29 protein-coding genes, 1 tRNA gene and 3 pseudogenes (1 of these 33 only partly in view) are annotated in these 57,590 nt (G+C 51.5%); 26 read left to right on the top strand and 7 right to left on the bottom strand.

Features of this window, described 5'->3' with window-relative positions:
• Positions 1-739: 739 nt before the first annotated feature.
• On the bottom strand, positions 740-1,087 hold the full coding sequence (gene maoP, locus MXE41_RS05845; protein WP_246978876.1) for a DUF413 domain-containing protein: 348 nt from the start codon (positions 1,085-1,087) through the stop codon (positions 740-742).
• A gap of 1,249 nt (positions 1,088-2,336) precedes the next feature.
• The gene (locus MXE41_RS05840; protein WP_247099714.1) at positions 2,337-2,522 is read right to left on the bottom strand and encodes a hypothetical protein; all 186 of its coding nucleotides are present in this window, start codon (positions 2,520-2,522) and stop codon (positions 2,337-2,339) included.
• A 24-nt stretch (positions 2,523-2,546) separates the two neighbouring features.
• On the opposite strand from MXE41_RS05840, the gene glnS reads away from it, so the two are divergent.
• From glnS to purC, 4 genes are all read left to right on the top strand, one after another.
• Positions 2,547-4,217: a glutamine--tRNA ligase gene (gene glnS, locus MXE41_RS05835; protein ID WP_247099713.1), complete on the top strand. Its 1,671-nt coding sequence runs from the start codon at positions 2,547-2,549 to the stop codon at positions 4,215-4,217.
• Between the two features lie 13 nt (positions 4,218-4,230).
• A complete protein-coding gene (locus MXE41_RS05830) occupies positions 4,231-4,689 on the top strand; it encodes a hypothetical protein (protein WP_246978878.1) in 459 nt (152 codons plus the stop codon).
• A 638-nt stretch (positions 4,690-5,327) separates the two neighbouring features.
• Positions 5,328-6,476, top strand: coding sequence for an outer membrane protein assembly factor BamC (bamC, locus tag MXE41_RS05825; RefSeq protein WP_247099712.1), 1,149 nt, complete (start codon positions 5,328-5,330; stop codon positions 6,474-6,476).
• A 72-nt stretch (positions 6,477-6,548) separates the two neighbouring features.
• Positions 6,549-7,259: a phosphoribosylaminoimidazolesuccinocarboxamide synthase gene (gene purC, locus MXE41_RS05820; protein ID WP_246978880.1), complete on the top strand. Its 711-nt coding sequence runs from the start codon at positions 6,549-6,551 to the stop codon at positions 7,257-7,259.
• 361 nt (positions 7,260-7,620) lie between these two features.
• Here purC and MXE41_RS05815 read toward each other — a convergent pair whose 3' ends face one another.
• Positions 7,621-8,997, bottom strand: a complete 1,377-nt coding sequence (locus tag MXE41_RS05815; RefSeq protein WP_247099721.1) for an ATP-grasp domain-containing protein — start codon at positions 8,995-8,997, stop codon at positions 7,621-7,623.
• Positions 8,998-10,411: 1,414 nt separating this feature from the next.
• On the opposite strand from MXE41_RS05815, the gene pyk reads away from it, so the two are divergent.
• A complete protein-coding gene (gene pyk, locus MXE41_RS05810) occupies positions 10,412-11,851 on the top strand; it encodes a pyruvate kinase (protein ID WP_246978756.1) in 1,440 nt (479 codons plus the stop codon).
• A gap of 578 nt (positions 11,852-12,429) precedes the next feature.
• Complete coding sequence (locus MXE41_RS05805) at positions 12,430-13,197, top strand: flagellin (protein ID WP_247099711.1); 768 nt, start codon at positions 12,430-12,432, stop codon at positions 13,195-13,197.
• 324 nt (positions 13,198-13,521) lie between these two features.
• Here the strand turns inward: MXE41_RS05805 and MXE41_RS05800 are convergent, their stop codons facing one another.
• Complete coding sequence (locus MXE41_RS05800; protein WP_247099709.1) at positions 13,522-16,506, bottom strand: transposase; 2,985 nt, start codon at positions 16,504-16,506, stop codon at positions 13,522-13,524.
• A 414-nt stretch (positions 16,507-16,920) separates the two neighbouring features.
• On the opposite strand from MXE41_RS05800, the pseudogene MXE41_RS05795 reads away from it, so the two are divergent.
• Positions 16,921-17,124 (top strand): annotated as a pseudogene (locus MXE41_RS05795) (flagellin); the annotation flags it as partial.
• Positions 17,125-17,498: 374 nt separating this feature from the next.
• Here the strand turns inward: MXE41_RS05795 and MXE41_RS05790 are convergent.
• A tRNA-Val gene (locus MXE41_RS05790) sits at positions 17,499-17,576 on the bottom strand.
• A gap of 510 nt (positions 17,577-18,086) precedes the next feature.
• Here MXE41_RS05790 and MXE41_RS05785 point away from each other — a divergent pair.
• On the top strand, positions 18,087-19,988 hold the full coding sequence (locus MXE41_RS05785) for a hypothetical protein (protein ID WP_247099706.1): 1,902 nt from the start codon (positions 18,087-18,089) through the stop codon (positions 19,986-19,988).
• A gap of 298 nt (positions 19,989-20,286) precedes the next feature.
• On the opposite strand, the gene MXE41_RS05780 is transcribed toward MXE41_RS05785, so the two are convergent.
• The gene (locus tag MXE41_RS05780) at positions 20,287-21,870 is read right to left on the bottom strand and encodes a methyl-accepting chemotaxis protein (protein ID WP_247099705.1); all 1,584 of its coding nucleotides are present in this window, start codon (positions 21,868-21,870) and stop codon (positions 20,287-20,289) included.
• Positions 21,871-24,187: 2,317 nt separating this feature from the next.
• A complete protein-coding gene (locus MXE41_RS05775) occupies positions 24,188-25,777 on the bottom strand; it encodes a methyl-accepting chemotaxis protein (protein WP_247099702.1) in 1,590 nt (529 codons plus the stop codon).
• 1,150 nt (positions 25,778-26,927) lie between these two features.
• Here MXE41_RS05775 and MXE41_RS05770 point away from each other — a divergent pair.
• From MXE41_RS05770 to MXE41_RS05685, 18 genes and pseudogenes are all read left to right on the top strand, one after another.
• The gene (locus MXE41_RS05770) at positions 26,928-29,435 is read left to right on the top strand and encodes a hypothetical protein (protein WP_247099700.1); all 2,508 of its coding nucleotides are present in this window, start codon (positions 26,928-26,930) and stop codon (positions 29,433-29,435) included.
• Between the two features lie 422 nt (positions 29,436-29,857).
• Positions 29,858-30,352 (top strand): Holliday junction resolvase RuvX, encoded by a 495-nt coding sequence (gene ruvX, locus MXE41_RS05765; RefSeq protein WP_246978751.1) that lies wholly within the window; start codon positions 29,858-29,860, stop codon positions 30,350-30,352.
• An 81-nt stretch (positions 30,353-30,433) separates the two neighbouring features.
• Entirely contained in the window at positions 30,434-30,784 is a 351-nt protein-coding gene (locus MXE41_RS05760) for a YqcC family protein (protein ID WP_247099699.1), read from the top strand.
• A gap of 285 nt (positions 30,785-31,069) precedes the next feature.
• A complete protein-coding gene (gene flhA, locus MXE41_RS05755; protein WP_247099719.1) occupies positions 31,070-33,217 on the top strand; it encodes a flagellar biosynthesis protein FlhA in 2,148 nt (715 codons plus the stop codon).
• 934 nt (positions 33,218-34,151) lie between these two features.
• Positions 34,152-35,789: a flagellar biosynthesis protein FlhF gene (gene flhF / locus MXE41_RS05750; RefSeq protein ID WP_246978749.1), complete on the top strand. Its 1,638-nt coding sequence runs from the start codon at positions 34,152-34,154 to the stop codon at positions 35,787-35,789.
• An 832-nt stretch (positions 35,790-36,621) separates the two neighbouring features.
• Positions 36,622-37,440: pseudogene (locus MXE41_RS05745) on the top strand (MinD/ParA family protein); the annotation flags it as partial.
• A 1,313-nt stretch (positions 37,441-38,753) separates the two neighbouring features.
• Positions 38,754-40,268 (top strand): RNA polymerase sigma factor FliA, encoded by a 1,515-nt coding sequence (locus tag MXE41_RS05740; RefSeq protein WP_247099697.1) that lies wholly within the window; start codon positions 38,754-38,756, stop codon positions 40,266-40,268.
• A gap of 1,683 nt (positions 40,269-41,951) precedes the next feature.
• Positions 41,952-42,347: a chemotaxis response regulator CheY gene (locus MXE41_RS05735; RefSeq protein ID WP_246978747.1), complete on the top strand. Its 396-nt coding sequence runs from the start codon at positions 41,952-41,954 to the stop codon at positions 42,345-42,347.
• Between the two features lie 18 nt (positions 42,348-42,365).
• Positions 42,366-43,139 (top strand): protein phosphatase CheZ, encoded by a 774-nt coding sequence (locus tag MXE41_RS05730; protein ID WP_246978746.1) that lies wholly within the window; start codon positions 42,366-42,368, stop codon positions 43,137-43,139.
• Positions 43,140-43,148: 9 nt separating this feature from the next.
• Positions 43,149-45,248 carry a chemotaxis protein CheA gene (locus tag MXE41_RS05725; protein WP_247099696.1) on the top strand — a complete coding sequence of 700 codons (2,100 nt, stop codon included), beginning with the start codon at positions 43,149-43,151 and terminating at the stop codon, positions 45,246-45,248.
• Positions 45,249-47,149: 1,901 nt separating this feature from the next.
• Positions 47,150-48,478, top strand: coding sequence for a chemotaxis response regulator protein-glutamate methylesterase (locus tag MXE41_RS05720; RefSeq protein WP_247099694.1), 1,329 nt, complete (start codon positions 47,150-47,152; stop codon positions 48,476-48,478).
• A 1,359-nt stretch (positions 48,479-49,837) separates the two neighbouring features.
• A complete protein-coding gene (locus MXE41_RS05715) occupies positions 49,838-50,584 on the top strand; it encodes a flagellar motor protein (RefSeq protein WP_247099692.1) in 747 nt (248 codons plus the stop codon).
• Between the two features lie 322 nt (positions 50,585-50,906).
• A pseudogene (locus MXE41_RS05710) lies at positions 50,907-51,095 on the top strand (flagellar motor protein MotB); the annotation flags it as partial.
• Positions 51,081-52,163 (top strand): OmpA family protein, encoded by a 1,083-nt coding sequence (locus MXE41_RS13215; RefSeq protein WP_348647416.1) that lies wholly within the window; start codon positions 51,081-51,083, stop codon positions 52,161-52,163. The pseudogene MXE41_RS05710 and the gene MXE41_RS13215, both read left to right, overlap by 15 nt.
• A gap of 1,229 nt (positions 52,164-53,392) precedes the next feature.
• Entirely contained in the window at positions 53,393-54,244 is an 852-nt protein-coding gene (locus tag MXE41_RS05700; protein ID WP_246978143.1) for a ParA family protein, read from the top strand.
• A 111-nt stretch (positions 54,245-54,355) separates the two neighbouring features.
• Entirely contained in the window at positions 54,356-54,709 is a 354-nt protein-coding gene (locus MXE41_RS05695) for a hypothetical protein (RefSeq protein ID WP_247099691.1), read from the top strand.
• Between the two features lie 233 nt (positions 54,710-54,942).
• A complete protein-coding gene (locus tag MXE41_RS05690; RefSeq protein WP_247099690.1) occupies positions 54,943-56,964 on the top strand; it encodes a chemotaxis protein CheW in 2,022 nt (673 codons plus the stop codon).
• Positions 56,965-57,565: 601 nt separating this feature from the next.
• Positions 57,566-57,590 carry the beginning of a chemotaxis protein CheW gene (locus MXE41_RS05685; protein ID WP_246978145.1) on the top strand. Its footprint extends 488 nt past the window's final position, so the window shows 25 of its 513 coding nt (coding positions 1-25); its start codon is at positions 57,566-57,568; its stop codon lies off the right edge, out of view.

Raw genomic sequence — 57,590 nt, 5'->3', positions numbered from 1 at the left:
CCTTTTGCACGATGGCACAGCTGCGTCATTTTTAACGCCCATATACGTCTCCTGTATGTTATGGAACATGCAGGAATCTTATATAAATCAGCTAAATCATCACACCCCACACTCAGAAAGTACGTACGTTTTAAAGGGGCGCTTTGATCCTGCATCCCTGACTGCCGCGCAGCAGGGCACCAGTAATTTGCTCAGACGGTGGCCTGGTCAGGCCTTCTGGGCGCAAAGCAGGCTCGAGCGGCACAGCAGTTCATTTCAGCTATTGGGCAGGGCAGAGCAGGGCAGGATTAACATTAAGCATGGCCATGGCATGACATAAGGGCATGCTCAGCCATGGGGCTGGATGACAGACCAAATTTTGCTGTGGGAGTTGAGGTCGCAGGAGAGCTGAAGACATACCGGCGGGCCAGGAGCCTTAAGGACAGGACTGCAATGGCTCAGCAGGAACGCAGTGGGGCGTAAAGCGCCGATGAGGCAGCGGCAGGGCATGAAGCGCTGATGAGGCAGCGGCAGGGAATGATGCGCCGATGAGGCAGCGGAGGGGCATGATGCGCCTATGAGGCAGCGGAGGGGCATGATGCGCTGATGGACAGCGGCATGATGGCGGAGCAGCAGGGCGAGGATGGAGGGCAGAGGAAATTTTTGGGGTGGTAAAAACAAATCAGGGAGCCTGAGCTCCCCAATTGTGACAGGAATAATCCTGCTGTGTCAGGCTGCCTTGCAGGCAGGACTGAGCTCCTTAGTCCATGGAGCTGTCGTCACCTGAGCCGCCAAAGTCATTGCCGCCCATCTCATCATCGGCACCGGCAGTGCACAGACGGTGGAGACGACGTGGCTGAATAACCTGTAAGTACTTCTTGAAGATCTTGGCGTTTGGATCAGTGATTACATCGTCAGAGTGTAACTGCTCAAGGAATACTTTCTCGGTAGCATCAGCTGGCTTACGGGTGCCCATGTGGAGTTCCATCATGGCAGTACCGCACTTCTCGAGGATGCCGCTTTCACGAATTGAGAACTCGCCGGAACGACGGATGCCGCGGGCAAAGTGTTGAAAATCGTTAAATTGCTTTTCAGATTCAAAGCTCATGAAAAAAATCCTGTGAACTGCCCTCAGGATCAGTCCTGACGGGCTGCTGTATGTTCAGAAGCAAAACTTCCGGCTACAGCATGTAACGGCACGAGTCCGTACCTGGTTTAACCACCTGTAAGTCCGGCCTTGCTGTGAGCAGGGCGTTCTGGTGGTCTGTTTTTCTATACTGCCAAGGGAAAGACGTCCTTGCCCGGCACTGGGCCGCAGCTGCATCTTTCTGGTAATCACGCCGTTCCGCAGCGGCATCAGGCCGTCGGGACATACATGCTTTAACAGTGTATCAAAAATAGAGCTGTATTCTAATACATTGAGCACTCATGTCAACGAAAACCGGGGGTAAATCCCGTAAATACTTGCTTTTTCAGCAGACCGCCCCCATCCAGCCAGGCAAGCCTGGCCAACAGTAACACCCCGCATAACTTTGCCTCAGCAGCCCACTGTGCACAGCCTGGGCTGGCAGCCCGTCTGCAGGTTGCCGGGCTGATCATGATTACGCAAGGCTGCAGTCTGGACTGCGCTTCAGGCCGGGCCTGCAACCAGGTCAGCAAGGCTATTCGTGGCGACAGTACGGCCAACATTTGCTCATCATCGATTGCCTGCACCCAGGCTCCTGCAGGGAGGCTCGTAGCCGGGCATTACAGGCTCCTGCTGGGAGGCTCGCATCCGGGCGTTACAGGCTCCTGCTGGGAGGCTCGCAGCCGGGCATGCCCAGCTCCTTTAGCCCGGGTCTGCAGCCGGGTAGTCTGAGCTGGTGACTGCAGTTTTCGCTCGTGATGTGGTCCTGATTACAGAGCAGGGGCTGGCTGCTGAAAATGGCGTAGCCATGGGCCGGAAATACGACGGCACGGGCAATTTTGGCACGAAAAATTTGAGGCCCGCGCCGGGCTTTGCTAAAATTCATCAGACATTGAGATATTGTCATCAGTGGCCCGACAAACAAGCTGCATACAGCGTTTTTCGCGGCATGAACTTTCTCCCTTGAACGTCCTGGAGCCTGCACTGTGAGCAGGTTGTGGCCTTCAGGGATTGCGGCACGTCCAGGCAGTCATAAGCATTGCTGTCTTATGCCTGCAAAAGGCGGTACTCAGGCGCCTGAGGCGCTGTATATTTGCACTGAGTGCTTAAATGCCGCTATGATAGCGATATGATTTTTTTTCTGCAGTTATTAACTCAGTAATAAGTTAAGCCCTCCCGGGCCTCATAAAGACTGTCCCTGTATCTGGGCAGGTCAGTTGCGTCACTGCGCTCAGCCTGCAGTCAGGCGGGCCCTGACATTCAGAGCTGCTCTGACACTCATGTGAGCGCTGGCTGTCTGCAGAGCCTGATGTTCTGTGGAGGCTGATGCTCTGGTGATCCTGATGCTCCATGGAGCCTGATACTCAGGGGAGTATGTCAGTCCGGTTGCGGCTGGGTTTAACTTATTGCTGAGCACACTGCTTTTTGTTTGGAGATCGCGATGGATTCCTGTGAGAAAATTCCACGCAACTTTATCACTGACATCATCGATGATGACCTGAAGGCCGGTCGTCACACCAGCGTAGCCACCCGCTTCCCTCCAGAGCCAAACGGCTACCTGCACATCGGTCATGCCAAGAGTATCTGTCTGAACTTTGGTCTGGCCCGTGACTATCAGGGCACCTGCAATCTGCGCTTTGATGACACCAATCCGGTCAAGGAAGACATGGAGTACATCAACTCCATCAAGCAGGACGTGCAGTGGCTGGGCTTTACCTGGAACGGTGAGGTCAGACATTCCTCAGATTACTTTGAGCGCCTGTACGGCTATGCCGTAGAGCTGATTGAAAAGGGACTTGCCTATGTTGATGAGCTGTCCCCTGATGAAATCCGTGAGTACCGTGGCACCTTGAAGGAGCCGGGCCGCAACAGCCCATATCGTGATCGTCCTGTAGAGGAAAATCTGGCTCTGTTCGAGCAGATGCGCGATGGCAAGTTTGAGGAAGGCAAGGTATGTCTGCGCGCCAAAATAGACATGGCCTCTCCATTTATCTGCATGCGTGACCCTGTTATCTACCGCGTCCGTTATGCCAGCCATGCCATGACCGGTGACAAGTGGTGCATTTACCCAATGTACGACTTTACCCACTGTATTTCTGACGCCATCGAGCACATCACACACTCTATATGTACTCTGGAGTTCCAGGACAACCGCCGTCTGTATGACTGGGTGCTTGAAAATATCAGCATCGACTGCCATCCACATCAGTATGAGATGAGCCGTCTGAATCTTGAGTATTCCATTACCTCCAAGCGCAAGCTCAATCTGCTGGTGACCGAGGGCCATGTAGATGGCTGGGACGATCCTCGTCTGACCACCATTTCCGGTCTGCGCCGTCGCGGCTATACTCCTGCTTCCATTCGTGAGTTCTGCCGCCGTATCGGTGTTACCAAGCAGGATAACACTGTAGAGATGACCGCACTTGAGGCCTGCATACGTGAGGACCTCAATAACAATGCTCCACGTGCCATGGCTGTGCTGCGCCCTCTGCGCATGGTGATCGACAACTACGGTCAGGAAGGCGTAACCGCTACTTCCTTTACCGTACCTAATCACCCTGACAAGCAGGAGCTCGGGTCCCGTGAGGTAAGCTTCTCAGGTGAGCTGTTTATCGATGAGGCAGATTTCCGCGAAGAGGCAAACAAGCAGTACAAGCGCCTCAAGCTGGGCGGTCTGGTACGTCTGCGCCATGGCTATCTGGTCAAGGCCACCTCCTGTGAAAAGGATGAAAACGGCAAGGTTACCTGCGTACACGTTGAGGCCATTCCAGATTCTCTGGGCCGCGACGTCGAGGGTATGAAAGCAAAGGGCGTAATTCATTTCGTTGACGCAAAGAACTGCTATCGCGGTACTGTCAATATGTACGGCCGTCTGTTCAACGTACCAAATCCTGGTGCTGCTGAGGACTTCCTTGCCTGTGTGGACAAGAACTCTGTTGAGGTGCTGGAAAATGCCGCTCTTGAAAGCTCACTGCAGAATGCCAGAGTGGGCGACAGCTTCCAGTTTGAGCGCGAAGGCTATTTCTGTGTAGATTCAAAGCACTCTGCCGAGAACAGACCTGTATTCAATTTAACTGTTGCACTGCGTGAGACCAAGAAGGTTCAGGCTTAATAAGGAGACAGCAATGTCTGATATTGATGATTTAGAGAAGAGCAATGATCCTGTTGCTCCGCCTCCTGGTTCTGATTATGAAGTTCCATTTATCTTCCATTCAGAAGCTCCTTTAGAGCGTGCTTTTGACAAGGCAGAACACTGGGTCAAGGCCGGTGTGCGTCCAAACCACATCTTCCTTGATGACCGCAATATTTCGGTCATTAACTTCCACAAGGTCATGCGCGACCCACTGCTGGCCCAGGCCGGTGTTGAGCGTTATGTAGACTTCCGCTGCTCCCTTACTCTGTCTGAGACTGATGTTGATGCCGTATTCTCCTCAGTCTGCTACTACGAGCCTGGCTGCGAGCCTGTCTTCATCAATCAGTATGATCCTGAGCTCAGCTCCATCAAGGAAGTGCTCCTGATGGTTGCCAATAATCTCTTTGATTATCTGCAAAAGCCACTCATGCCTAAGGGCGGCAACGACTAAAGTTCATATACCGGCCCCACAGGGGCGGGGCAGTATGACTTTAACTTAATCCAAAGCCGGGACTGGTTAAACCATCCCGGCTTTGTGATCCTGAGGGCTACGGCGGAGCGCGCCGCAGCCCGCTGCAGCCCGCTGCAGCCATAAGCAGGCGGCCCCAGTGGTCACCTCAATTGCCACCTGAGTGTGCCCTCATGCTCCTCAGTTGCTCTGACGCTGCAGCCTGCAGCGGGAGCCTGCAGCGGCAGGGAGCAGCTAAACCTGGTGCACTGGCAGGACCTGCAGAGCGGCAAGGGGCAGATGTGCGTGTTTTTGCTGAATTTATGGCATAGCGCGGCAATATCCATTAAAATATCCAGCGCAGCACCGGGCATCATTGCCCTTGTGCAGGCTTTTAATCATATGCCCTGACGGAGTACGCTCCGCCTGAGGGCGCAGCATGCAGTACAGCACGGCCTCCTCAATGGAATAACGGCCTGACTGATTTGAGGGAGTCGCCCCTGTCGGACGGACGGCCTGAGCGGTCAGTTATCCGGAGTCGGGATGCGTACCTGTCGTATGGACGGCCTGATGGTCTATCAGTGCGACTGCATCATGTTTTTCAGCGGATTATGACCTGTAACAGGTTTGGGAGATACACTTTGTCCAGCCTCAAGATTAAATCACTGGTTATGGCCCTGGCAGCTGGCAGCACCGCCATTATGGTCAGTGCCTGCGGTGCCAACAGTTCTGATGATTCTCTCAGGACTCCAACCGGTTACTACGATCATGCCGAAGCTAAAGAAGGCTCAGATCCGCTTAAGGTTCCAGCCGGCATCACCCCTCCATATACCGATAAGACCTTTGATATTCCGTTCGTTTCGCCTTCTGAAAAGAGCCGCCAGATGATTGGCGAGAATATGGATATCCGTCCGCCTGTAGTGTCTCAGGTAGCCGAAAGCGGTGTAGATATCGTTCGCAAGGATGAAAATGCCGTTGTCTGGTTCCTGCCATCCAACCAGTTCAATATCCGTGACGAGCACCTTGCCTGGAGTTATCTGACCGAAGCTCTCAAGTACATGAAGATTCCTGTAGCTGCCACCAATGAGGCACGCTATGAGCTTACTACCGGCTCGTCCCGTTTCAATGCCTTTGGTGAGCCATACGACGAGGTCAGCGACAGCGTTCTGGCAGAAAGCTTCAATCAGGTTTACCAGATTAAGGTAGGTCATGCCCAGCAGGGGCAGATTGGCTACTTCATCGCCTTAAAGAGCTCCACCTCATCTGAGACTGCCATTGAACCTACCCTGGTGCACAAGGCCAACTTCACCAGCGGCTTTGCCAACGCTCTTATCAAAACCATGTCCATTCAGAACATGGCCAATGAGGTTATCCCTGATTATGTTGAGGTAGTACTGGGCCGTGATAACAATGACCAGGATGCCTTAATCGTAAATGCCGGTTACAACTCCACCTGGAATGTCATGCGCGGTACTCTGGACAGCTACGGCATGAAGGTTGAGGAGTACTCCATCTCCCGCTCCACCTACAAGGTTGAAATCAGCGAGGAAGATCCTGAGTTCTACCGCAGCCAGGGCGTAGAGCCATTTGGTCTGCCAGAGGGCACTTATATTGTCCGTCTGGCCGTATCTGGCGACAACACAGTCATCACCTTCTACAATGAAGATGACAAGCCGATCACAGCCGCTCAGACTGCCAGACTGTATCCTGGTTTCTCCAGGGCAATTACTCAGCAGTTTGCCGTATATAAGCGCGAGGGCGCTAACTATCTTGCCAAATTTGACAAGTAGGATTAAAATTTCTGGGCCTGATAATTTGTTTCAGGCCCTTTTATTTTTTTACTTTTCTGGGAATACGCCAAAATGGAAAAGAAACAGGAAATCTATCGCGGTAAGGCCAAGTCTGTTTACGAGACTGATGATCAGAACCACTACATCATGCTGTTCCGCGATGACACCTCTGCTTTCGACGGTAAGATTATTAAGCAGTTGGACCGTAAGGGTCGTACCAACAACCGCTTTAATTTCTTCATCATGAAGAAGCTCGAGGAAGCCGGTGTTCCTGTACACGTAGAAGAGTTACTCTCCGATACCGAGTGTCTCGTCAAGAAGCTGGAAATGCTGCCTGTTGAGTGCGTAGTACGCAACGTAGCTGCCGGCTCTATCTGCAAGCGTCTTGGTGTTGAAGAGGGTCTTGACCTCAACCCTCCTACCTTCGAGTTCTTCTATAAGGACGACGAGTTACACGATCCAATGGTTAATGAGTCCCACATCATTTCCTTTGGCTGGGGTACCAAGGAGCAGATCGAGGAGATGAAGAGCCTGTCTTTCAAGATCAATGAGGTTCTCAAGGATCTGTTTGACAAGGCCGGCTTAATCCTGGTTGATTACAAGCTTGAGTTCGGCATGTACGAAGGCAAGTTAATCCTGGGTGATGAGTTCTCTCCAGACGGCTGCCGTTTATGGGATAAGGAAACCCGCAAGAAGCTTGACAAGGATCGTTTCCGTCAGGGTCTGGGTGACGTTATCGAAGGTTACGAGGAAGTTGCACGCCGTATCGGCTGCCCTCTCTAATCTGTTTACAGCTGTCGCTTCCAGAGCTCACTGCCGTGAGTCCCTGAGCGTATAACTGCGACAGACAGGCTGCTGAGGCAGCATATGTGGCCATGGGGTTAGCCCCATGGCCACTCGTCTTTTCTGGCCCCGGCATTTTATCCCGCCCCAGGCTTCCGGCACAGCCATCGCAGCCGCAGGCCGGCCGCCGACCGGCCACCGCCATCATGCAGCAGGGCCAGGGCGTGGCCGGCAATGGGAGCTGCAGGGCAGCCTGGCGGGCCGCTTACCGCGCCAAAATGCAAACAGCCGCACAGTCAGGATGTCTGTCCTGAATATGCGGCTGTTTTGTTTTTCAGCAGCTGAACATGTCGGAGGCCGGTCAGCCAGCCATTACTGACTGGTGCTGGCTCTGATCCCGGCTGCTTTTTCTGATTGCCTCAATATAGCGGCGGGTCAGGGCGTCAGCCTGCTCAAGGGTAGCGCCCCATGCCATGATGTAACCTCGGGCAAGATCTCCGCCATTGTGCAGGGCACCATAGCTTTTGCCAGCCTCCAGATTGTTTTCAAAGGCAATGATGTGCTTTCTTTCCTCAGGGGTAAACATCTCAAGGCCTTTTTCAGGGGCCTCAATGGTCAGCACATTGAAGCTTTCATCCATTGCCGGCAGAGGTGAGCCCCATGAGCCATTGACCGGACTGCCGGAAAAGACAACAGGATGGCTGTCTTCAAAATCAAAGAAACGAATGACTGCAGGCTGCGGATTGCTGCGGCAGCAGAAGTTCTGCCCATCAATCATTACCTTGCGGAATATGTGCAGAGGGTTGTTGCCGTTATAAAGGGCAGCCAGCAGGACATTATTACCTGTCAGACGTGGGGCAATATCAATAAAGAAACATCTGTCATCAGGGGTGACGTAGGCATCGACTGTCAGGAATGATGAGCGCAGTCCGATGCGGCAGGCTATCAGCTCTGCATACTGGGTAATAATGGCGGCCTCACGCTCACGTGGGACAGAAAAGTATGCACTTTCCTGACGATATGGAGGCTTCGATACTTCCTTGCCCAGCAGGGTCATAATGTGAAAGTGACTCTCCCCGTCTATAAAGCCGGCGCAGCAGAACTCCTCTCCTTCAAGGGCTGTTTCAGCCAGCGCACCACCTGAAATAAAGCGTTCAGGCAGGCGGTACTCCTCAAGATCACTTCTGTCCGAAATCAGAGCTGCGCCCATTGAGCCCGATCCCTCAACCGGTTTGATGATAAATGGATAGCCAAACTTCTGTTCCAGATCATCAAAGTGTGCCCTGAGCTCCCTGCAGGCCTTACTGTCAAGAAAAGACCACTGATAGTCCTCAAGCCCCTGCTCACTGAGGAAATGATGGAAAGCCTTCTTGTCTGTCATGGTGTCGATGATCTCGAAAGAAGGACTGTTAAATCCAAGCTGGTCACTGAGCTTGCCCATGATAATCAGAGCACGGCCTACAGGCAGAGCGGCGATATGGCTAATGGCGTAATCTCTGACAATATCGAAAGTCTTTTGTAAATCAGAAAAATCCTGAGCAAGACAGACCAGCTGACCATCCCAGCGGTTGATGAACTCAGCACTCAAAGCCGGGCTGCGGTCCATGCACAGAACATTGACCTGCTCTTTGAGCAGCAGCTCAAGGAAAGGCTCAAACTCGAAGCTGGCTCCGAGAACAAGAACATTAGGTTTAGACAGATCGTAAAAGTAGTAGCTGAGGTTGCAGGCGGAGAACATTATATTCACTTAAAAGCCAGATAATGGCCTGGTGGTTGACAACAGCACAAAAGTCTATGTTCAAAGGACTTTCAAGGGCTTTTTACAAGGATTAAATCAATGTCGAGCAGCATATTTCAGGTTAAGGTCCATGTATGCGGTTATGGTCCCGGACGCGCATCAAGAGGACCGGAAACAAGACTGCAGTCCCGCATACGGGCCCTGTGGACAGGATATTGGCCTTAAACATGTTATGAACCACTGCTGCATGCCATGACGTAACAGCTCAGTCTTATGGAAACCGGCTATAAGAATGGCAGTGTGACGAGCAGCCCTGGGCGCAAGCCCCGTCTCTGTCCTGACCAGGGAATTGCCCGAGGCAACGCAATGGCAGACCGTAAGTGGTTTGTTTTAATGTCTGGATAAGTGCTGATATAAGCAGATTCAGACATCCTTGCATCCTGGTGTTTGTACTGAAAGTAAGAGTCTCCCCACCATCACTGTGAGGTGTCCTTATTTCGCTAAATAACGATGAGTATTTATGAGCTCAGGCACCGGAGGGCAGAAATCTGCATATCTACGTATATACAGTGCTGACGATTGAGATTTTATCATGCGTTAAATAATACGTTCTATTACCTGAGTATCAATTTGTAATAAATACAGGGCTGGAAATACGCAGATAGTCAGAGCTTATTGCAGGCAGACCGGCTGCCGCTTCAAGGTATGTTGGTAACTGTATGACAGTTGCTAATGACACACCATAAGATCCTGTTGTGCGCGAGCATGGACGAGGTTAATGAGCATAAACATAACAGGTGGCTGCCCGGAAAGAGCCCTTAGCCACCCTGGATCAGGCATGAGGGGCGTAGATGCCAGCCATTCATACTGCCCTCCATCCCGGTCCAGCAGGCATACCTGCTATGACCACTCATCGATAAGTACTCTAGCTGTTGAGGCATGTCTGGCCCGACTGTTTATCCAAAGAGGCAAGGCCATTGACTTATACCTTCCCTGTGCTGCATACCGTTACCTTATGTGTGAGCCTGCCAGCCTGCTATGGCCTGGCAGGGCATGCAGGACAGGTATTCAAGGCATTTGCCAGGGGATGACCGGCTCCAGTGTCATCATATGCAGCTGAGACTTATTTCGTGCTCCAGGGGGCACCTGTAATACAGGCACAGCATCACGCCGTCCTTCTTTCAAGGGGGCATACTTTCCCATAGATATGAAGAATATGACGGGCGCAACCCAGGTTCGGGCCTGGTATGACCTTGATGAAAGGGGGCTGTGTAAACTACAATATCAAGGTTATCGAGCATATTTATCAGCTTTTGTCGATGTTATGCCCCGAGGTCCAAAAGCAGCTGCAAAACTGTATTTCAGGCCTTGCCTGAATGACAGGGATGCAGTGCAATCAACGTAGGATGTAAAAATGGCAGCAAGAAAGCGCAGAACCAAAATCGTTACTACTCTGGGTCCAGCTACAGATCGTCCTGGAGTTATTGAAGAGCTCATCCGTTCAGGCGCTAACGTAGTACGTCTGAATTTCTCTCATGGTACTCTTGAGGATCACCAGAAGCGCGTTGTAGCAGTCCGTAAGGCTGCAAAGGATCTTGATCTGCCAGTTGCCATTATGGGTGACCTTCAGGGTCCTAAGATCCGTATTGGCAAGTTCAAGGAAGGCCCAATCCATCTCAAGTACGGCGATACCTTCGTCCTTGATGCTGATCTCGATCTTAATGAGGGTACTCAGGAGTCTGTAGGTATTACCTATACCCAGCTGCCTAATGATGTAAAGCCAGGTGACATTCTCCTTCTCGATGACGGCCGTATCCAGCTGGCTGTAACCCGAGTTGAGGACAGCCGTATCTTTACCACTGTTATCGTGGCCGGCCCGTTATCTAACAACAAGGGCATTAACAAGCAGGGCGGTGGTTTATCAGCTCCAGCTCTGACCAGGAAGGACAAGCAGGACATTATTCATGCAGCAACTCTGGGCGTAGATTATGTTGCTGTTTCCTTTCCTCGCAGTGGCAAGGACCTTGAGGAGGCCCGCCGTCTGCTGCGTGAGGCTGGCAGCAATGCTCATATCGTTGCCAAGGTAGAGCGTGCCGAGGCTGTGGCCTCAGAAGCGGCAATGCGTGACATAGTCATGGCCTCCGATGCCGTAATGGTAGCCCGTGGCGACCTTGGTGTTGAGATTGGCGACGCCAGCCTCATGTCTACTCAGAAGCGTCTTATCAACTTTGCACGTGGCCTTGACCGTGTAGTCATCACTGCTACCCAGATGATGGAGAGCATGATTAAGAGCCCAATGCCTACCCGTGCCGAGGTAATGGACGTATCCAACGCTGTGCTCGACGGTACCGATGCCGTAATGCTCTCAGCTGAGACTGCAGCCGGTGATTATCCTGTTGAGACTGTACGCGCCATGTCTCAGGTATGTCTTGGTGCCGAGACTGAGGTTCAGAAGTCCGGTTACCGTGCCGATCGCATCTTCAAGGATGCCGAGGACACCATCGCTGTGAGCTCCATGTTTGCAGCTAACCACCTTGAGGGTATCCACGGCCTGGTAGCATTCACTGACAGTGGTCACCTTCCACTTATCATGTCCCGTATCCGATCCGGTCTGCCAATCTTTGCTTTCTCCCGCTCTGAGCAGGCTGTACGCTGGATGAGCATGTACCGTGGCGTCTTCCCTTACCACTTTGACAATCTGGCCTACAGCAGCCTCGATGAGCTCTTGCAAACCGTTGTCCGCCAGCTCCAGGAGCGCGGTCATGTTAAGACCGGCGACCGTCTGGTAGTTGCTTTCGGTGTGAACATGGGCAAGTCAGGCCACACCGACTCCATGCGTGTTGTTACCGTCTAATCGACTGAACTGCGCATACTCCCAAAGGCTGCCCACAGGCCTGGCCATATGGCCCGGACCGGGCTGCCTGGGGCATGCCGGGCGTCTCCGCTGTCTGCCGGGCATGACCACCAGCAAAAAAGCACTCTCCAGAAAAGGCGAGTGCTTTTTTGTTGGCTGAAGCTCAGCCTTAAATTTGAAGCTGACCATGCGCAACAGAGCTGGGACTGTAATGATGTCAATTGTTTACGAGTTCACGTAATCATATTTGATCCTGCTGGTGTGCTCAGATTGAGCATTGATCAATTAAAGTGGCGAGCGTTCGACAGTATGAAGAAAGCACCAGCAGCATACATTTTGATGAGTAGCCTTGTAACTGACCAAAGGCGGTCATTTAGACGATTATGAGTGTATATGCATCTATTGCTAACTGATAAGTTTACAGGGGATGCCCGTAACTAGGGGCTGTGAGAAAGTTTAATCATACGGCCAGTATGACGTTAATAGAGACAAACGTCTCAGGGAGAGATTTTATTCCTATGCAAACCTTGAGATTTTAGAAAGCGTAGTTAGCAAAACAGACATCGAAGGTTAGTATTATGGCTGTATACGTAAATACAAATGTTAGTTCCCTGAACGGACGTCGCTATCTGAACAATGTGCAGAATCAGCTGACTACAACATACCAGAGACTCTCTTCTGGTCTGAGAATTAACAGCGCCAAGGACGACGCTGCCGGCTTACAAATCAGCTCCAGATTAACTACTCAGATTAATGGCCTTAACCAGGGCAACCGCAACGCCTCTGACGGTATCGCATTCGCTCAGACTGCCGAAGGCGCCATGGACGAAATGACCGGCATGCTCCAGAAGATCCGTACCCTGGCAGTTCAGGCCTCTAACGGTACCAATACCCTTGAGGACCGCAAGGCCCTGGCTACTGAGGCAACCGCTCTGGCCCAGGAAATCACCCGTATCGCCAAGCAGACCAAGTTCGGTGGCTCCCTCATTCTTGACGGTGCCGGCGCCAACTCCATAATGACCAAGGGCGGCGGCGGTGGTGGTAAAAACGAAATTGGTAAGCTTACCTTACAGGTAGGTGCCAATAAGGGTGATACCATTGATTTTGAAGTGCATGCCCTCAAGTTCTCCCAGATTGCCTCAGCTGGCGGATTAAAGAAAGATGACGAGCTTGCCAAGTTCTGGAAGGCTGGCACTGGTGGTGGTCCAGACAGCATTACCTTCACAAAGGTTGAGAACGTTCAGATTGCCATTTCTGCCCTTGATAAGATGATTGGTGCAGTTGATGCAGCCCGTGCCGGACTAGGTGCAATCCAGAACCATGGCCGCGCAAAACATACACAATAATGGCCTATTTAAGCCATTCTTGATTTTACCAGCCCGTAAGGGCTTTTTTTGTGCCCGGATATCCTGGCAATAGTTTTAATGCCTTACAAAAATGACCATAAAATTTACCTGATTTTGATCTTGACATGGTGTTGTCAAGTATTATTTTTGCTAATTTTTTGCATGCCGTATGTTGTATCTATACTTTTAGGCATAGCTATCTGTATCTTCCATTGGCATGAAAAATAATGTTACAAGAGTTGAATAGAATCAGAGAAGCTACTGTCACACCTGTCATAAATGCAAATTAAAAAATGCAGGGCATGACAGCTATTGCCAGGCACTCTAACGATGGTAATTCATCGCTGTAATAATGCACTTCAAGAAGATTGACTTCCTTCGGCTGAAGTCCCTGTCATTAGGCTGATAGGCAAGTGCGTTCTTTGCTATGACTGCAGCAACGCGATTCATGACTCTGGCAATCCAATCAGGGTCATAACCGCATTTGTGTGGCGATGAGCCTGGATCATTACCTGGACTTGCTTCGCAACAGCCTTCTTCAGCAACCTCATCACGAGCAGCAATGGATTCTCCATAGAAAGACTCGACACGAAAGCCATATGCAGTCTTTAAGAACTCGGCCAGAGCCCCCAGTCTGCTTGCACGATCTCTTGAGATCTGTGCAGGAATATCAACCTTGTTGACGATGTCGCTGAAGGTTATGCCAAGCTTCTTAGCTTCAGCACTGATCTCCTTGATCACCTCGCATGAACTAAAATTCAGGTAACCAATTCTGGCAAGGGTTCTATCCAGCTCCTTGAACATACTTAGAGCACCCTCATCCCCTTCTCCTGCAAAATAAATTGCATCAAGCATCTTAGTATAAGGAAGCTTAATGACGTCCAGTCCTGGCAGTCCACACCTGTTTAGCTTTTCATGCTGCTCAAGCCTTATAAACCCTCTGCTTGCATTCTGTTCAGTGCTAAAGTCGACCTTGTTTTTAGAGCAAGTTGCAGCTGACTGTAATACCTTAAAACGAGGTTCATTACCCCTCAATATAAGAGAAAAAGCATGTAATATCCTCTTCAGGTCTATATACCTCTGGGTCAGCCCCTGGGATGCAGCAAGGTAGTGCCTGCGTATATCCTCCTTAAATTCGTCAGACATATCATGTTTAGGAAGCTCTATGCCAGCCATGGCACAAAGCAGTCCCTGCAAGCTCAAGCAAGCCAAAGATGCGGCATTCATCATGATGGTTGGCTCAATTTTTCTGGCATTGGTTTTAAAGAGGGCATAATGCTGTTTTGCATCCTTGATGCTAAGTTCGATGTCCCAACGTAAACGGTAGATGTCTATCACAACCAAAGCTGGAGCATCTTTTCTCTTAAGAGAGGTCACGACATAGATAAACTCCTCATCCTGCTCCCTCTTAGTTCCGTCCTTTCTTACAGCAGCATCACGATGCTGTACTACAACTCTAAACTCTCCACATGTCGTGTACAGCTGACTCTGATTCTTCTTGGTCGGTTTTCTTGAGCAAAGACTTCTGATTGGTTCGGTGACGATGTCGCTGTAGATGTAACGCGCTCCCTCAACAGTTAAGTCAAGAGTGCCGTATATCGCGCACAGCTTCTGAACTAAAGGGTGATTGACCTTCAGTCCAACCAGCGCATCAAGCTCGCCATGGCGTCTGCCTCTATGATCGCGAGCCTCTTTGATTTCATAAGAGCATGAGTCCTTCTCACGGACAACAAAATCAATATTTCTAAGCTTCTTTAACTCAATAAGCTCGATAAGTCCGTTGTGTGCTCTGTCAGCTACAAACAGAGCATCGTGCCTTGCTATGGAGTCAAAATCGATACAGTTATTTTCAGACGCCGCACCCTTTGTAATCTGGGCGGAAACCACAGATTTGCCACTGAGACTGGATACGATATGGATTTTTTCTCCAGTGTTCTTGGCTGATGAGTCAAATTTGGTACTGCCAGGAGCATAATCGCCAGTACGTACATTGCCTGGGCCCTTGCAGTCGACGTAATTACTTGTGGACTCATTAACAAGAACATTGGTGCCATCAAAAATGATGATGTCTCTGAACCCAAGCAGCTGCAACAGGTTAGAAATAGACCTTGTTCTAACATCATTAGACGCTTTAACTGCCTGAAGTGTCTCGTAGTAACAAATCTGAGTAATTGCAGAGCAGATAATCACAAATGCATTCACAAAGTCAGGTCGCTCTGTCCAGTAGTTTATTGTCCTGTGTGAGTAGTCGAAACCATAATTATGGCAGCTGCGCACAAGATCACTCATTTGTATTGTTCCATTGTCTGGAGAGCACGAGCTGGCATAAAACAAAACAAAAGAGGCAAACTCCGCCGCATTAAACTTTGTTGCCATGGTGCCAACATTGCAGATGGAAAACACACGCGAAAAAAAGGATAAAGACAGAAGCTCCTCTGGCTTTACGAGCAGTGTCACTCCCTTTATCTGAACTGTGTAGCGACCATCACTGTCCTTAGAGTCAGGGTCAATAACAACGTCCTTGTTAGCACCTGAAAAGGCGACTTTAAGTCCTTCACTTACCTCTCCTTCATACATGTTTTCGTGCACGGACCAATTAAATGTATTAATGCTCCTTAACTGCTTTCTTCTGCGAACCTCATTCTTGTACTCCTGCTTTTCCTGTTTTGCCTTGGCACTTCTTGACTTGCTATTGCTAGGAACAGGTTTCTTAGTACAGACCAGATAGTTAACGATTGCCTTCAGCTCATAAGCAGAAACACAATCTGCGCCCTCCTCAACAATTGAGTAAAGCTTTTTTCGGCCAAAGCCCTTGAAGCGAGCTGGAAGACATGGGGATGACTTGTGCCCAGGCTCATTCAACTCTCTTGCAATCTGCTCAAACCTGGTCCCTGGCTTGTTAGAAACAGTTTTCTTTGCCGGTGAGTCATCAGGGGAAGAGGCTGGCTGTTCAGCCTGGTGATGAGTCTGGTCAGATTCCGGATGCTCTGCAGTAGATTCATCAGAGGAAGAGTCTGGCTGTCCTGCCTGGTGATGAGTCTGGTCAGATTCCGGATGCTCTGCAGTAGATTCATCAAAGGAAGAGTCTGGCTGTCCAGCCTGGTGGTGAATATGGGCTGATACAGGCTGCTCTGCAGCGGGGGCATTAGGGGATGAAGTGGAAGGCGAGCTGTTATTCAGGTCTACGGGGGCTTTATCCTGATTCCTGGAGTAACCTGGTGAAGATGATAAATCCTGCTGGGAATTGCCAGGATATTTTTTTATCTCCTGGGATTGATCTAAAGATAAGTTGCGGGTAGAATGATTCATAATGTGGGGTCTCCTTGATTGTTAAATAAGAAGAATTCGAGTCCCCTATTCTATCATATTTTTTACCCAAATATATCGACATATATAAATATATAGGAGAATGGAAAAATTTCCCCAGCCCTCCTGGATTAGGCCCTGTCATACACCTTGCAAGTACCATTTGTTGTGACACTTTTTATTTGCATAGACCGTCTATAGCCATCATTTGTAACATTCATTGTTTTCAATATATCGTTGCACCAAAAAGGTTACTTTCATTAAAACTCAACCTGAGATCGATACATTTTGGGAGAAAGTCACCATATAGCTACCCTTCCCTGATTTAGGGTAACTAGATACAACAACACCTCCTAAAAAAAAGCCCAAGAGGCTTCGATTATTACGAATATAAAGCAGCTACCTTGCGCGGCCATGATCCAGAACCGCCTGGAGTCTTCCATACGCAACCAGGCTAATGTTTCTGCCAACCAGGCTGATGCCCGCAGCAGAATTCGCGACGCAGACTTTGCCGAAGAGTCTGCAAACCTGTCCCAGCAGTCTATTATTCAGCAGGCTGCCTCATCCATGCTGATGCAGGCTAATACCCGTCCTCAGCTTGGTCTGTCCCTGTTAGGCTAACAGCATAGTTTGCCAGTCATCTTCTGGCTGTCAAACTCAATCTTTATCAAGAGCCCTCTGATTGTATGGATCAGGGGGCTTTTTTGTATTCAGGGTTCCTGATTTGAGCTGGACTGCCGCTTAGTCAGTTCATGGGCTTAAACGGACGTTTAAATAGTGTTGCGCAAAGGATTGCTTTGCTGGAGTAGGAGCAGGATGAGGTTAACTAAGAGCTGTGGAATGACAGCAGATAACGAGCTGGGACAGGGGTTGGGAAGTGAATGGAGAGAAGAGGTAGAGAAAAGGAAGAGTAAAGGATGGGAGTTAGGTGGGAGTTAGGTGGGGAGGGAAAACAGGGGGTATAAAAACGACAAAACCCACATAAGTGGGCTTGATGGTGGATGCTATAGGACTCGAACCTATGACCCTCTGCTTGTAAGGCAGATGCTCTAACCAGACTGAGCTAAGCATCCATTCGGTGAGGCACATTATAGTGATTATGATTACCCCTTGCAAGCCCTGACGGGCCGTACGTCCAAAAAATATTCAGGGCCGGTTAATTTCAGTGCATGCCCTTATGAAATTATGACAGAAACTGCGGGCCGCTTTATGCCAGTGAATCTGTCTTATGACTGGGAAGGTGCTGCAGTTTATGAGCTTTATGTGCCTGAGACTGTGCGATGGCCGCATGTGCTGCCTCGTAACTTACCTGGTATGGATCTTGTTATAATTTCAGTCTTTACTGCATAACAGGCACTGCTACACCGCCCAGCCCTTCAGCTGAGACCTTATGCTGTCGGCTGGCCAGGTGACTGTATTAGCAATCAGCTTTCGGGTCAGGGCCGCAAGGCCGGAGGCCTGCAGGGCAGTATGACTTGAAGCCCCAGGGCCGCTGAGTACGTGCATTGTGGTGGGCTGATGCAGATTTTGGATGGACAGGCGCATACACAGACAGCGCTGATGAGCAGTTTTGGACAGCTGAAATGACTATATCTTTAGTACAGGATAATCCTTACCGTGTCCTTGGTGTGACCACTCAGATCCCGGGCAGGATCATCTCATCAAATTACAAGAAGATGATGAGTGAGAGTCTCAAGGGCAAAGATATCAATCTGGCTCTGGATATGAAGACCATGATGAAGCCGCCGCTTCGTACTCCGCGTCGTCTTGACCAGGCCAAGACCCAGCTGCTCTCTGCCCGTGGCCGTATTTACTACTCTATTTTCTGGTTTGTTGATACCAGCAAGCACGATCATGCAGCCATTTACTATCTGGCTCATGGGCAGCGTGAAAAAGCCATCAAAATCCTGCAGAGCCAGCAGAGCTTTTCTTCCTATATCAATCTGGCCGTACTGGCTTTGATTGAGGATCGCTTTGATGATGCTGCAACCCTGTACAGCCGCTGCCTCAACGATGAGGAAATGACCCAGGCATTTGTACATGCCATTATTGGCGACAAGTTCAAGATTAAGGGAGCTTTCGTCTTAAGCCGTGTGCTCGATGCCCTTCAACATGAAAAAGAGCGCAAGGAGCGTGACGACAACTCCGATGAGCGCTCCTTTGCAGGTGCTGGTCACGGTATTGCCAATAAGGAGGCTCAGGCCAGCCGTACCCGTCTGGTCAATGATCCGGTGCGCTCACGCATGGTCGATGCTATCAACCTCAAAAAGCAGGCTGGCAGTTTTGACCGTCACCTCAATGATGCCCTTAACAATCTCATCGACCGTATTGCTGACATCAATCAGGAGGCCGGTATTGAGGATGACTTCCTTGAAGTGGAGCTCAATCCAAATCCTGCAGCTCAGATGGTGCTCGATGAAATCACACGCTTCCTCGCGGTGAACAACTCCCTTATGGAGGCTTTCCGTCAGCGCTGTTCAGAGGCCCGTGAGCGTTCCCTGTACCTAGATTACATCTACAATCTCATCTCAGTAGTGCACTATGCTCTGCATCTGTATGCCATCGAGCTGGGCCGTCAGTTCAATTCAGGTATTTCCCAGCAGCTGCGCAGCATGATTGCCAAGCTTGAGCGTCTGTACTTCCGCCTCAAGTCTGATGATCTTGATTACTTCATTGCCTCACTGCGACGCATTGATGACTCCCTGCCTTTTTACCATGCTGTAGCTTCCAACTTTGAGAAGTACTACATGCTCAGTGATGATGCCAATCTCATCAACAATTTCTATGAGTTCAACAAGGCATCACGTCGAGTTATTGAGCAGTTCTCCATGAAGCTGGGCCTTAAGGGCAGCTACATTGACTGCAGTCTGCATCTGCAGGACATGATTGTCCGTTATAACGTAAGCTTCATGCTGGTGCTGGTTAACCTTGCTCTCAAGCACCCTTACAAGGTCAAGTCCAATCATCTGAACATCAACTATACCGACCTGCGCAGTGACGATACCCGTGTAGGCTACGGTCTTGGTGATGGTGATGACATGGGCCCTGATGGTCAGGACAATGGCCAGAATGTCGGTCAGAATGGCGGACCGCCAGATACTTATTACAGCGAGCGTGCAAGCCGTAATCTGCCTGTTCCTGTAACCAGTGGCCAGCCTGATGGCGACAGTGAGGTCAAGCAGAAGCTGACCCGGGAGGAAAAGAAGAAGCTTGCAGAAAAGGAAAAGGAGCGCATTCTCAAGGAAAAGCGCCGTGCCGATTACTTCAAGCGCAAGCTTACCCGTTATCGCAGCGACTTTATCGATATTCTCAACCGCTATCAGGCCTACTCAATTTCGCCTAACACCGCCACTCTCATTGAAATCACCATGCGCCAGGTAAAGCGCCTGCCGCCACCAGTGAGCGTGCGTGGCCTGACCATTGGAACTCTGCTCATTCTGGCTGCAATTGGTGCCCTGTACCTCAACAGCCTGACAGGCAAGTAGCGCCTCGTTCGCCCGTACGGCAGGTGCTGCAGTAAGAACCGGCCGATACACCCTGTGCAGCGCCCTGGAAAAAAGAGAGTCCCCCATTAGGAGGACTCTCTTTTTTCTTGCAGCTGCAATGAGCGGGGCCTGACCCGGGGCCACGGGCTGCATGGCATGACCTGGCCATGAGCCACGTGATGATGAGCATGACCTGGCCATTGGCCACTGGGGCCGGGTCTGGCAGGGGAGGACTGCATCTGAAAGGGGGCGCCATGGCGGTATGGCCATGAGGCCTGGCCATGGCGTGCCGTGATGGTTAGCGCAGGTGGCCTTCGTTCTTCTTGCTGAAGCGAATCATCATGCTGCTCATCTCGCTGGACATGCTGGTGAAGATGGCAGTCTGGTTAAGGTTGGTAGTGGCAGACTGTGAGTTCTCCTCATTCATGGCAAGGATATGCTGCACCTTGATGGCTACCTGAGCAGCCGTTGATGAGTGATCATTGACGCTGTGAGCCATGCTGTTGGCAAGGGCTGCAATGTTATCCACGCTTTGCTGGATTTCATTGAGCTTTTCATTGGTATGCTCTACCTGAGCTACTCCCTCGGTTACATTGTTATAGCCCTTTTCAGCCATGGATACGGCATTGCGAGCTGTTACCTTGAAGCGCTGAATCAGCTCCTGAATCTGAACTGTAGTTGATTCGGTGCTCAGTGAAAGGGAACGTACCTCATCGGCTACTACTGCAAAGCCACGACCGGCCTCACCGGCGCGGGCGGCTTCAATGGAGGCATTGAGGGCCAGCAGATTTGTCTGGGCGGCAATACCCTTGATGAGTTCTGATGCTTTTTCGATATCATCAACGCGAGCAGCCAGATCGTTAATCATCTCGCGGGTATTTGAGGTTACATCTCTGAGATCGTTGATAGTGTCCATGGTCCTGGCTGATACGCTCTTGCCTGTGTTTACCATCTCAGAGATTTTAAGAGTGCTGGTGGCCGCCTGCCTTGAACTGCTGGTGACATCATCGATCATAACTGTAATGTCATCAGCAATCTGACGCAGTTCGTCCATAAGCTCGGTAGTAAAGCGGGCACGCTCATCGAGCTCCTTAAGGCTGGCTGACTGATGATTAAGCTGCTGCTGGGCCAGAGCATTGAGTTTTGCGGCATTTTCCTTGACACGGGTAATAACGCCGTCCACCGACTTGAGGTGATACATAACGTTGTAAACAGCCTGACCTTCCTTACCGCCGCGATAAGTAAAGATAGCGCTGTTAATCACATTCGAGTGGTTCGTGAATACGCGATCCAGGAAGCGGAAAATTGAGGCACGGCGCTGACTTATCTTCCAGACAATGAGGAACATCAGGGCATAACAGCCGGCGCTGACATAAATATTGTTGAAGAAGAATTCACAGGCAATAGCGATCAGGAATATGAACATAAGGATATTGTCAGAAATTGAGAAGCGGCGTTTGATACGCTTGCCCTCACGCATCTGCCTGTATACCTGCTCAGCACGTTTAATTTGCGCTGGGGTAGCCTTGGTGCGGATAGACTCATACCCCACCATCTTTTCATTCTGAACAATAGGATGAATAAAGGCATTAACCCAGTAGTATCCGCCGTCTTTGGATCTGTTTTTGAGTACGCACATGAAAGGCTTCATGATTTTCAGGCTGTTCCACATTGCTGTGAATACCTGAGGAGGCATCTCAGGATGGCGCACTATGTTATGGGGCTGACCCAGCAGTTCCTCACGGCTGTAGCCGCTGACCTCACAGAAAGTATCGTTGACCTCGGTTATATTGCCCTCAAGATCAGTAACAGAAATGATTCTGGCTGCAGGATCGCTGGGAAACTGATGCTCAACGTCGGTGACAGGTACATTCATTCTCATGGTTATATCTCTTTGTTGGCCCGGTAATGCTCTTATCAGGCGGCGCAGACAGCTACTGCAAAATATCAGAACAAGCTGTCATGGTCGGCACTAATAAGGACATGAGAGACAGCGTAGAAAGCTCGGGGAGCCTTGATGCACCAGGGAGCTGTTGGGGTCCGAGGTTAATGGTATTGAGACTGATTGCAGTTAATGGCTGAGTTATTTCTGGCAGTGGTGAGCACATATTTCGTTCCGGCCATGTCATGGCTCTTTGTACAAGGAGCAACGGTCAGCACATGCTTACTGTCATTAAGAAGGGACGATCCGGTCTGAGACTGGCTCCACCTTATGATGTTTGATCGTCAATGATGTGCCTTACATTTCTGGTCAGTTTGGTATCAGTCAAAAGTCGTTGTCTGCCATTGCCCGGACCCAGCAATGGCTGAGACTAATGCTTCAGGCTGAATTGCTTCTGATACAGACATGTCATCCTGACTTGAGATGGCGGCAAATTACTGTTTCTGCTGAGTCAGATTCATCGTGTCAAGATGATATTTACAAGGTGCCGAACTAATTTCTGCAGCGGCGCAAAAGTCAGAGGTAACTTATGATTGACTGGTTTGACATCCTGGCATACAGGTGCACATGGCATGCGGGGCTGTGACCTAAGTCAGCAGCTGCATCTTGCATCCGGGGCTATGACTGACGTCAGCGGCTGCATCTTGCATCCAGGGGCTATGACTGACGTCAGCGGCTGCATCTGGACCCTGAGCAGTGCCTGCTATCAGGGCTTAAGTCTGCAATAAGCTGCGGTTCCAGGCATATGTGTATGCATGGTCCTCACATGCTAATAAACTGTGCATATACTTAAACATATCAATGCGCCTAAATGGTTGCCAGAGTCATGGTATGACCCAAAGATTAGGCGAAAATTATGCTATATACAACGATATATAAATGTATAAACAAGATCAAAAACACTTGATAATGCATATGTCTATACCTGAGCCTGATTGCATAACTGTGCGATATGTATCTATGAAAGGGCGCCCCGGCATAGCTATATATGTATCTTGTATACATTATGGGATAAAAAGTACATTATCTTCTGTATTGCTGAATATCTATAATATGGCTTTATCCGGCATAAAATCAGGCTTGATTCATGCGCAAATTTTGATAAATCTTATCATCACATTGACAGACCTTTTACTGAAAAACTTACACAGATCACACAATGAAATGGCACTAGCCCATCAATTGCTCAAACGTTTGCGCAGGATCATGATGACATGAACCATGTAGTGCTAAATTAATAAACAGACAATTGTCAATGCAATCAAAAGTGCAGATATACGCCAGGAAAGTACCTTTTTATTTAATAAGCTTGCCTCGGTGTCCCTGAATTAAAATGGGAAAATTCTGGACTTTATGCTTTGTACGGGCTGATTTACGTGCATGTGCACAACACGCCCAGAAATTTCCTCATAGCTCAATAGCAGTAACATCGCTCCAGGACATCACATTGCCATGGCATGTACTGATGCCTCATGAAGAGGAGGCATTGAAGCAAGCTCCATCAGGGCACCTGATTACACAACCGCATGCACGACAGAGGGGAAAACAGACACATTATCACATGTATTATTGTCGTTCTATACTGCAAAAATGGTAGCTAAATCAGATAAACATGACGTTTTGTTTATTATGAAAACTGGGATCCAGGCTCAGGTAGTTATTTTATTAATGGCTTAGCTCACATACAAGGTGAATCATGGAGCCAAAATAGCCTGTATATCTGCAAAATGGTTCTATTGTAGGACTTGAGAGGTTATCCCGGCAGTACCCCAGATCGCGGTGATTGTGACCTGAAGTGAAAGATGAGAATTGTACACACGCGAAGGTCGAGCGACCGATGAGACGCGGCTGGTAAAGGTCGGGCCTACTGCTTAGACGAGGCTGGTAAAGGTTGGGCCGGCTGGTGAGAAGTGGCTGGTAAAGGTCTGGCGACCGATGAGACGATGCTGGTGGAGGTTGGGCCGGCTGGTTAGACGAGGCTGGTAAAGGTCGTGTAAGGAAAGTACCAGAGAGCAGGTGCAGGGAAAGAAAAAGCGGGCAATTACATTACTGGGGAGCCTGGAGCGATTGCCGGGCATGACAGCCCCTGAGTGGAGCGGGATGGATGTGGGCAGGCATGATGGGGACGTGCACATCCCTGCCATCAATAGTCATTTGGCATGGGACAGGTACTGCCCGGCCAGGATTGGCCATCAAGAAAGGGAGCTGGTACGGCCCGGCCGGCAGCCGGGCTGTGGCAAGACAGCTTTAACAGGACTTAGTTGTGGCCGGTGCGGCTCTCGCGGCTGAAGCGATCAATCATGCTGCTTAGCTCAGTTGACATGCTGGTAATAACGGCTGTCTGATTGAGGCTGCTGGTTGCAGAGCTTGAGTTTTCATCATTGATGGCCAGGATATGCTCAATCTTCTTGCCTACCTCAGAGGCAGTAGAACTGTGCTCTCTGACTGAGTCGTGCATAGTTCCGGCAAGCTGGGTTATGTGTTTAATGTGCTCCTGGATTTCATTTAGTTGGGAGCTGGTCTGCTCAATCTGCTCAACACCGCTATTGACGTTGTTAAGGCCCTCCTCTGATAGGGATACGGCGCTGTGTGCTGTAGCTTCAAAGCGCTGAATCAGCTCCTTAATCTGAACAGTAGTGGTTTCAGTTCGCAGGGAGAGGGAGCGTACCTCATCGGCTACTACAGCAAATCCACGGCCGGCATCACCTGCGCGGGCGGCCTCAATGGATGCGTTAAGGGCAAGCAGATTAGTCTGCGCTGCAATGCCTTTGATGAGCTCAGAGGCTTTGTCGATATCATCAACGCGGGAAGCCAGATCGTTAATCATTTCGCTGCTGCGTGAGGTCAAATCTCGCAGATGGTTGATGGTATCCATGGTCTGAACAGACATGTTCATACCACTTCCTACCATGTCAGAAATCTCTCTGGCACTGTGGGCAGCCTCTGATGAGCTTCGGGTTACATCACCTATCATGCTGGAGATTTCTTCGGAAATGTCATGCAGATCGGCCATGATCTCACTTGTGAAGTGGGAGCGTTCATCAAGCTGCTTCATGCTGGCATTCTGATCCTCCAGCTGTTGCTGAGCAATGTTCTTGAGCTTCTGGGCGTTCTCCCTGACGCGAGTCATAACACCGTCTACTGCCTTGACGTGGTACATGATGTTATAAACAGCACTGCAGTCTGTGCCGCGACAGAAGCTGTAGATTCTGTTGTTGAGAATGCTGGAACGGTCAGTAAAGACGCGGTTGATAAATCTGAAGAGACGGGCGCGGCGGGCTGTCACAGTAAGCATGCATGCCAGCATGATCAGCATGCATATAATACTCTCGATGGACAGGCCGCCCTGAAAGAACAGGCAGCAGGCAGCAGCAATGACAAAGACCGCTATCAGAGCGCTGTCATTGACAGTCATGCGTGGCCTGATTTGCCTGCCTTCACGCATCTGTCTGTAAATTTCCTCAGCACGCTTTACCTGATCACGATCCGGAGCAGTACGTACAGACTCATAACCTACCAGCTGGCCGTTCTGGACAATAGGATGAATGTAGGCATTAACCCAGTAGAAGCCGCCATCCTTGGTCCTGTTCTTTATGATGCCCATGAATGGCTCCTCATGCTTGAGGCGTTGCCACATGATGTCAAAGACGTGAGTCGGCATGTCCGGATGACGGACCACATTGTGCGGCTGTCCTATGAGCTCTTCGCGGGAAAAACCACTGATTTCAACAAAGGTATCATTTACTTCGGTAATGATGCCATTGAGATCAGTAATGGAAATGATTCGGGCGGAGCTGTCATCTGGAAATCTGTGCTCGGTATTGTTTACTGGTCCGTTATCTCGCATGGTAGCGTCTCTGTGGAAAGGGGTGGGGCCGGCCGGAATCAGGGGGCAGATAATTCTGGTACTGAATATCAGTAAGGCGGAATATGACCAGTACCTGCTGGCAGTTTTAAACAGGCACGGTAAGAATTCGGGTTAAGGCAGCTGCCATCTGGCAGCCTGGTACTGTGCTGGCTCATGGCTCAGTTAAGGTCAGAGAGGTTACTGATGACAAAGCCCTGTGTCTGCAAAAAGCATAGCTCCAGTTATGGATCTTGCTCAAAGCATGGCTGTAGCGCCGTCTCAGCGCCCGGTTCAGGGACCGGCTCAACGCCAGACTCAGGCACTGGCTCAACGCCCGGTTAAGGCTCCGGCTTAACGCCAGGTTCAGGCGCCGGCTGAGCTACCGGTTAAGGCTCCGGCTCAGACTGTGGTTGAGAATCCTGCGCTTTCCTGTACCTCGATCTGTGCTTACAGGATCACATATTGGATGCTGCTCAAGCATTTAGCCTGTCTCATATTGTGAATCTGCAACGTAAGACAGCCGTACAGATAAGGCGTTGCACAACCGTCATAGATAAACATATAGCATATTTTTCGGATAAAGCAACATCTGTAAAGCGGCCATATTGTCCAACTGGACATACTAAATAATACGAAACTGGAAATGGTTTACGTCCATGATGAATGTACAGACATTTGATTGCAGATAGCTCATGAGCCTGAAGGGTACTTTCTGAGGCCGGGACTACATTGAGCACATAAGGTGTCGGTCACTTCAATTCTTATGCGGACAGCAACGTGCCTTTATGTCTGATGCAGATACACCCATATATGAATATTGCCCTGTGTTGATCGCCTGGCTCTTTGTTCCTATACTCAAGACCTTTACATGAGTCCCTCATTCCATCCTGAACCTCCTGATTTGACAATCTGACCACGTGCAGCTTATATGCATGGCTTTACTGTCAATCTCATGGGCTACAGCGCCGCCCGTTTTGCAATCATGCAGCAGAGTCGTGGTTCTGCGTGCGGTCTGTCTGCAAAGCTGAAGAGCAGCTGAACATCGGCAGTTCCTGGCAAATGCAGCAATACGTCATGATTGCGGCGGCCGAGAGGGCGGGAATGGTTTGAGCATGCCTGGTGGTCCAACCTGACTTTGGAGCTTTGATATATGACAGACAGCAACGGCAACGCAAAGAGCAATCAGTCTGAATCAGCAGAGGCGTTATCTCAGGCCTCAGGCCGTGCTGATGGTGACGGCATGGCCTCATATACAGGTAATGGACCTTACATGGCCGGAAATCCCCAGATGAGCAGTGCCCCGTCGCGCTTTAACGTTCCTGAAACCACCAGACTGAATGCATCGGCGCCAGTTGAGCCTGTCAGTGCTTTTGCTGGTGGTTACAACTCTCAGGGAGAGGTTATCCGTGCCCATGGTCAACAGGGGCAGGCTGCGCCTGGAGCTTTTGCTGCAGGTGGCGCACAGCCATGGCCGGGGCAGCAGGGAGCGTCCCCGTGGCCAGGCGAAGCGGTCTCTTCATCCTTTAATCAGATGCCGCCTCAAAGCTCTGCTCATAATGGGCCTGCAGGTGCCATGGCTGGACTGGCTTCAACTTTTGCTTCACTTCAGAGCAATATGCGTCAGGCTCCCGTGCCAGCCATGGCTCAGGGAGGCGCTATGGCTGCAGGGCAGGGGATGGGGCCAGGCACAGCCCCTTCTCAGGGCCAGAGCCAGGGCCCTGGTCAGGGACCAGCAGACAAGGACTACATGGCGGTCATGAGCTTTAACGCCGGCAATGCTGGCGATACGCAGGGCAATGTGCGTCAGGATCATATAGTTAACACTAAGGGCGGACATGGCAGCGCAGGTGCAGCTGCTGATGGCGCTGCCGGTTCAGGATTGCTCTCTGAAAATGGCGGTCCTGCCAGGCAGGTACCTGTAGGGGCTGGTCCACTTGTCAGTACCAGAGCTTACGCAGCGGCTGCAGAGGTCGGACCTGCTGCTCATGCTGCAGGTCAGGCTGCTGGCAGTGTGCCTGCCGGTGGGGCCTCTGGTGGAACCAGCGGTGGTGTATCCAAAGTAAACTCCGGGGCAGTCAGTGCTGAAGACCAGTGGCCGCTTGGCGGCCAGAACAATGCTTTTCTGTCCCGTAAAGTGAGGCTTTTGCCTGTCTCTCCTGTGCCTGCATCTCTTCCTGAACCGGTACGCGATGTATGCAATCATGTCATAGAGCAGCGTAACCGACTGGTAAGACTGGAGCACTTTCTCGAGGCTACATTTCGCAGCCGTGTTTCCAGCCGCACCATCATCGATACCCCGGTAATCGATGACATGGGTGATATCGATACCAGTACTCTTTCCTTTGGTGAGCTTTCCGAGCGCTATGCCCTTAATGCCGGTGATGAGGGCCGCTACAACGATATGATGGCGCGCATGAAGGGCATGGGTATTGACCCGGCTCTTGCTCAGAGCATGTTCTGCGATGCCAGCTGGATTAAAAACCGCTCGGGAGCTTCCTCCGTATCAGGTGCCGCAGCCAGTACTGCAGCCAGTGCTGCAGCCAGTGCTGCAGCTTCAGGCATGACAGGTGACGCCGGTGCAGGATTGGCCCGTGCGGCTGGTGCTGGTGCTGGCGCAGCAGAGGGGCTGTCAGGTCTGAACTCATCAGGAAAAGGTGACAGTATTTCTGCCCTGATAAGCGAGGTCTCCCAGAGTATGCGCTCAGGTATTAACAAGGGCCGCAAGAGTTCAAAGGACGGGGGCAGGGATCTGGATAAAGCTCAGGGCAGCACGGAGCAGAGTGAGCTTGATGCATTTTTGCAGGAAGAGCCACTGTATTCAGGTACTGACAGGCAGGGACGCTATCTTGACCGCCCAATGCGTGGACTTGATTTACTGCTCAGGGTAATCGAAAAGCAGAGCGGCATTGATGTCGATTCAGTAGAGGTAGATCCTTTTGAGATCTATCTGATGAGACGTAATGAGGCCAGAGAGGTTGCAGGTGAGGTTCATCTGCGCAAAGAGGCTTATTACCGTAACTTCATGTCTCAGATGCGCCGCACGGGCAAGATCAATCCAGATTACAGCTTTGCTGCCTTAAGACGTGATGATCTCAACAATGCAGCATTTACCGAGGCGCTGTACTTCCTTGGCCGTGTCAACACCTTCCTGAGTCGTCAGCTGCTGCTGTTATTTGGCGATCGCGGATCAGGCAAGACCCAGCTGTGCCATGCCATTGCCAACAAATACATGAGCCTCAAGGCCATGGCTCACTACCATGCATCCAATCCTGAGCTTCCTCTGGTCATGATTGTCAGCTTCGATGATGTAAAGCAGACCAGAATGTTCACGCACAAGGAGACGGCTGAGGAAAAGCAGTCACGTGACCGCAGCTTCAATGCCATGTGCAAGGTCGATCTGCTGATACTTGATGGACTGTGCAGCGACAATGTGGCCCTTGAAGTCTTCAGTCAGAAGATCTTTGCCGAGCTGCTTATGGAGCGCTCCCGTAACAATCTGCCAATGGTCATTACCACCTCTGTCAATCTGCAGGCGGTACACAGGGCCATTGGTGACTTGTGCTATGAGAGCATCAAGAGCTTTGACGTCAACGCTACAGCTTTGCTGGGCCGCAGCCGTCGCGCCCAGATCATGTTCAACGGCGCCTACCTCCCATAAGCTCAAAGCGCCCTGGCTCCGGCCCCGGCCCAGGCTCCGGCCCTGGCCTGGGCTCAGGGCCGGGCCACAGCCACGTCCTCTGCCATGTACATAGCCATGGCTCCAGCTTGCCATGGCATGTGCTGGGCCCCGCACTGGCTTGCCATGGCATGGCCGGGCAGATCAGCGTTTGCCTGGGATTAACGGAGTGATTATTTGTGGGGCAGTGGATCTGGCTTTCCGTCTTGTGAGCCGGTGCGCGTTATAATTATTGATTCTGAGTGCTTTTCACAAAAATGTCTTCTTAAGTGGCATAATGCAGTCCCCGGACGGTCCGAGCCTGGCCTCATGGCTGTGCTGCAGGATGCTGATGGTGCCTCTGCCTGAACCTGGTATGTCGGGCAGCAGAGGAAAGCAACTGAACTGTTATTTTAGGAGCAGCTGTGAGCAGCGGACGTGTACTGGCTTTTGATTTTGGTATTCACCACATTGGTGTAGCCTCAGGCAATGAGACTGTGGGCTCAGTTCAGGCCCTCAAGTCACTCAAGGCCAACAATGGCATACCCTCTGAGCAGGAAGTTGAAGATCTGTTCAGTGAGTGGCAGCCTGACTATATTGTGGTAGGCTTGCCTGTGAACATGGATGGCACAGCTGATCCGCAGATGACGCCCAGAGCGCGCAAGTTCGGTCACAGACTGATGAGCCGCTACGGACTCAGGGTTTATTTCAAGGACGAGCGTCTGTCCTCAGTTCAGGCCAAAGACGAGATTTTCAGCCATCAGGGCGGCTACCGCGCTCTGGTGCGTAACAAGGGCCGCATTGATGCAACTGCAGCCCGCATCATCCTGGAAGGTTTTTTTGATATGGGCGGACGCTCCAGCGAATGCGCTTTTTCCGACCCTGTTCATCTGGCATCAAAAGCAAAGCCACAGACCTGACCTCAGAGCCAGTGACTGTTGTCACGCAGGCTGCGCCTGCAGCCAGGCAGGCAGACATATTCATACTTTGGAGAGAGTTTTATGAGCGGTCAACATGACCTTCATGCCATCAAAGAGCAGCTTGATGCCATTGAGCAGGAGCTGCGCAGCCTCGAATTATGGGGTGGTGAGGACAAGAGGCCATCGGACAGCGACCTCAACTCCCAGACTCCTTTCTGCCTTGATACCATTGAGTTTCATGAGTGGCTCGAATACGTTCTCATTGAGCGTTTTCGCATCATGATTGCTGCAGGTGCCCCTTTACCTGCTGCCATGACCGTTCACACTTATGCTCAGGAGCAGTACCGTGGCCAGTGGGGGGTATACCGCAGCCTTATTGGTGCTTTGCAGACTCTGGATAATCTGATTACTATTGAGAGCAATCAGGGCTGACAGGCCCGGTCATGAATTCTGGCTGACTGGCGGTATTAATGTAACGTTTTTTAATGTGCAGTCTCCTGATGAGACTGATATTGTTCTTCGTGGATTTTTACTGCAGGCAGGGCAGGATTCATCAAGCCTGTTTATCTGATTTTTCCCTTAAATACGGGCTTTTGTCCATGGCAAAAGTCTTGCATGAAAGGGGGAATTATTCTTTTCATTACAGCCGTCGGTGATTTGACAGTGGGTTTCTTTTCAAATCTAAGTTCCAAGGTATCAGCACCTGTTTCAGGTGCCATGGACAAGGCCAGAGCCAACCCCAAGGTAGCTCAGGGTCTTTCCATTGGCGGTGCTGCCTACCGTAAACTGCGTGTAGTAAAGCTTGGTACACCATTGCTGGTACTGGCATGTCTGGCAATGATTACATTGCCTATTCCTCCAGTACTGCTCGATATGTTGTTCTCATTCAACATCGCGCTCTCCATGGTAGTACTGCTGGTTGCAATCTATGCCAAGAAGCCGCTTGACTTCGGTTCCTTCCCTACCGTTCTGCTGTTAACCACGATTTTACGTCTGGCGCTGAACGTTGCTTCCACCCGTGTGATTCTGCTCCACGGTCAGGACGGTACCGCCGCAGCCGGTAAGGTGATTGAGGCATTCGGTCACGTGGTAATGGGCGGTTCCTACACAGTAGGTTTAATCGTCTTCACCATTCTGATGATCATCAACTTCATCGTAGTTACCAAGGGTGCCGGCCGTATCTCCGAAGTATCCGCACGATTCACTCTCGATGCCATGCCAGGTAAGCAGATGGCTATCGACGCCGACCTTAACGCCGGTCTTATCAATCAGGAACAGGCACGTGAGCGCCGCAGCGAAATCGCCCGTGAAGCTGACTTCTACGGCTCCATGGACGGTGCTTCCAAGTTCGTAAAGGGCGACGCCATCGCCGGTATGCTGATTCTGTTCATCAACATTATCGGCGGTATCATTATCGGTACTATCTTCCATGGCATGTCCATGGGTGAGGCAGCCCGTGTATACGTTCTGCTGACCATCGGTGACGGTCTGGTTGCTCAGATTCCTTCCCTCTTACTGTCCGTAGCTGCCGCTATTATCGTTACCCGTCAGAACGGTACCGATAATGAAATGGGTCAGCAGGTGGTATCCGAGCTCTTCAATGAGCCTAAGACCATGTACATCGTAGCCGGTGTACTGTTCGTTATGGGTATCGTTCCTGGCATGCCTCACATGGCATTCCTTTCTCTGGCTGCCATTTCCCTCATCATTGGTCTGCTCATCAAAAGCAAGAAGGCTGCTGAGGCTGAGGCTGCCATGGCACCTCCTCCAGAGCCACCTGAGCAGGCTCCTGATCAGCGTGAGCTTTCCTGGGATGACGTTTCTGAAGTTGACGTTATCGGCCTTGAAGTGGGCTACCGTCTCATTCCTATGGTGGATAAGGCTCAGGGTGGTGAACTGCTAAACCGTGTTAAGGGTGTGCGTAAGAAGCTCTCCCAGGATCTGGGCTTCCTTATTCCACCTGTTCATATCCGTGATAACCTTGACCTCGGTCCAAACAGCTACCGTATTACCCTGATGGGCGTAACTTTCGGTGAGGCTGAGATTCAGCCGGACCGCGACATGGCCATTAACCCTGGCCAGGTCTTCGGTCGTGTACCTGGTATTCCTACCAAGGACCCTGCCTTCGGACTTGAAGCTGTCTGGATTTCCAAGCCTGATAATGACCGTGCACTGGGCCTTGGCTATACAGTGGTAGACTGCTCCACCGTAGTAGCAACCCACCTGTCCCAGATTCTGGCTAACAACTGTGCCTCACTTATTGGTCAGGAAGAAGTTCAGAACATTCTGGATATTGTTTCCAAGACTCAGCCTAAGCTGGTCAACGGTCTGGTTCCAAACATCGTCAACCTTGGTCTGTTAACCAAGCTGCTGCAGAATCTGCTGCACGAGGGTGTGCCAGTACGTGACATGCGTACTATCCTCGAGACTCTGGTTGAGTACGCACCTAAGAGTCAGGACCCTGAAGTTCTGACCGCAGCCTGCCGTATCGGTCTGCGTCGTCTGATTATTCAGGACATTGTTGGTGGCGACCTTATCATTCCTGTTATTACCCTCTCTCCTGATCTTGAGAAGGTACTGCACAAGTCTCTGGAGACTGGTGGTGCCGAGGGTGTCGGTATTGAGCCAGGTCTTGCTGACCGTATGCAGAAGAGCCTGTACGAGGCTACAGCAAATCAGGAAATGGCCGGCGAGCCAGCCATTCTGCTGACCTCTGGTATTCTGCGCTCTACTCTGTCACGCTTCGTCAAGAACACCATTCCTGGTCTGCGTGTACTGTCTTATCAGGAAATCCCTGATGACAAGCAGATTAAGATTGTCTCTGTAGTGGGCAACAACAACGCTCAGCCTCAGATCAGAGGTTAGTGCCTGTCCCTCCATTGCAGCCACTCAGCTTTAACTGACAGGCTGCAGTGCCGGACATATCCCACAGAGCAGATGCTCTTATTGAAAGATTCAAGGGGCTCCATGTTACAACATGGAGCCCCTCTTTTTATCTGCGGTTATTTAAAATGACTGATGAAAAATCCGTATTGTAAAACGTGTTTTATCTGCTGAAAACGGCCATTGGACGGGCTTTTGACACAGGTGCGCGGCATTAAAATTGCTTGTAAAATTCTTTACTGTTGTTGTATGTTTTGTGCTCTATGATGAATCTGACCGCAAACGGTTTTTAATCGCGAGTCCAAAAGCACTGCAGTTCCGGTATCTAGCATCAGTTCACCGTCGCGGTCTACTCGGGCTTTTGAGCGGTTCCCAATCGGTTAACGGCAGGGGCACATACGGGTATGAAGCCCGTTAATATGCCCTTTGAGATGTGCAGAGTGTTGGTTTATCGGAAAAATTTTTATAGAATCTTGTGATCAGCCCTGCAGTATCGGTCTGCACACAGAAGGTATTACAGATGTTAAGGCTGAAGTTATGCTGGCAGTGCGTGATGCTGCCTGACAACATGATTCTGACGGTGCGCTGCTGTGACAGCTGCACTGCATTAATCAAGTTCTGGAACTGCAATGTCATATTCCATTGCATTGTCTGACAGTCCCTGCAGACACGGTCCGGCTCCGTTATCTGGAGTTATACCCGGCACAGGCTGCCCGGCCTGAAAAGGCTGTGATGTGGCTGCCCCGTGGGGCTGACAGGCTGCCATCGCAAGATGGCAGACGCTGCTTTGTGCAGGTACGGTCAGATTTGAACTGTTACCGGATGAGAAGCGTAAGACTTTTTAACGGACTATCCAAAGGAGTGCTGCGATCCCTCCTCGTCATGGGACGATGATTTTTCTCGCCGCAAGATTTTTATGAAGTTAAAGCGCTTTGTAGCTAAAGATATGCGTGAGGCCCTCACCCGGGTAAAGGATGAGCTGGGCGATGACGCTATCATCATGTCGAATAAGAGAGTTGCAGACGGCATTGAGATCGTGGCAGGTGTTGAAAGTCTGCCAGTTCCTAAGCCGGCTGCACCTGCAGGTGCGCGCCCAGGCGCTGCACCGGGTGCCCAGGCAGCCCCTGGTGCCCCTGGTGATCGCCAGCTGTCCGAGGACAGGGTTGATTTAAGTGGCAACAAGCCAGGCCGTGCCCCTAACGATCGCAGACTCATTGGTGGCAAGAACCAGGCATATGCCCAGAGCCTTATCGAAATTCTCGAGCGCCAGAAGGCCATGAGCAAGGAAACGGGCGACAAGCTGCTCAACAATATTGCAGCTACCCGTGAACAGCAGAGCAAGGATCAGGAAGATCGCCGTGCTAAAGCCAGCTCATTAAAAGGAACAGGTGTCTCAAGAATTATTAATCCAGTAGTTGGAGAAGATGACGATATGGCCAATGACCCAATGAAAAAAGCCGGCCCATCACGTATTGATCCATCACTGGATGACGATGCCGATCTTTTCAAAACTCCGCCACTGCCACTGTCACAGCAGCGCGAGTTCAAGAACTTTTTCGTTAAGTCCAAGACCAAGCAGGAAAAGGAAGAGTACGAAAACAAGGCTGGTATCGATACCTACCGTGGTGCCGGTACTCCTGATGTGGCTGTCCGCCAGGACCTTGAGAAAATGCGTGCAGAGGTGGAGAACATCCGCAAGCTGCTGCAGTTTGAGCTGGCCGGTCTGCTTCAGGACAACCGTTCGCGCAATGAGCCGGTAAAGGCCATGGTCTTCAAGCTGCTCAATTCTGTAGGCTTTTCGGAGAATGTGGCTGACAATCTGGTCAACCAGCTTCCTGCCGAGATTACCTTCAATGACGCCTGGCGTGAGCTGGTGCCTATTATTGAGCGCGCAATTCTCACCGGTGATGATGAAATTGTTTCCAAGGGCGGTATTGTTACCCTTATTGGTCCTGCAGGTGTCGGAAAGACGACAACCCTGGCCAAGCTTGCTGCCCGCTTCGTCATGCGTTACGGCCCGCAGCGTGTGGCCATTGTAACTGCTGACCACTACCGTATTGGTGCTGTAGAGCAGATTAAGACCTATGGCCGTATCATGGGCTGCTCTACTTATGCCGTAAAGAATCTGGGCGAACTGCCTCAGCTGCTTTACACCCTTTCAGACAAGAGTCTGATTCTGGTAGATACTGCCGGTGTGGGCTTCAAGGATGAGCGTTTCAACGCTCAGCTCTCTCAGCTCAAGCTGCAGTCATCTCTCCAGCTCAAGCACTATCTGGTGCTGCCTTGCACTACCCAGCGCAAGGTTCTTCAACATGCTTATGACCACTTCTCCACTGTTGGTCTGACCGGTCTGATTCTGACCAAGATTGACGAGTGCCAGAATGTAGGTGATGCTCTGTCACTTTGTATTGAGATGAAGCTGCCAATCAGCTACATCACAGACGGTCAGCGAGTGCCTGAGGATCTGGATATTCCAAATCCAAATGCTCTGGCCCGCCGCGCTCTGTCAGCCGTCGAAGACGACGCTGCCCAGCGTGAAATGGCCCGCCAGTAGTCCTGGCATTCAGCCCGGAAACTGATGTACAAGTCAGCGTGAACGGGTCAGGCAGGGGCAACAGTGAGGCTTTAGGGCCTGCGCCTCAGCCGGTACAAAAGCGCATGCAGCCAGTGTATCGGCATAGCTGGTACAAAAGCGCATGAAGCCAGTGTATCGGCATAGCTGGTACAAAAGCGCATGCAGCCAGTGTATAGGCATAGCTGGTACAAAAGCGCATGAAGTCAGTGTATCGGCATAGCTGGTACAAATGCCCATGAAGCCAGTGTATCGGCACAGCTGGTACAAAAGCCCATGAAGCCGGGCTGTCTGCACAGCCTGTGCAGCTGTTCAGGCAGTGAATGTTTTCACTGCATTAAGTTCAGGTCTAAACTGATGCGGCTTAATTCTTGCATCTCTGGGGGTGCAGGCATGACTTTGTCCACCTGACTGTACGAATTTTGACGCTGCTGCAGCACAGGGTATCCCGTGAGCAATCGTGGAGAGAGCGTACATTAAGTGCAATCCCTGACATGCAAGATGCTGCCAAAAGCTGTTAGTGCGATCTGCGTATCTGTAAGCACGGTGCTTAATATAGTAAGATTACTAGATATTAAGACCGGCATGAACAGACCGGATTTGTCATAACTTCAGCATAGTCACCTGCTTGATTTTCCGGCCCCTGAATCAGTTTATTTCAGGGTGTAACAGAGGCTCCGGACAGACCTCAGGTCTGAAAGCCGCAAGTTTCTGCTCTGTAATTTCTGCTGAAACTCAGAGCACAAGATTTTCAATTAGCGCATAGAGCGTGAACTTTTAGCTTAAGAGTTTGCTGGTGTAGGATATCGTTTGTATGGCACCAAAATACAAATGGAGAAGAGTTAAGGTTATTACTGTTACCGGCGGTAAAGGTGGCGTCGGTAAGTCATCAGTGTCCTTAAATTTAGCCGTTTCCCTCTGTCAGATGGGCAAGCATGTCATGCTGTTCGACGCTGACCTTGGTCTGGCTAATATCGACGTTATGCTGGGACTCAAGGTTCGAAAGAACCTGGCTCATGTGCTGCGTGGCGAATGCACTCTTCAGGAGATCATCCAGGATGGCCCAGAGGGACTGCGTATTGTTCCTGCCTCCTCCGGTCTTAAGGAGATGGCTGAGCTGTCCATCGATCAGCATGCCGGTCTCATCAGAGCATTCTCCAGCCTTGAAGAGCCTGTAGACTTCCTGATTGTTGATACCGCAGCCGGTATTTCCGACATGGTGCTGTCATTCTGCCGTGCCGCTCAGGACGTAATCATGGTTGTGTGCAACGAGTCAACCTCCGTTGCTGACGCCTATGCCCAGATGAAGGTTCTCTCCAACGATTACGGTGTTTCCAAGTTCCGCATTGTTGCCAACCAGGTCCACTCTCTGGAAGAAGGCAAGTTCATGTTCAAGAAGCTGGTCACCCTCACCGACAAGTTTCTTGATGTGGCTCTTGAGCTGTGCGCCTGTATCCCAATTGATATCAACATGCGCAAGGCAATACGCCAGCGTACCTGCGTAGTTGATGCTTTCCCTCAGGCACCTGCTGCCCGTGCTTTCAAGAGCCTGGGACGCCGTGTACTCAACTGGCCTATTCCTGATATTGCCGGTGGCTATCTGGAGTTCTTTGTTGAGAACCTGATTCGCCGTCCAGATGAGCATGGCAATCTGCCTGAGCTGCCTCAGACACCTGATTTCGACATCTCTCAGGGCAGTGGCCTTGAGCCTCCAGCCTCTATCGGCAGCCAGCTGGGCCTGCAGCTTGATGGAGACGTCAACTTCAAAGAAGGTCAGATCGCCATCGATGAGGATGATGAGGAGATTGCAGATCAGTTTGCCAATGTTCGTGAAGATGCCATTGCCAACGGACTTATTGATCCGGAAGACGAACCAGCCCGCTGATTTCCGATTGTTCAAACAAAAAAAAACCGCACAGCTGTGCGGTTTTTTTGTGGATAAAATCTGCAGGGATTCTAAAATGGCCTCATAAGCTCCCACCCTGTAGCCCTCTGGCATGGTGTATGAGCGTTGGCATGTCCGGTTCATCAACGCCACCTGCGCGGGCATTGCCTGAGATAGGCGCCGGATGCGCGGGCATTGCCTGAGATAGGCGCCGGATGCGCGGGCATTGCCTGAGATGGGCGCCGCCTGCGCGAGCATTGCCTGAGATGTTGGCTGCCTGAAATGAGTGCTGCCACGTCAGAGCAGGCTCATATGTGCAGCCGACCGGAAGCGGCTGCACGGAAGGCCGGGGCAGTGGCATGATTTAAGCAAATCTAGGAAGTTCACTGGTGCAAAGGGCAAGTGATGGCCCTGATTGCATCAATGTGCCGCTCTGTACTTCGCTGCTGCAGACTCAGAGGCTGCAGAACAGAGGACACAGTCTGTACAGCTTCCCGGTTTAAGCATTGTGATATAAGTATATGCTCACGGCAAGGCAAGTGTGAGCCTGGCATGTGAATGATGCATTAATCACCAGGACAGGCGGCAGGGGAGCACATGGCACATTCGTCTGACTTTATCCGTAAGTCCGGCCGTTTATGATTGACAGCTGAGGTTTATACGGATGCTGATTGCTCCTTTTTTGAGCTTTTTGAACAATTTTTGAGGCAGAGCGCGGTATATTGGCACTTTGCTAATTTTGTACTTGTCATATACTCTGGTAATATTAATTGGATAAGCCCGTGTTGCTGACCGTCAGCAGCATGCTGGCATATCGCAGTCAGTACTGCCTGAATATATCTGTTCTCGGAGCTCCGTTTTCGAACCTGGCTATTCATTGCGAATAACGGCACGAAACCGTACCAGGTTGAGCTTTTTTGAAAACTGCTGTGCATTTTTTTATTTTGCAAGGCAGTGGTTTCCGGAATCTGTTTGAATTATCAGAGCCGGCGGTTTTAGGTTTCAGGCCGCCAGCAGACTGTAATAACAGTTGAAGTCCTGTTTCAGCTCAGACCGAAGAATTGGGAAAAAATCGTTTCATGGGTAACCTTAATCAAGCAATGTTAAAAGGTGCAAAAGCCTACGAAGGCCAGAGAGTTGCAGAGCGTAACACTCTGGTGGTCAAGTACGCACCTCTCGTGAAGCGTGTTGCTTTGCACCTTAAGACCCGTCTGCCATCATATGTGGACGCCAATGACCTCATTCAGTCTGGAATGGTTGGTCTTATTGATGCCATTCAGAACTTTAAGGACGGACAGGGCGCTGCCTTTGAAACCTATGCCGCCATCCGTATTCGTGGATCCATTATCGATCAGCTCCGTCAGAGCGACTGGACCCCTCGTTCTGTACACCAGAATACCCGCGCTATTCGCGATGCTCTGACACGACTTTCCCACGAACTGGGACGCCCACCTACCGATATCGAAGTTGCAGCCCGTCTCAATGTTGATATCAACAGATACCATCAGATGCTTCTTGAGAGCAACAGCTCCCAGATCATGTGTATTGAGGATACAGGTCTTACTGATGACGTGATCGGTGACCGTCCTTTAAATGAGATTTCCGGCACCAACCCTGATGACAAACTCTTTGAGTCGCTCAACGGACTGCAGTTCCGTGACGCTCTGGCCAAGTCCATTGAGAGTCTGCCAGATCGCGAGCGCACCATTGTCAGCTTCTACTACGATCAGGAGCTCAACCTCAGAGAAATCGGCATGATTATGGGCATTTCAGAGTCCCGTACCTGCCAGATTCTGGCTCAGGCTCTTGTACGCCTGCGCGGTGACCTCGAGGACTGGTCTTCACTCCCGTCAGAAGAAATACGTCAGCGTGGCGAAGTGCCGCCTCGTAAGATCACAAAGCCACAGCTGCCTCCAGTTAAGCTCAAGTCATCACTGCTCTTTGATGAGTCAGGTGAGATTAATGACACTCCATTGATTCCTGGCTCCAAACCTGCTCAGCTCAGCCACATAAAGACTGCTACTGATGACAAACCTAAGGCTGCCAGCACCGACAGACCATTACTTGATACCATCAAAGATCCTGCCACCAGGAGGTCAAAGGGTGCTATCGGTTACGACGATGATGTTCTCAGTGCTCTTGATGATCTCGAGTCCTTTGAAGAAATGCAGAACAAGGAGCTTCCTGAGATTGCTGTAGCTGTTGAGAAGCCACGCAAGCGTGGCCGCCCAGCAGGCCGTGCCCGTTACGAGGCCATTGCCGAGCATACCAGTGCCGATGCCAGATCAGAAAAGTCACGCGGCGATGCAGTCACCAGGGATGTTACTGCAGACCATACAGTTTCACTTTCAGTACGTCCTGACACCTCCAGCAGCTCCGGTGAGGCAGAAGCAGAGTCATCAGCTCAATCAGCTGATGAAGAGCCGGTAAAAGCTGAAAAGCCACGCAGAGGTCGTCCAAAGAGCACAACTGACTCGGTCAGGCACCGTGGACGCCCTTCGAGCAAGCCTGTGGTAATGTCCATGGAAGAGTTTGCTGCCATGCAGCAAAAGCAGAGCACCAGCTCAGCCAAATAATCCGACCATCCATAATCCCCGGCCATGTTCGGACTGACATGTTCGGACTGCTGCGTTCGGCCTGCCGCGTTCGGACTGCGCTGTTTTGTGACATGGCTCAATAGACCAGACAGGCTATGGGGCAGCAGATCCAGCCCGGACCAGACCAGCCCCAGGTCATATCCAGCCCGGCTGTGCCTGACCAGTCCCAGGTATGTGCCAGCCTGGCACATGTAAGGCCCGTCAGGGCCATCAGCTGGCAGTAAAGCCAGGAGAGATTGCAGGCCATGCATGTAAGCACATGGCAGGGCAGCTGAGCTTATCAGAAGAGCTTGCCGGGGCGGCATTTAAGCGCTTTAAGTCGTACTGGTATAATGCTCATACGTAAGTTGTTATTGCCTGTGCTCAGGAATCTGGCTGAGTATGCTGACTGCTGTTCACATGCCTTGCTGATATTCTAAAAGCCATCAATTGTGCTAATATATGCTGATTTTCCGGAGCATGGCTTCATCGCATTACTGGCATTTTGCGCATCAGTACATTAAAGTGCCTGTTGTATCAGGTTATTGTAGTTAACCGGCAATTTAACATCCTGTAACAGTGTGTTGTGGCTAAAGTTTGTAACATTGCAGCCGTTTGAGGGGACGGTATCTGGGGCAGCCTCAGTTTCCTCCACTCCCTGATCATATGAATCTGGCTGTGTGAGTCACAATCCATGATGGCTTTGCGTTAATGGATTCAGGCCAGCCCGGTAAAAACCTTGCTTTGTTTAGTCTGACAAACGATTCTTGAGGCACCCTGATATTAAGGGGGTGCGTTACTCAACATAAGAGAGCCCTGCTTATTTCAGGCCCGTCGGCCAGCGATTCAATATTCCATTATTTCAAGTTTTAAACAGATTTCCCGCAGTTTTGCAGTATGTCTGCACAGCTGTCGCTCATAATGCTCGGTCAGGGCTGTTCACGGCTGCAGTTTAAGATACACAGTTGATGATGCCGCCGTCATTTAATCCGGTATGGAACAGAGCTTGCAGCATAATGACATAGTCAGAAAGGAGCACTCCCAACAAAAGGGCCACAAATCTTGTCCATTAAAGTCTGCATGCCTGAGATTCTGAGTATCTTAAATCTGGTACAAAGCTTAATCATTTCAGGAAAACAGCCCGCCCTTTCAGTGTCCTGATCTGCTTTTATGTATCAATGAGTCCATGGATAAGGACGGCCTGCTGGTGTAAAATGCGGGCGCGATACAGTACAGAAAAGTCCCTGTGAATCATCTTTTGCAGAAAATTGACAGACGCCTCAGAGAGCTTCCGGCCCGTGTCCGGGCAAACAAAAAGTCAGGCATATATTTGCTTGATATAACAATTGGCGCTAATATTAGAGCTTGTAACAACGTTTTACGCCTGTCAGAAGGGTCTGATACAGGCGTCGTGAGCTGAGCGCTAATCCTGTCAGGATTATCGTCTGTACTGATGGCATGTCCTTAAACGGACCGGTACAGTTATTCATAAGCAGCTGCTGTTGCTCCAGTAAATCACCAGAGCGACATGGCAGTGCTGATGAAACAGATTTTTGTCACATGTCAGTGATATCGGGCCAGGTATTTCCTGCCTGAGCCCCGTCAAATCAGGCCTGCTGTCCTGCAAATGCAGAACATCAGTTTTTGAATGCCTGAAGACCTTTTGCAGTTAAGGAGAAGATCTTGGATAAAGATATCAAGATTTTGATCGTCGACGACTTTTCAACCATGCGACGCATCATTAAGAACCTGTTGCGCGATCTCGGCTACAACAACACTCATGAGGCCGATGATGGTGCTACTGCTCTGCCTATGCTTGAAAGTGGCGACTTCCAGTTCGTAATTACCGACTGGAACATGCCTATCATGCAGGGTATTGAGCTGCTCCGCAAAATCCGTGAGAGTCCAAAGCTCAAGTCACTGCCTGTTTTAATGGTTACTGCTGAAGCCAAGCGCGAGCAGATCGTTACAGCTGCCCAGGCTGGTGTAAACGGCTACATTGTCAAGCCATTCACCGCTGATATCCTCAAGGGCAAGCTCGACAAGATCTTCGAGCGCCTTGATGGTGGTGAAGCTTAACTGAAGGTGGAGCGGTAAATGTCCGATTTAAACCAGGCCGACGCAATGTTACAGGAGAGCGACAAGCCTCTCATTACTCTGGCTGATGCTGAGGAAATTGTAATGCTGCTGCAGGCTGGCATGCAAAAGGAAGCTGACAGTAAGCTGATTGCCATTACGCAGCAGCATGAAGAAAGCTTCTATCAGCAGGTAGGCTATCTGACCCGTGATCTTCACACGGCAGTGCAGAAGTTTGCTTACGATCCAAGATTACGTGAGATCACTGACGAAGAGATCCCTAACGCATCCGAGCGTCTCCGTTACATCATCTCTGTAACGGACAAGGCCGCAACCCGTACTCTGGATGCAGTAGACAGATGTACTCCAATTGCCTATGCATTAAAGTCATCCATCGATGATCTTATGCCAATCTGGAAGCATCTGATGAACGGTCGCATTGACCGCTTCGAGTTCGTATTTTTATGCCATCGTATTGACGATCTTTTAAAGAAGACCGCAGAAGACGCCTCAGATCTGTCCAATCAGTTAAATGAGATCCTCATGGCTCAGGACTTCCAGGATCTTACCGGTCAGATGATTCAGCGAGTCATCGGCCTGGTTACTGAGGTAGAGGGTAAGCTCGTTGAGTTCTTACGCTTCTTCGGCCAGTACACACCTGAGCAAGATCAGGAAAGACTCAAGCAGAAAGCAATTGAGGCCCAGGGTCCAGCTCTTGATAGTCAAATTGAGGCAAATACTGCCGCTGCTTCGCAGGACGAAGTGGACGACTTACTCGCAAGTCTCGGCTTTTAGGAGTAGAAGATGGATGAGGAGATACTACAGGACTTCTTGGTTGAGGCAGGCGAAATCATTGAGCGACTCGATGAGCAGCTTGTCCAGATTGAGAAGACTCCTAATGATAAGGACCTTTTAAACTCTATTTTCCGAGGCTTCCACACAGTTAAGGGCGGTGCCGGCTTCCTTGAGTTAAACGAGCTGGTAGACATCTGCCACGCAGCTGAGAACGTGTTCGACATGCTGCGTAACGGCAAAATCACCTTTAACGCCGAGTCATCGGACGCTGTTCTGCAGGCTTATGACGAAATCACCCGTCTTTTTACCGCTGTTCAGAACCGTGAGCCATTAGAGCCTGTCCCTCAGGAATTAATTACCCGTCTGCATGACATTGCTGACGGCAAGGGCTCCGGTGGCGGTGCTGCTCCGGCAGCTGCCGCACCTGCTCCTGAGCCAGCCGCTCCGCCACCACCACCTCCGCCACCTCCACCACCACCACCTGCACCTGCTCCAGCAGCTGCAGCTGAGTCAGGGAGCGGGGGCAGCATTGATGACATTACTGAAGAAGAGTTCGAAGCTCTGCTCGATCAGCTTCACGGTAAGGGTCATGCTCCGGGTGAGGCAGGTGACGCTGCTGCCCCAGCTGCCAGTGGTTCTGTAGACGCGACTGACGTCGAATTTGACAAGATGCTTCAGGCTGCCGGTCATAACGAGCAGCCAGCCGCAGCTCCGGCTGCTGCTCAGGCCGCCGCACCTGCAACTGCTCCGGCTGCTGCTCCGGCTGCTGCTCAGGCCGCCGCACCTGCAGCTGCTCCAGCTGCAGCCGCTCCGGCAGCTCCTGCTCAGCCTGAAAAGAAGCTTACTGGTGCTCAGGCCAAGATCGCCGCCGCCACCAAGGCCCCAAGAAGTGGCAACAATGCCGCAGCAGGTGCTGCCGGTGACGTTGAAACTACCATGCGTGTGGACAGCAAGGTGCTGGACGACATCATGAACATGGTAGGTGAGCTGGTACTGGTACGTAACCGTCTGGTGTCCATAGCTGCTCATCGCTCCGATCAGGAGATGAACAAGGTCATCGCCAACCTTGATGTGGTCACTGCTGACCTTCAGGGCTCGGTAATGAAGACCCGTCTGCAGCCAATCAAGAAGGTATTCGGACGCTTCCCACGACTGGTTCGTGACCTTGCCCGTAAGCTCGACAAGCAGATTAACCTCGTCATGGAAGGTGAGGATACCGAGCTCGATAAGAACCTGGTTGACGCTCTGGCCGATCCAATGATTCACATGGTTCGTAACTGCTGTGATCATGGTATTGAGCTTCCAGACAATCGTACTGCCAATGGCAAGCCTGCTACAGGTACCGTAACTCTGTCAGCTGCCCAGCAGGGTGACCATATTCTGCTGCGTATTATTGACGACGGTGCCGGTATGGATCCGGACAAACTCCGTCAGACTGCTATTCGCAAAGGTGTTCTTGACGAGGAGGGTGCAGCCCGCATCTCTGATGAGGAGGCCTACAACCTGATCTTTGCCCCTGGTTTCTCAACCAACACCGAGATTACCGATATTTCCGGTCGTGGTGTGGGCATGGACGTGGTAAAGACCAATATCTCCAAGCTCAACGGCTCTGTACGTGTGCTTTCCGAGGTTGGCAAGGGCACTACCATTGAGATTAAGGTTCCATTAACCCTGGCTATTCTGCCAACCCTGATGGTACAGATCTCCGGTCGGACCTTTGCGCTGCCTCTTACTTCGGTCTCCGAAATCTTCTACCTGGATTTATCATCCATGCGTAATGTGGATGGACAGAACACCGTCATCATCCGTGACAAGGCTGTTCCTCTGTTCTTCCTCAAGCAGTGGTTTGAAAATACCAACATTTCTGAGTACCTCACTGGCAAGGCTCATATCGTGCTGGTACAGGTACCTGCTTCCAACCTGGTAGGCTTCGTTGTTGACGAGCTGGTAGGTCAGGAAGAAGTTGTGATTAAGCCTTTAGACAGCTTACTGCGTCATACCCCGGGCATGTCCGGCGCTACTATCACCTCCGACGGTGGTATCGCTCTGATTCTGGATATTCCAGGTCTGATCCGCGCCTATGCACGCAAAGGCGGCAATCGCTTCTAAACCCGATACAGGCTCCGACCCTGGTCGGAGCCAGGCAGCAAAGCCGCCAGAGCCGAGCTGCCGGTCCGGGATCCCCCGGACCTAACAGACTTAACTGCAATTTAGGGCACAACATACTGTTGTGCTGGAAAAGAGAGGTTTCTTTGAGACCTCTCTTTTATTTTGTCTGCTGTTCATATGTATCAACATATTTAAATAGATCATAAGATTGTCAATATATTTCCCCAAGCCAGCCAGGAAAATTACCTCCGCTTTACAGAAATCGCCCATACCCCGCCACCCGTTCAAGCCAGGCACGGCCCGGTCCCACGAATAGGCCGTCTCCTGCGCATGTGCAGCCCAACGCATATGCCGCCCCCTCGCATAGGCAGCCCCCTCACATAGGCCGTCTCCTGCGCATGTGCAGCCCCACGCATATGCCGCCTCCCACGCATAGGCAGCCCCTCACATAGGCCGTCTCCTGCGCATGTGCAGCCCCCATGCATATGCAGCCTCCTGCGCATAGGCAGCCTCCGGCACATATGCAGCCGCCACGCATAGGTGTTCGCCGTGCTGGGGCATTGCAGGGAGCCATGCTGGGCGGCCAACACAATAAGCGCGGGCTTCGTGCTTCTGGCCCCGATATGGCTCTGTATTGCAACCAGGAGACAGCCAAATTGGCTTAGCAGCCCATAGACAAAGTGGCTGAGCTGGGAGTGGGCCCAGACGTGGGCAGATTAGTATTGCAGAACAGTGCTGCGGACAACTGGTCATATATCATGTCTTATATGCGGGAGCCCGTATTTATAGGCCTAAAGCACAAACCGTTCTTCTATCAGGCGTTGTATGTCTGTATCAATAAAAATTTTCAGATAGATACACAAAGCTGCTATTTTTCCCATAATGGCGTATCTTAAGTGTACAAAAGCCCGGCTTTATGGACTTTTTGCTTTAAAGTCTGGCAATGTAACTTAAGCCGTGCATATCCTTGCCGATATACACACCATTGCAGTAATGGCTTATCAGCCATAAAATGCACAGTCAAACACATCACCTGTATTCATTCCTTTTAATCATAAGGGGAAATCAGCGTCAGTCAGGCCGCGCGACAGCTGAGTCTTATTTTGCGGGCAGAACCTGCAGATAATGTTGCTTTTAGTAAGTGCCGCCTGCTAAAACTGCGTTACTACCTGAATCTGCTCTGTCACACATGTTTAGGCAGGCAGAACCTGCTGAATCTGTTCAGACATAAGGGCGGTCCATTTCAGGTTTCACTTTCTCTGTATGCAAAGGTGCGCTCTGTTGCAGCAATACAGCAGCGCAGGACGGATCACGTGCCTGCATTGTGATTTGCACGAGCGGTTAAGTGGTTTTGTACCCGTGTGTGATGATTTTTATTCTGTGTCTCAATTGCAGGGAGCCGAAGTGTACTTCAGGGAGCTTTTGCCTTTTTTAGGCAATAGCAGGCCTGCTTACTTAATTCAAATTGATTCAGCTGTATAATGTTCCAATGGTCTGACAGTCGTAAGGATTAAGATCAGCAAACAGGTTCCGCATCTGTTTTTCAATCAGCAGCACCCTGTCATGGGCACTGTTAACTGTTAAAAAACTGGCCGCAAAGGCCGCAAAGTTTTCTTTCAGATTCTGTGTGCATCGCTCTGAAGTTGCCTTGACCTGTGAGCCAGCCGGACAGATGCCGGGCTGCCATCACTTAAAGTCAGCTTTGGGAACACCAGCACTGACACAGTCTAAAACCATTGACTATAAGGAGCAGGGTATCGACCGCTATAGCTGTGTGTGGTTTGATGCTTTGTATATTTATCAGAATACGCTCCATCCTGGCGCTTCAGGCATAGAGATGGCAGCCGTTGCAGACCCGTGGGCCGCTTGCCCATGGCAGGTCGTAGATTTAAGAGGTTCTTATGGCAATTAAGGTACTCATCGTTGATGACTCTACCTTCTTCAGAAAAAGACTTACTGAGATTATTCAAGGCGATCCTGCTTTTGAGGTAGTCGGCGAGGCCAAGGACGGTAAGGAAGGTGTCGAAATGACCATGTCCTTAAAGCCTGATGTCATCACCATGGACGTAGAAATGCCTGTTATGGACGGCATTACTGCAGTTCAGGAGATCATGAACAAGTGCCCTACTCCAATTCTCATGTTCTCCTCTCTGACCTTTGAAGGTGCCAACTCAACCTTTAAGGCTCTGGAGGCTGGCGCTGTCGACTTCATGCCTAAGAACTTCGACGATATTGCCCACCGTCGCGAAGATGCTCTTAACGCCCTGCGCTCCAACATCAAGGCTGTTGCCCGCTCTCATATCCGCAGAGCCCCGCTGTCACGTCCAGCAGCCTCAGCCAGCTCAGCAGGCACTGCAGCACGTCCAGGTGCTTTTGGAAGTGCCACCTCTGCAACTGCACGAACCTCAACACTGGGCACTGCCCGTCCAGGTCTGTCATCAGCAGGCACCACCAGCACTCTGAGCAAGCCTGCATCTGCCACCCCGGCATCAGGTACATTCACCTCTGCTGCTGCCGCAGCCTCTCCTCGCGTCAAGGACGATTTCGACAAGATTTACTCTTCCATCAGCTCAGTAAATCAGGGTCGTCCAGCAGCCGCCATTCAGTTCAGCTTTGGCGCTGCCAAGGGTGTATCCACCAATTTCAAGGTTTCCGGCAAGTCTCATGACCTGGTAGCCATCGGTTCTTCCACTGGCGGCCCGGTTGCCCTGCAGAACATCATTCCCAAGCTGCCACGTCTGGATGTTCCAGTTATCATCGTTCAGCACATGCCAGCTTCCTTTACCAGCACCTTTGCCCAGCGTCTTAACGGCATGAGCCAGAACGAGGTGGTTGAAGCCCAGGACAACATGGTTCTCGAGCCAGGTCATGTCTACATCGCTCCAGGCGGACGCCAGATGATTCTCGATCGCGGAGCCGGCAAGACCAGAACCCGCATTCTGCCAGCTGACCCACGTGTGGTATACCATCCTTGTGTTGATGTTACCTTTGCTTCCATTGCCAATATTTACGGCGGTAAGGTACTGTCAATGATCCTGACCGGCATGGGATCCGACGGCTGCGAAGGCTGTCGTATGCTGCGCGGTAAGGGCGGCGTGGTCTGGGCTCAGAACGAGGACACCTGCGTTGTTTACGGCATGCCTCAGGCTGTTGTAAATGCAGGTCTGGCTGATCAGATCCTGCCTCTGGACAAGTTTGCAGACTGCATTGTCCAGGAAATGCGCCGCTAATGCGCAGCTGCCTTTAAGCTCCGTGAACAGGGGCAGGCCTTAATGTCAGGTCCGGCCCAGTCACAGCCTGCCCGGGCACAGCCTGCCCGAGCACAGCTTGCCCAGGCACAGTCTGCTGAGCACAGGCTGCTCAGTCACAGGCTTCTGAGCATAGCCCGCTCAGTCACAGACTGCCAAGGCAGGGAGCCTGGCATCAACATAACGAAGCCCGCAACCGGATATCCGGCTGCGGGCTTCGTCAGTTATGGACCAGCACTTTCATCCGCAGACGCGGACCTGACCAGATCATAGCACTGGCTTTAAGTTCACCGTGACTGAGGGGCCGGTGAGGTACTGAGCCTTCCAGGCTGGCCGGGCCTGACCGGTCGGCCTGCCCAGGGCCAGTCAGGCCGGTACAGTTAAATGCTTGAGGTACTCAGATGTGCGCTACTGTCTTGAAGTGAGGCGTGCGCATGACAGGGAATTTTGTCCCATTATGGTGAATTGCTTTAAGAATTGCTGATCGTGCGCATGTTCCGGGAGTGCTGTAATTCTTGGATCCAGCCGGTATGCTATTATTTGCTTGTAAATTTTTTGGCTAAGTCCCTGGCATAAAATTAGCAAAGCATCTTAAAAAGTCTCATTCTGATGCGCTCTGCAGGGAATTAAGGCAATTTATCAGACTGATAAATTACAGCTGTTTTTCATGAGTGACTGCCTTTTTTATGCCTGTGAGCCGTTAGTGATTCCTGACTTGTAATTTCAGTGCGCTCTGCTGTCAAATTATAAGTAGAGACCGTTCCCATGCCGCCTGAGCTTTGGTGACCCATGCAGACGGAGCTTGAGGGACCATATCCGTATATCGTGCCCCTCAAAGGTGCATAATTGATTAGATGTTCAGGAACTGACTTAAATACAGATTTCATTATGGCTGCTGACGGTACTGCGCTGCTTTGCTGGCAGCTTTGCTTTTTGAATGGTGCCGTAAAGGTGTCATTGCAGCCTTACTCAGACAAGCTCTGAGCAGATTTCGTCAGGGAGTGAAAGAGCAGGTCCTTGCCTGTCTTACATGAACTGGCAAAGGTGCTTCGGCACAGCGCGTCACGAAAGTGACCAGGGGGGGGATCAACACTTTAAGCTTGCTCTTGCTGCTTAAAGAGGTCTGGTATGCCCTGTTTTGTCTTTTGGTTATATTGACTGAGGAGACCCCGGGACATTGTTCTGATGTATGACAGTATGTTTTTGTCTGTTCCTTTAAGCTCCGGTTGGGTGGAGAGGTAAAAGCAGTTCTGTGATACAGCCAATGCCGGCTTGCATGCAGGCCAGCGCTCCGGCGCCGGGCTGTGTTGATCAACGAGCTTTGTTCGGTGTGAAAATTTTATGAATTTAGTAGGTTTATTTTTAGCGGTAGGCTGCATTATCGCAACAATGCTGCTCGAAGGTACTCATCCATCTGCTCTGGTTAACCTGCCAGCAGCACTGGTGGTAGCAGGTGCATCCCTTTCTGCCTGTGTCGTGCAGTTCTCCATCAAGGAGCTGCTCAGCGCTTTCAAGCACATGTTATGGCTTATTACCCCTCCACGTCTTAACTTCCAGTCTCAGGGTGACCTGCTTGCCGGCATGTCCACCGTGGCCCGTCAGCAGGGTCCACTGGCTCTGGAAAACTCCGTAGCATCTGCCAATGACGACTTCACCCGTACCGGCATTCAGATGATTGTGGACGGTGTGGATAAGGATGCTCTGTATGCCCTCCTTGAAAACGCCATTGAACTTGAGCAGCAGAAGCTCGAGCCTAACGCCAAGTTCTACGAAGCCATGGGCGGTTACTTCCCTACCATGGGTATCGTGGGCGCGGTACTTGGTCTGATTCACGCCATGTCCCTGCTCGATCGTCCTGACCTGCTCGGTCCTGCCATCGCCGTAGCCTTCGTGGCCACCATTTACGGTGTGGCCGGTGCTAACGCCTTCCTTATTCCTGCTGCCAACCGTATTCGCGCCATTAACGCTGAAATCGCTCTGTACAAGTACATGACCCTTGAGGGCCTTGTATCAATCGCCAGTGCCGAGAATACCCTGATGCTCAAGCGCCGTATCGGTGTTTACACAGGCAACCTTAATGGTGAATAGTCACTGATTGTGACTGACCTTCTTCGGGACTGACTGCCGTTCAGTACACTGAACGGTCAGGACACCGAAGCTGTGCTTAACCCACAGCTGACAGTAAGTCTGTACTGTCAGTCTCATGTCTCCACCATGAGCCTGCGGCCATAAGCTTTCAGGTTCAGCGGTAACAGGGACAACCCCCGCAAGAGAAAAAGCATCAGGGCCATGTCTTTAGGACAAGCAAGAGCCCTGATTAATCAGGTAGTCCTGATGCTTTATCAAGCTAGCAGGACAGCCCGGTGGTAACACACCGAGGCGAAATGCGGGCATGAACAGGATTTAAAAAATGGCTAGAAAGAAGAAACATCCGCCTCACGAAAACCTTGAGCGCTGGCTGGTATCTTATGCTGACTTCATGACACTGCTGTTTGCCGTGTTCGTGGTGCTCTACTCCTTCGCTATGGCCAAGTCTGTAGACGCCCAGTCCATGATTAAGGGACTGATGGCATCCTTCAGTGAAATGGGCATGGTGTCAGCCGTGCCTGGCGTTATTGCTCTGCCAGGTCCGGTTGCCAATCTGATGGCTGACGCCTCACTGGCCTCTGCTGCCAGCGCCAAGGGCGAAGTTGAGTCTCAGGCCCAGGGCGGCGGCGGTGTTATGGACTTTGGTATCACCCAGCAAAGCCTTGAGGATGCCGGTGCTACCGAGCAGACCTCCAACTCTGATGAAGATGCTGAGGCCATTACTCAGGGTGATCTGGACGTATCTGAGGTCAGCAAGCCAACAGCCGGCTCCAAGACCAATGTAACTCCAGACGAAGAAACCGACCGCAGCTCCGGTATGACTGCCGGCGGCAAGCTCGATGAAACCGGTGAAGGCGGTATTGGCCCAGCCGAGAGCGAGCTTGAGGGTGAAAACCCAAGCGGCCAGCCTTTTGACTCCTTAATGCGCTCCATTTCCGAGACCATTAATGATGAAGGCTTAAACAACGAGATTATTGTTGAGCATGACCCTAACTGGATCACCATCAACATTTCCTCATCACTGCTGTTTGCCAACAACTCAGCCTCCATTCTGACCCGTTCCCGTCCGGTCATTGCCACCATTGCCAATGCCCTTAAGGATGTGAACAACTACGTTCGTGTACGTGGTTATACTGACAACACCTTTGTTCCAAGTGCTATCTACGGCAACAACTGGGAGCTGTCATCACGCCGCGCCATCAATGTACTGCAGGAACTGGAGACTAATGGCATCGATCCTAAGCGTCTGGCTGCAGAGGCTTTCGGTCAGTACTCTCCTTTCTACTCCAACGCAACCCGCGCTGGTCGTGCTCAGAACCGCAGAGTAGTTATTGCCATCTCCCGTGAGGCCTTAAAGCCTGAAACTCTGGCTATCGTACCAGGCAACAGCGATCGTATTATTCCGACCCGCCGTGCCGGTCAGGGCGGCTTCAGCTTCCAGTCCAATACTGACGGTTCAGTATCATTCAAGGCCGAGCCTCTTGGTCCTGATGCTGGTGCTGTAGACGAGGCTGTTCCGGAGGAAGTCCCACCACCAAATGGTGATGTAGGTCTGCCTTTCGATCAACAGGGTGAGTAATCACATTCAGCCCTTTCAACAGGCGCTGCCGCAAGGCAGCGCCCTTTGTGTTTAGAGTACAGTTGACAGCACTTTGACTGGCTGCGGGCCTGCTTATGCCACCGGGCACCTGGCCATAGGGCAGCCGCCACAGCCGTGGCGGCATGCGCCACACGGCTGGCGCCGCGTTGCACCAGGCCATCGGGCAGTCGCCACCGTCGTCTCAGCATGCGCCACACGGCTTGCTCCACCCGGCACCAGGCCATCAGGCAGTCGCCTCATGGACGCATGTGTATCAGTGGCAGTCGTGGCCAGAGTTCTGTCAACTTTATTCTCAGCACCGGTCTGAGCATGCAGCTGATTTGCGCTGTGACATGCCAGTACCTTTCCCTCCATCCTAAATCTGTTTCCACTGTGCAGCCCAGGCGCTGCACCAAAATCCCGCCTGGACATACACCGGCTGGCCGCTGAGGCGGCTCACAGGCTCAGGCCGGACTTGTCACCTGCACCAGCAGGTGCTCAGAGGAGCGGTCCGAGCGGCCCAATAGCTGCAGCTTCCGTCTTACCGGGCTGCAGGGCCGGTTGTGCATCCTTGCCTGAGCCCGTATCTGTGTGACCTAAGCCTGTTAAGACAATCAACGTGTACCAGCTTTCAGGTCAAGGAGTATCAGGACAGGCGATTTTTTTGATCTTTATGGGCAATGGGGCGCTAGTATCAGGCCGATATTGTTAAAATAGGCCCTGCGTGATCCAAAGCGCAGACTCAAGGCTGTGAATATGCATATGTGACAGTATCCCTGGCAATACCATTACACAGGCATCAGAGCGTGGCACGGACATCAGGTCCGAAAGTCACCAGGAATGCCACAAGCGCCAGAGCCGCGCCTTAAACCGCGTCATAGCCGCTCCACAGGCCGCGTCACAGGTGCTCCACAGGCGTTCCACAGGCCGCGTCATAGCCGCATCATTGGCGCTCCACAGGCGCGTCATAGCCGCGTCACAGGTGCTCCACAGGCTGCGTCATAGCCGCGTCACAGGTGCTCCACAGGCTGCGTCATAGCCGCATCATTGGCGCTCCACAGGCGGCGTTGTAGCCGCTTCATAAGCTGCTGCAGCCGTGCTGCAGTGGCAGGCAGTGCAGGCAGAGCCTGCTGCAGCCGCGTTTGCGATAAGAGAAACTCAATAACCTGGGCCGACTGGCCCGTGCATAAGTCATCGACCTTGGTTTTAATTAATTTCAGGAGTTATCAGTGTTAGTTTGGGCAGTTGCAAGTCAGAAGGGTGGTGTGGGCAAGACAACCACGGTGGCAACACTCGCTGGCTGGTTGCATAAAGAAAAGCTCCGCGTACTGGTGGTCGATACCGACCCTCATGCCTCCCTGACCTCATATCTTGGTTATGAGGACGACAGGCTCGAGCAGAATAATCTCTTTGATCTGTATGCCATGAAGGATCTCACTCGTGAGGGCATTCTTGGCTGTATCACTCATACTCCTCATGACGGTCTGGATCTCATTGCCGCCTCCATGACTCTGGCCACCATTGACCGCCATCTGTCAGGCCGCCAGGGTGTAGGTCGTATTCTGGCCCGCTCTCTCAAGATGATTGAAGACTGCTATGACGTAGTCCTGGTCGACTGTCCTCCAGTTCTGGGCGCTCTTATGGTTAATGCTCTGGTAGCCAGCTCCACCATTATTGTTCCAACCCAGACTGAGTTCCTTGCTCTCAAGGGCCTCGAGGGCATGGTCAGAACCTTTACCGTCATGCAGCGTGCCAATAAGAGCGTTCATTTTGAATACCTTATTGTTCCTACCATGTACGACCGTCGTACCAAGGCCTCAGTACAGAGCCTGAGCTATCTTAAGACTCACTACAGTGATCATATCTGGCAGGAGAGCATTCCTGTTGATGTGTCTTTCCGTGAGTCATCTGCAAAGCGTCTGCCACTGCCGCTTATGGATGAGACCCGCCAGGGCGCCGTCGCCTACCACCGTCTGCTTAAGAACCTGGTAGAGCAGGAGCTCGAGCGCAGCCCTCAGAAAGTTACCCCAAGACTTATGGAGATGGTCGAGCGTCTCCAGTACATGCCAGCACAGATCTGACCTGGCAGGGGACTGAGCGCATAACGGCATGTCTCATACCTGCTGACCTCAAGCCTCTCCTGATCCCTGAATGACTCTTGCCTCATAGAGTCTGTCCACGCAGCAAGGCTTATGGCACTCTTCAATGCGCAGGGCAAGCAGCAAAGCGCAGTGTACGCAGCAAAGTGGGTTGCACCCGGCAATGTGCAGAACGCTGCAAAGTGCAGAGTACGCAGCCCGGCGGGGGCCAACAGGCACAGCAACCCGGCAGCTATGCCGCGCCGCAAAGCGGCGGTGGCGCAATGTCAGAGCAGGGCAATGCACAGGGCGCATTTTATGGGGGCACAGGGCAATCACCCACGTCAGTGGGACATGGACAAAATTGCACAGATCTGCTGGTTACCTCCTGAGATCTGTGACGGCGAAAATCAGATTCACACAGCTTTGAAGCTGGTGCCTGCGGCTGTTGCAGCAGCGGTCCGGTAACTGTCATCTCAGGAGTTTTCCTGACAGTATCGGGACAGCGCATGAGCACCACCATGGCAGTCAGGCTGCCTTAAAGAGCTTGAATGCAGGGCCTGATGAGCCCTGAGCAATACAACAGAACAGTTTTCCAGTCAGGAATCTTGGACCAGATTTTCATGACTGCAGGGATTAGCAATCCCGGAAACAGCTTTACTTTCGGAGATCCCCGAGGGGATCACTCAAGGAGTGTTTGGATGTCAGCAAGTCATCACGATCGCGAAGAGGAGACTCTAATCGCCTACTTCCAGCAAATGCTGGCTGATGTAGATGACCAGGAATTCGACGGTGAAATCCAGTCAGAGGCTGGAGATCTCGCAGCCGTACCTGCGCAGGAGTCAGCATACAGTGCTGAGTCCAACAGGCAGGTATTGCAAAGTGCCAATGCCGCCATCCATTCCGGTCACAGCGCAGCTGCCGAAGAAACTCCTGAGCCAGAAGCACCGTTTACCGCTGCCGAGCAGCACACCATGGATGCCATGGGAGCCATTGATCCTGAGCTGGCCCCGCCTCCTGCCGATCCTGTGCTGGGTGGTCCTGTATCCTTAACAGCCATGGCTGAACGCGCTGCAGCAGCCCGTGCTGCCGCTGAAGCTGCTGCTGCAGCCGCTGCCGCAGCCGAGGCAGCCCGCTCTGCATCAGAGGCCGCTGAAGCGGCTCAGGCCGTAACTGAAGCCGAGGACGCTCCTAGTGCCGCCGCAGCTGCAGCTGTTGCAACTTCAGTACACAGTGCCCTTGTCGCCCGTGCTGAAAGTGAGCTTGCTGCCGTTCAGAGCGAAATGGCCCGAGAGGCAGCCATGAGAGAGGCTCAGGGCATGAGTCCTGAAGAGGCTCTCAGAGAAGGCCTGCAAATGCACAAAGATCCGGTGCCAATGCCTGACTCTGCTCCACAGCCAGCTGTAACTCATCAAAATATTCAGGCCCAGTCCACCTTATCTGCTTCATCTTCAGACAGTATCAATCAGGATACTGCAGCTGCAGCAGCTGAAGCCGCTGCAGAATACGCAGCAGCCGCAGCCACTCTGGCATCGGCATCATCTGCTGAGTCAGCCGCCGCCGCCGCTCAGGCCGCCCTTGCTGCATCAGCAGGCAGCTCTGCAGTTCCAGAGCCTCAGCCACAGCCTGTTACTCATACCCGTACCGAAGAGTCTACTCTTGAGTACGCAACTCCTGCAGATTCAGACAGCCTCCAGCGCCTGCTGGCAACAGTTGAGGTCGACACCGACGCTGAAACAGCAGTAAAGACCGAGCAGCCAGAGGTCAAGGTTGAAGTTGCCCCGGCCGAGCCTGAGGTCAAGGTTGAAGTTGCCCCGGCCGAGCCTGAGGTCAAGGTTGAAGTTGCCCCGGCCGAACCTGAGGTCAAGGTCGAAGTTGCCCCGGCCGAACCAGAGGTCAAGGTCGAAGCTGCCCCGGCCGAGCCTGAGGTCAAGGTCGAAGTTGCCTCGGCCGAGCCTGAGGTCAAGGTTGAAGTTGCCCCGGCCGAACCAGAGGTCAAGGTTGAAGTTGCCCCGGCCCCTGTCGCACCGGCTCCTGCCGTTGAGGTTGCAGCTCCTGTTGCCGCACCAGCTCCTGTCGCTGCACCGGCTCCAGTTATTGCGGCTGCCAAAAAGCAGGAGGCCGAGGTGGTCAAGACCCCTCAGCAGCTGGCTCAGGAGCGCATGGCCAAAAAGCTCGAGGCCATTGCTGCCGAGTGGAAGAATGTCGATCTGGGCGAGCAGTTCCAGGTGCTCTTCTTCCTTGTACAGGGCGTACGCTTTGCCGTTCCACTTATCGATCTTGGTGGCATTTTCGAATGCGACAAGATTACTCAGCTCTTTGGCAAGCCATCCTGGTTTATGGGTATTACCGATGTCCGTGGCGACAAGATCAATATCGTAGATACGCTGCGCTGGGTTATGCCTGAGATCAACGACAGCCCTGACAAGTATCCATATCTGATTTCCCTTGGTAACACCGAGTGGTCCATTGGCTGTGATGTTCTTGAGGGTAACCGTACTCTTACCAGCTCTCAGATCAAGTGGCGTGAAATTCCAGGCAACCGTCCATGGCTTGCCGGTATCGTTACCTCCGACAAGTGCGCCGTGCTGCATGTTCAGTCCCTGATTGCTCTGTTTGAGGCCGGCGCTGACATTGAGGATCTTTACAAGAACCTCAAGTCCAAGGAAGAAACCGAGAGCAATAAGCGCGACCAAAATGCCACAGCTCCGGCCGCCCGTTAAGACTGGCTCAGGCCATAAGCCGCAGCGGTAGCGCCGTGGCCCGTCAGCCGCAGCGGTAGCGCCTTGTGCCATCAGGCACACGCGCACTGGCTGTCAGTCGCATGCGGACGCGTCAGCCGCTCAGGCGATGCGCATGTTCGCCTGGCAGCAGCGAAGCTCAGCTGATGCGTAGCCGAGGTGCTGCAGCCTCGTGACTGAGCTGCTGCAGGGCTGTTTGAACGCTTTAGTTGCCAGAGGGGCATATGGCCTTATGTCGGGAGTTCAAACCGGGCCAGCCTGTAACTAGAACCGGGGCGCAATAGCGATAACTTTGCGGGTTGTGCACGCAGGGATTTGCAAATTATGCGTTATTACCGGTAAAATTCCGGCAACTAAGATATAATCAGAATATTGACTTTCAGCTGGACTGATACTGCGGTCTGCATGGTCACATGTTTTGTGCCTGAGGGCACAGTCAAAGCAAACTGATAAGGTGCCTTTAGACCAGAGCTGACTAATCAGCCTGACGGGTAGCCAGTGCGCAGCACCCTGCGCAATCATCAGTTCGTCTCCACCAGCTTGTTATCGCGGTTGGAGATTGTGTTTAGAGGATTTTTCAAAAATGGCTAATGATGCAGCAACTTCTA

The organism is Anaerobiospirillum sp. NML120449, assembly GCF_023051105.1.
Lineage (GTDB): Bacteria > Pseudomonadota > Gammaproteobacteria > Enterobacterales > Succinivibrionaceae > Anaerobiospirillum.
Note: the sequence above shows the minus strand (reverse complement) of the source record. Positions and strands in the feature narration are given on the sequence as shown.

What these genes read in the sequence shown, in the direction of transcription:
- MXE41_RS05785 (WP_247099706.1), top strand. Translation starts at nt 18,087, where the DNA reads ATGACTATATCTTTAGTACAGGATAATCCTTACCGTGTCCTTGGTGTG.
- MXE41_RS05770 (WP_247099700.1), top strand. Translation starts at nt 26,928, where the DNA reads ATGACAGACAGCAACGGCAACGCAAAGAGCAATCAGTCTGAATCAGCA.
- MXE41_RS05805 (WP_247099711.1), top strand. Translation starts at nt 12,430, where the DNA reads ATGGCTGTATACGTAAATACAAATGTTAGTTCCCTGAACGGACGTCGC.
- pyk (WP_246978756.1), top strand. Translation starts at nt 10,412, where the DNA reads ATGGCAGCAAGAAAGCGCAGAACCAAAATCGTTACTACTCTGGGTCCA.
- MXE41_RS05715 (WP_247099692.1), top strand. Translation starts at nt 49,838, where the DNA reads ATGAATTTAGTAGGTTTATTTTTAGCGGTAGGCTGCATTATCGCAACA.
- MXE41_RS05815 (WP_247099721.1), bottom strand. Translation starts at nt 8,997, where the DNA reads ATGTTCTCCGCCTGCAACCTCAGCTACTACTTTTACGATCTGTCTAAA.
- maoP (WP_246978876.1), bottom strand. Translation starts at nt 1,087, where the DNA reads ATGAGCTTTGAATCTGAAAAGCAATTTAACGATTTTCAACACTTTGCC.
- MXE41_RS05720 (WP_247099694.1), top strand. Translation starts at nt 47,150, where the DNA reads ATGGCAATTAAGGTACTCATCGTTGATGACTCTACCTTCTTCAGAAAA.
- MXE41_RS05800 (WP_247099709.1), bottom strand. Translation starts at nt 16,506, where the DNA reads ATGAATCATTCTACCCGCAACTTATCTTTAGATCAATCCCAGGAGATA.
- MXE41_RS13215 (WP_348647416.1), top strand. Translation starts at nt 51,081, where the DNA reads ATGGGCATGGTGTCAGCCGTGCCTGGCGTTATTGCTCTGCCAGGTCCG.
- MXE41_RS05760 (WP_247099699.1), top strand. Translation starts at nt 30,434, where the DNA reads ATGAGCGGTCAACATGACCTTCATGCCATCAAAGAGCAGCTTGATGCC.
- MXE41_RS05695 (WP_247099691.1), top strand. Translation starts at nt 54,356, where the DNA reads ATGGCACTCTTCAATGCGCAGGGCAAGCAGCAAAGCGCAGTGTACGCA.
- glnS (WP_247099713.1), top strand. Translation starts at nt 2,547, where the DNA reads ATGGATTCCTGTGAGAAAATTCCACGCAACTTTATCACTGACATCATC.
- purC (WP_246978880.1), top strand. Translation starts at nt 6,549, where the DNA reads ATGGAAAAGAAACAGGAAATCTATCGCGGTAAGGCCAAGTCTGTTTAC.
- MXE41_RS05775 (WP_247099702.1), bottom strand. Translation starts at nt 25,777, where the DNA reads ATGCGAGATAACGGACCAGTAAACAATACCGAGCACAGATTTCCAGAT.
- flhA (WP_247099719.1), top strand. Translation starts at nt 31,070, where the DNA reads ATGGACAAGGCCAGAGCCAACCCCAAGGTAGCTCAGGGTCTTTCCATT.
- MXE41_RS05830 (WP_246978878.1), top strand. Translation starts at nt 4,231, where the DNA reads ATGTCTGATATTGATGATTTAGAGAAGAGCAATGATCCTGTTGCTCCG.
- MXE41_RS05730 (WP_246978746.1), top strand. Translation starts at nt 42,366, where the DNA reads ATGTCCGATTTAAACCAGGCCGACGCAATGTTACAGGAGAGCGACAAG.
- flhF (WP_246978749.1), top strand. Translation starts at nt 34,152, where the DNA reads ATGAAGTTAAAGCGCTTTGTAGCTAAAGATATGCGTGAGGCCCTCACC.
- MXE41_RS05690 (WP_247099690.1), top strand. Translation starts at nt 54,943, where the DNA reads ATGTCAGCAAGTCATCACGATCGCGAAGAGGAGACTCTAATCGCCTAC.
- MXE41_RS05725 (WP_247099696.1), top strand. Translation starts at nt 43,149, where the DNA reads ATGGATGAGGAGATACTACAGGACTTCTTGGTTGAGGCAGGCGAAATC.
- MXE41_RS05780 (WP_247099705.1), bottom strand. Translation starts at nt 21,870, where the DNA reads ATGAGAATGAATGTACCTGTCACCGACGTTGAGCATCAGTTTCCCAGC.